This window comes from Acinetobacter sp. YH01007 (assembly GCF_013420425.1).
Taxonomy (GTDB): Bacteria; Pseudomonadota; Gammaproteobacteria; order Pseudomonadales; family Moraxellaceae; genus Acinetobacter; species Acinetobacter towneri.
In genome coordinates, this window is sequence record NZ_VOYC01000002.1 from 111,301 (window position 1) to 168,971 (window position 57,671).

General features: G+C 41.2%; 58 protein-coding genes and 1 tRNA gene (2 of these 59 only partly in view). 25 read left to right on the forward strand and 34 right to left on the reverse strand.

Annotated elements, in window-relative coordinates:
• The 9 genes in view from FTT74_RS00985 to FTT74_RS01025 are tightly spaced (at most 1 nt apart) and all read left to right on the forward strand, a layout consistent with a single transcriptional unit that may run on beyond the window.
• Positions 1–423, forward strand: the final stretch of a protein-coding gene (locus tag FTT74_RS00985; protein WP_179988361.1) for an ATP-binding protein. The gene continues 444 nt to the left of window position 1, outside the view; 423 of the gene's 867 nt are visible here — the last part of the coding sequence; its start codon lies beyond the left edge, outside the window; its stop codon occupies positions 421–423.
• Positions 420–734, forward strand: a complete 315-nt coding sequence (locus tag FTT74_RS00990; RefSeq protein ID WP_179988360.1) for a hypothetical protein — start codon at positions 420–422, stop codon at positions 732–734. The genes FTT74_RS00985 and FTT74_RS00990 overlap by 4 nt, the downstream gene beginning before the upstream one ends.
• Positions 734–979: a hypothetical protein gene (locus FTT74_RS00995; RefSeq protein WP_179988359.1), complete on the forward strand. Its 246-nt coding sequence runs from the start codon at positions 734–736 to the stop codon at positions 977–979. Before FTT74_RS00990 ends, FTT74_RS00995 begins: the two co-directional genes overlap by 1 nt.
• 1 nt (position 980) lies before the next feature.
• Complete coding sequence (locus FTT74_RS01000; RefSeq protein WP_179988358.1) at positions 981–1,577, forward strand: HNH endonuclease signature motif containing protein; 597 nt, start codon at positions 981–983, stop codon at positions 1,575–1,577.
• A complete protein-coding gene (locus FTT74_RS01005; protein ID WP_179988357.1) occupies positions 1,577–1,927 on the forward strand; it encodes a hypothetical protein in 351 nt (116 codons plus the stop codon). Before FTT74_RS01000 ends, FTT74_RS01005 begins: the two co-directional genes overlap by 1 nt.
• Entirely contained in the window at positions 1,920–2,075 is a 156-nt protein-coding gene (locus FTT74_RS01010) for a hypothetical protein (protein ID WP_179988356.1), read from the forward strand. Before FTT74_RS01005 ends, FTT74_RS01010 begins: the two co-directional genes overlap by 8 nt.
• Positions 2,072–2,389 carry a hypothetical protein gene (locus tag FTT74_RS01015; protein WP_179988355.1) on the forward strand — a complete coding sequence of 106 codons (318 nt, stop codon included), beginning with the start codon at positions 2,072–2,074 and terminating at the stop codon, positions 2,387–2,389. Before FTT74_RS01010 ends, FTT74_RS01015 begins: the two co-directional genes overlap by 4 nt.
• A complete protein-coding gene (locus FTT74_RS01020; protein WP_179988354.1) occupies positions 2,386–2,748 on the forward strand; it encodes a hypothetical protein in 363 nt (120 codons plus the stop codon). Before FTT74_RS01015 ends, FTT74_RS01020 begins: the two co-directional genes overlap by 4 nt.
• Positions 2,745–3,032: a DNA-binding protein gene (locus FTT74_RS01025; RefSeq protein WP_179988353.1), complete on the forward strand. Its 288-nt coding sequence runs from the start codon at positions 2,745–2,747 to the stop codon at positions 3,030–3,032. Before FTT74_RS01020 ends, FTT74_RS01025 begins: the two co-directional genes overlap by 4 nt.
• A gap of 3 nt (positions 3,033–3,035) precedes the next feature.
• Here the strand turns inward: FTT74_RS01025 and FTT74_RS01030 are convergent, their stop codons facing one another.
• The 8 genes from FTT74_RS01030 to efp form a co-directional block, all read right to left on the reverse strand.
• Positions 3,036–4,049, reverse strand: coding sequence for a site-specific integrase (locus FTT74_RS01030; RefSeq protein ID WP_179988352.1), 1,014 nt, complete (start codon positions 4,047–4,049; stop codon positions 3,036–3,038).
• Positions 4,050–4,269: 220 nt separating this feature from the next.
• A tRNA-Val gene (locus FTT74_RS01035) sits at positions 4,270–4,346 on the reverse strand.
• Positions 4,347–4,378: 32 nt separating this feature from the next.
• Positions 4,379–6,406, reverse strand: coding sequence for a DUF3488 and transglutaminase-like domain-containing protein (locus tag FTT74_RS01040; RefSeq protein ID WP_179988351.1), 2,028 nt, complete (start codon positions 6,404–6,406; stop codon positions 4,379–4,381).
• Positions 6,407–6,411: 5 nt separating this feature from the next.
• Positions 6,412–7,320: a DUF58 domain-containing protein gene (locus FTT74_RS01045; protein WP_179988350.1), complete on the reverse strand. Its 909-nt coding sequence runs from the start codon at positions 7,318–7,320 to the stop codon at positions 6,412–6,414.
• A 7-nt stretch (positions 7,321–7,327) separates the two neighbouring features.
• The gene (locus FTT74_RS01050) at positions 7,328–8,287 is read right to left on the reverse strand and encodes a MoxR family ATPase (RefSeq protein ID WP_096901148.1); all 960 of its coding nucleotides are present in this window, start codon (positions 8,285–8,287) and stop codon (positions 7,328–7,330) included.
• Between the two features lie 157 nt (positions 8,288–8,444).
• Positions 8,445–8,750 carry a YbdD/YjiX family protein gene (locus FTT74_RS01055; protein ID WP_171324790.1) on the reverse strand — a complete coding sequence of 102 codons (306 nt, stop codon included), beginning with the start codon at positions 8,748–8,750 and terminating at the stop codon, positions 8,445–8,447.
• 10 nt (positions 8,751–8,760) lie between these two features.
• The gene (locus tag FTT74_RS01060) at positions 8,761–10,860 is read right to left on the reverse strand and encodes a carbon starvation CstA family protein (protein ID WP_004971612.1); all 2,100 of its coding nucleotides are present in this window, start codon (positions 10,858–10,860) and stop codon (positions 8,761–8,763) included.
• Between the two features lie 577 nt (positions 10,861–11,437).
• Positions 11,438–12,007: an elongation factor P gene (gene efp / locus FTT74_RS01065; RefSeq protein ID WP_179988349.1), complete on the reverse strand. Its 570-nt coding sequence runs from the start codon at positions 12,005–12,007 to the stop codon at positions 11,438–11,440.
• Between the two features lie 312 nt (positions 12,008–12,319).
• Between efp and epmB the strand changes: the two genes are divergently transcribed.
• The 3 genes from epmB to FTT74_RS01080 are packed head-to-tail and all read left to right on the forward strand — an operon-like array spanning position 12,320 to position 17,201.
• Positions 12,320–13,336: an EF-P beta-lysylation protein EpmB gene (gene epmB / locus FTT74_RS01070; protein ID WP_096901068.1), complete on the forward strand. Its 1,017-nt coding sequence runs from the start codon at positions 12,320–12,322 to the stop codon at positions 13,334–13,336.
• A 14-nt stretch (positions 13,337–13,350) separates the two neighbouring features.
• A complete protein-coding gene (locus FTT74_RS01075; protein WP_179988348.1) occupies positions 13,351–15,096 on the forward strand; it encodes a GTPase in 1,746 nt (581 codons plus the stop codon).
• On the forward strand, positions 15,078–17,201 hold the full coding sequence (locus tag FTT74_RS01080; RefSeq protein WP_179988347.1) for an EAL domain-containing protein: 2,124 nt from the start codon (positions 15,078–15,080) through the stop codon (positions 17,199–17,201). Before FTT74_RS01075 ends, FTT74_RS01080 begins: the two co-directional genes overlap by 19 nt.
• Positions 17,202–17,287: 86 nt before the next feature.
• Here FTT74_RS01080 and rpmE read toward each other — a convergent pair whose 3' ends face one another.
• From rpmE to FTT74_RS01100, 4 genes are all read right to left on the reverse strand, one after another.
• Positions 17,288–17,512: a 50S ribosomal protein L31 gene (rpmE, locus tag FTT74_RS01085; protein ID WP_004971624.1), complete on the reverse strand. Its 225-nt coding sequence runs from the start codon at positions 17,510–17,512 to the stop codon at positions 17,288–17,290.
• Between the two features lie 203 nt (positions 17,513–17,715).
• A complete protein-coding gene (locus FTT74_RS01090) occupies positions 17,716–18,714 on the reverse strand; it encodes a bile acid:sodium symporter family protein (protein WP_171062555.1) in 999 nt (332 codons plus the stop codon).
• A gap of 190 nt (positions 18,715–18,904) precedes the next feature.
• On the reverse strand, positions 18,905–19,306 hold the full coding sequence (gene gloA, locus FTT74_RS01095) for a lactoylglutathione lyase (protein ID WP_179991207.1): 402 nt from the start codon (positions 19,304–19,306) through the stop codon (positions 18,905–18,907).
• 1 nt (position 19,307) lies between these two features.
• On the reverse strand, positions 19,308–21,506 hold the full coding sequence (locus FTT74_RS01100; RefSeq protein ID WP_004971628.1) for an MFS transporter: 2,199 nt from the start codon (positions 21,504–21,506) through the stop codon (positions 19,308–19,310).
• 194 nt (positions 21,507–21,700) lie between these two features.
• Between FTT74_RS01100 and FTT74_RS01105 the strand changes: the two genes are divergently transcribed.
• Positions 21,701–24,394, forward strand: coding sequence for a Lon protease family protein (locus tag FTT74_RS01105; RefSeq protein ID WP_179988345.1), 2,694 nt, complete (start codon positions 21,701–21,703; stop codon positions 24,392–24,394).
• A gap of 121 nt (positions 24,395–24,515) precedes the next feature.
• Here the strand turns inward: FTT74_RS01105 and grxD are convergent, their stop codons facing one another.
• On the reverse strand, positions 24,516–24,857 hold the full coding sequence (grxD, locus tag FTT74_RS01110) for a Grx4 family monothiol glutaredoxin (RefSeq protein WP_019837647.1): 342 nt from the start codon (positions 24,855–24,857) through the stop codon (positions 24,516–24,518).
• Positions 24,858–25,018: 161 nt separating this feature from the next.
• Between grxD and FTT74_RS01115 the strand changes: the two genes are divergently transcribed.
• Positions 25,019–26,230, forward strand: a complete 1,212-nt coding sequence (locus FTT74_RS01115) for an aspartate aminotransferase family protein (RefSeq protein ID WP_131261143.1) — start codon at positions 25,019–25,021, stop codon at positions 26,228–26,230.
• 82 nt (positions 26,231–26,312) lie between these two features.
• On the opposite strand, the gene FTT74_RS01120 is transcribed toward FTT74_RS01115, so the two are convergent.
• The 3 genes from FTT74_RS01120 to surE form a co-directional block, all read right to left on the reverse strand.
• Positions 26,313–27,242 carry a LysR family transcriptional regulator gene (locus FTT74_RS01120; protein WP_131261144.1) on the reverse strand — a complete coding sequence of 310 codons (930 nt, stop codon included), beginning with the start codon at positions 27,240–27,242 and terminating at the stop codon, positions 26,313–26,315.
• 95 nt (positions 27,243–27,337) lie between these two features.
• Positions 27,338–28,165: a peptidoglycan DD-metalloendopeptidase family protein gene (locus FTT74_RS01125; RefSeq protein ID WP_096901076.1), complete on the reverse strand. Its 828-nt coding sequence runs from the start codon at positions 28,163–28,165 to the stop codon at positions 27,338–27,340.
• A 106-nt stretch (positions 28,166–28,271) separates the two neighbouring features.
• On the reverse strand, positions 28,272–29,048 hold the full coding sequence (gene surE, locus FTT74_RS01130; RefSeq protein WP_096901077.1) for a 5'/3'-nucleotidase SurE: 777 nt from the start codon (positions 29,046–29,048) through the stop codon (positions 28,272–28,274).
• A 211-nt stretch (positions 29,049–29,259) separates the two neighbouring features.
• On the opposite strand from surE, the gene FTT74_RS01135 reads away from it, so the two are divergent.
• From FTT74_RS01135 to FTT74_RS01150, 4 genes are all read left to right on the forward strand, one after another.
• The gene (locus tag FTT74_RS01135) at positions 29,260–29,631 is read left to right on the forward strand and encodes an MCR_0457 family protein (protein WP_026438310.1); all 372 of its coding nucleotides are present in this window, start codon (positions 29,260–29,262) and stop codon (positions 29,629–29,631) included.
• 317 nt (positions 29,632–29,948) lie between these two features.
• Positions 29,949–30,341: an MCR_0457 family protein gene (locus tag FTT74_RS01140; RefSeq protein WP_004971644.1), complete on the forward strand. Its 393-nt coding sequence runs from the start codon at positions 29,949–29,951 to the stop codon at positions 30,339–30,341.
• Between the two features lie 117 nt (positions 30,342–30,458).
• Entirely contained in the window at positions 30,459–31,607 is a 1,149-nt protein-coding gene (dacC, locus tag FTT74_RS01145; protein ID WP_004971646.1) for a D-alanyl-D-alanine carboxypeptidase PBP5/6, read from the forward strand.
• Between the two features lie 106 nt (positions 31,608–31,713).
• Positions 31,714–32,244, forward strand: coding sequence for a gamma carbonic anhydrase family protein (locus tag FTT74_RS01150; protein WP_004971648.1), 531 nt, complete (start codon positions 31,714–31,716; stop codon positions 32,242–32,244).
• 42 nt (positions 32,245–32,286) lie between these two features.
• On the opposite strand, the gene FTT74_RS01155 is transcribed toward FTT74_RS01150, so the two are convergent.
• Positions 32,287–32,493 (reverse strand): DNA-binding protein, encoded by a 207-nt coding sequence (locus FTT74_RS01155; protein ID WP_104851773.1) that lies wholly within the window; start codon positions 32,491–32,493, stop codon positions 32,287–32,289.
• Positions 32,494–32,626: 133 nt separating this feature from the next.
• Between FTT74_RS01155 and FTT74_RS01160 the strand changes: the two genes are divergently transcribed.
• The 5 genes from FTT74_RS01160 to FTT74_RS01180 all read left to right on the forward strand — a co-directional run bounded on the left by FTT74_RS01160 (position 32,627) and on the right by FTT74_RS01180 (position 37,150).
• Positions 32,627–33,112 (forward strand): NUDIX hydrolase, encoded by a 486-nt coding sequence (locus tag FTT74_RS01160; protein ID WP_096901080.1) that lies wholly within the window; start codon positions 32,627–32,629, stop codon positions 33,110–33,112.
• A gap of 4 nt (positions 33,113–33,116) precedes the next feature.
• A complete protein-coding gene (gene mnmA / locus FTT74_RS01165) occupies positions 33,117–34,250 on the forward strand; it encodes a tRNA 2-thiouridine(34) synthase MnmA (protein ID WP_096901081.1) in 1,134 nt (377 codons plus the stop codon).
• 12 nt (positions 34,251–34,262) lie between these two features.
• The gene (hflD, locus tag FTT74_RS01170) at positions 34,263–34,994 is read left to right on the forward strand and encodes a high frequency lysogenization protein HflD (RefSeq protein WP_004971659.1); all 732 of its coding nucleotides are present in this window, start codon (positions 34,263–34,265) and stop codon (positions 34,992–34,994) included.
• A gap of 55 nt (positions 34,995–35,049) precedes the next feature.
• Positions 35,050–36,438: an adenylosuccinate lyase gene (gene purB, locus FTT74_RS01175; RefSeq protein WP_019837658.1), complete on the forward strand. Its 1,389-nt coding sequence runs from the start codon at positions 35,050–35,052 to the stop codon at positions 36,436–36,438.
• 91 nt (positions 36,439–36,529) lie between these two features.
• Entirely contained in the window at positions 36,530–37,150 is a 621-nt protein-coding gene (locus FTT74_RS01180) for a DUF2238 domain-containing protein (RefSeq protein ID WP_179988344.1), read from the forward strand.
• A 30-nt stretch (positions 37,151–37,180) separates the two neighbouring features.
• Here FTT74_RS01180 and FTT74_RS01185 read toward each other — a convergent pair whose 3' ends face one another.
• From FTT74_RS01185 to FTT74_RS01225, 9 genes are all read right to left on the reverse strand, one after another.
• Positions 37,181–37,807, reverse strand: coding sequence for a cytochrome b/b6 domain-containing protein (locus FTT74_RS01185; protein ID WP_179988343.1), 627 nt, complete (start codon positions 37,805–37,807; stop codon positions 37,181–37,183).
• Between the two features lie 172 nt (positions 37,808–37,979).
• Positions 37,980–38,942, reverse strand: a complete 963-nt coding sequence (sohB, locus tag FTT74_RS01190) for a protease SohB (protein ID WP_004971667.1) — start codon at positions 38,940–38,942, stop codon at positions 37,980–37,982.
• Between the two features lie 73 nt (positions 38,943–39,015).
• Positions 39,016–39,660, reverse strand: coding sequence for a hypothetical protein (locus FTT74_RS01195; RefSeq protein WP_179988342.1), 645 nt, complete (start codon positions 39,658–39,660; stop codon positions 39,016–39,018).
• 95 nt (positions 39,661–39,755) lie between these two features.
• The gene (gene pstB, locus FTT74_RS01200; RefSeq protein ID WP_004971671.1) at positions 39,756–40,682 is read right to left on the reverse strand and encodes a phosphate ABC transporter ATP-binding protein PstB; all 927 of its coding nucleotides are present in this window, start codon (positions 40,680–40,682) and stop codon (positions 39,756–39,758) included.
• 15 nt (positions 40,683–40,697) lie between these two features.
• Entirely contained in the window at positions 40,698–42,086 is a 1,389-nt protein-coding gene (pstA, locus tag FTT74_RS01205; RefSeq protein ID WP_004971672.1) for a phosphate ABC transporter permease PstA, read from the reverse strand.
• Positions 42,086–43,465 (reverse strand): phosphate ABC transporter permease subunit PstC, encoded by a 1,380-nt coding sequence (gene pstC, locus FTT74_RS01210; protein WP_179988341.1) that lies wholly within the window; start codon positions 43,463–43,465, stop codon positions 42,086–42,088. Before pstC ends, pstA begins: the two co-directional genes overlap by 1 nt.
• A 100-nt stretch (positions 43,466–43,565) precedes the next feature.
• Complete coding sequence (locus FTT74_RS01215; protein WP_179988340.1) at positions 43,566–44,588, reverse strand: substrate-binding domain-containing protein; 1,023 nt, start codon at positions 44,586–44,588, stop codon at positions 43,566–43,568.
• Between the two features lie 475 nt (positions 44,589–45,063).
• Positions 45,064–46,596 carry an aspartate aminotransferase family protein gene (locus tag FTT74_RS01220; RefSeq protein ID WP_004971679.1) on the reverse strand — a complete coding sequence of 511 codons (1,533 nt, stop codon included), beginning with the start codon at positions 46,594–46,596 and terminating at the stop codon, positions 45,064–45,066.
• Between the two features lie 4 nt (positions 46,597–46,600).
• Positions 46,601–47,974 carry a diaminobutyrate--2-oxoglutarate transaminase gene (locus tag FTT74_RS01225; protein WP_004971681.1) on the reverse strand — a complete coding sequence of 458 codons (1,374 nt, stop codon included), beginning with the start codon at positions 47,972–47,974 and terminating at the stop codon, positions 46,601–46,603.
• 495 nt (positions 47,975–48,469) lie between these two features.
• On the opposite strand from FTT74_RS01225, the gene FTT74_RS01230 reads away from it, so the two are divergent.
• Positions 48,470–49,174 carry an SIMPL domain-containing protein gene (locus FTT74_RS01230; RefSeq protein WP_004971683.1) on the forward strand — a complete coding sequence of 235 codons (705 nt, stop codon included), beginning with the start codon at positions 48,470–48,472 and terminating at the stop codon, positions 49,172–49,174.
• A gap of 101 nt (positions 49,175–49,275) precedes the next feature.
• On the opposite strand, the gene proB is transcribed toward FTT74_RS01230, so the two are convergent.
• From proB to FTT74_RS01245, 3 genes are read right to left on the reverse strand one after another with little or no spacing between them, the layout of a single operon-like run.
• Positions 49,276–50,409, reverse strand: coding sequence for a glutamate 5-kinase (gene proB / locus FTT74_RS01235; RefSeq protein WP_004971685.1), 1,134 nt, complete (start codon positions 50,407–50,409; stop codon positions 49,276–49,278).
• Between the two features lie 27 nt (positions 50,410–50,436).
• Positions 50,437–51,651, reverse strand: a complete 1,215-nt coding sequence (gene cgtA, locus FTT74_RS01240; protein WP_179988339.1) for an Obg family GTPase CgtA — start codon at positions 51,649–51,651, stop codon at positions 50,437–50,439.
• 47 nt (positions 51,652–51,698) lie between these two features.
• Positions 51,699–51,887 (reverse strand): hypothetical protein, encoded by a 189-nt coding sequence (locus FTT74_RS01245; protein WP_154320879.1) that lies wholly within the window; start codon positions 51,885–51,887, stop codon positions 51,699–51,701.
• Here FTT74_RS01245 and FTT74_RS01250 point away from each other — a divergent pair.
• Complete coding sequence (locus tag FTT74_RS01250) at positions 51,868–53,064, forward strand: MFS transporter (RefSeq protein WP_179988338.1); 1,197 nt, start codon at positions 51,868–51,870, stop codon at positions 53,062–53,064. The genes FTT74_RS01245 and FTT74_RS01250 overlap by 20 nt on opposite strands.
• Before the next feature lie 64 nt (positions 53,065–53,128).
• On the opposite strand, the gene FTT74_RS01255 is transcribed toward FTT74_RS01250, so the two are convergent.
• The 5 genes from FTT74_RS01255 to uvrB form a co-directional block, all read right to left on the reverse strand.
• Entirely contained in the window at positions 53,129–53,491 is a 363-nt protein-coding gene (locus FTT74_RS01255) for a helix-turn-helix domain-containing protein (protein ID WP_004971692.1), read from the reverse strand.
• 217 nt (positions 53,492–53,708) lie between these two features.
• Positions 53,709–55,166, reverse strand: coding sequence for a glyceraldehyde-3-phosphate dehydrogenase (locus tag FTT74_RS01260; protein ID WP_004971695.1), 1,458 nt, complete (start codon positions 55,164–55,166; stop codon positions 53,709–53,711).
• Between the two features lie 268 nt (positions 55,167–55,434).
• Positions 55,435–56,355 carry an EamA family transporter RarD gene (gene rarD / locus FTT74_RS01265; RefSeq protein WP_179988337.1) on the reverse strand — a complete coding sequence of 307 codons (921 nt, stop codon included), beginning with the start codon at positions 56,353–56,355 and terminating at the stop codon, positions 55,435–55,437.
• Positions 56,356–56,532: 177 nt separating this feature from the next.
• Entirely contained in the window at positions 56,533–57,132 is a 600-nt protein-coding gene (locus tag FTT74_RS01270; RefSeq protein WP_004971700.1) for a lipocalin family protein, read from the reverse strand.
• Between the two features lie 170 nt (positions 57,133–57,302).
• Positions 57,303–57,671, reverse strand: the 3' end of a protein-coding gene (uvrB, locus tag FTT74_RS01275; protein WP_104851763.1) for an excinuclease ABC subunit UvrB. The gene runs 1,659 nt beyond the window's last position; only the last 369 of its 2,028 coding nucleotides appear in the window; its start codon lies beyond the right edge, outside the window; it ends in the stop codon at positions 57,303–57,305.

The window sequence follows — 57,671 nt, forward strand, 5'->3', positions numbered from 1 at the left end:
ACAACGACACGCGCTAAGACTGAAACTGTACAAGGTGAGGGTAAAAAGACTCTAAAGCTTGGCATGAAAGCTGAGCAGCGCGATGGATATGAGTATGAATTGACTGTGGCGCTAGATGTTCTACATGAAAATCATGTGGCGGTACCTACAAAAGATCGTACGAAGCTATTTAATCCTGAAGGTGAAGTTATTACCCGAGAGACAGGTAAGCGAATTTTGGCTTGGCTGAATGATGGTCGCTCACAAGAAGAAGCTTTGCTTGAAGCATACCAAGAAGCTGTTGAGCGCATCGGCAATACTAAAGATATTGCAGAACTCGGGTTTATCTGGGCTCAATTTAGAGGCACTGAATACGAACAACAGATTATCGAGCAATGCAGTGGTAAGAAAGCTGAATTAACCGCAGTAGGTGGTACAGCATGAAACTACCCAACAGTATTTCACCCGCCTTTATCGAATGGCTAGATCGAGGCGGTCACAAAATCGAACTCAAGAAAAACACCATGATTGTGAAAAAGCAATTTAGCGATGGTGTGAAACGCAGCGTGATTCCTTTCGAGCGTCACGAAATTAAAGAGTTTTACGAATTGGACGAATACCTATCTCAGCGTTATGAGCTTTTTCTAAAGCAGTATTTTAATAATGGGAAAGGTTTTATTCAAGATTTGCATTTAGCTATGGCGAGTAAGTATCGCAAGGCTGTGATGATGAATAATTTGGCGAAGGTGGCGTGATGAGCACATTGAAAGATTTAAACAAGCATCTGTTTGATCAGCTTGACCGCCTAGCGAAAGCTGACAAAAGCGAGCTTGAAACTGAGGTTAAACGCGCTGAGACAATTCAGGGTGTTAGTGCTGAGATTATCAAGGCACATGCTACTCAGTTGGAAGCGGTAAAACTGGTGGCTCAATACAAGGGGCTTAACACGAATCAAGAAGCGCCACAGATTTCTGTTGGCGATATGAATGTGAGTGTCTGATATGCCTAAAGGTATTGCGATTAAGTACACCGAAGAAATGCTGATGTTTTTACGTCAGCATGAAGAAACTCCACGTACTGAACTCACTTGTAAATTCAATGAAAAGTTTGGCTGCAACCTTTCAGCAGATAGCATCAAGGCTAAATGCTTGCGAATGGGATTAAAGACAGGTCGAAATGGATGCTTTTCACCTGGTCAAAAATCTTGGAATAAAGGCCTAAAGGGTTATATGGGTGCAAATATCACCAGTTTTAAAAAAGGTCAGCGAGGCTGGAATGCCAAACCAATCGGATATGAGCGAATCACTAAAGATGGATATATCGAGGTTAAGACCGCAGAACCAAGAACATTTGAGTTAAAGCATCGTGTGGTGTGGAAGAAAGCACATGGTGAGATACCTAGTGGTCATGCGCTTGTTTTCAAAAATTTGAATAAACAAGATTGTCGGATTGAGAATCTAGAAATTATCACTCGCGGTGAACTTGCCCGCTTGAATCAATCTTACAAACACCTGGTGACACCAGAAACAAACGAAACGTGCGTTGCTATGGCAAAGATCAAACACCGCGTACACCAATTTGAAAAAGGAAAAGCGTGATGGATATTCAGAAAGAAAGAGAAGCGTTTGAACACGCATTCTCAAAAACTGGCTTTTATAAAGGAATGCTTGAGGCATTAAAAAAACCAGACTGCCCTTTTACATCTGTATTTGAAATGAGAGGGGGTAAATATCGAAGTACTTACGTTGCCCTTTCTTTTGAAATTTGGAAAGCAGCCAAAGCCCAAGCCGTTCCTGACGGATATGTTTTAGTGCCGAAAGAGCCTACACCAAAAATGATTGATGCGACATGGAATTATGATGATGAAATTCAGGACATGAGCCACAACACTCGTAATGAGTTTATCTACAAAGCCATGATCGAAGCGCAGGAGCAAGCCAATGACTGAAAATCAAAAAAACGAATACGACATTCAGGTGCAGAAGCTCAAATTAAAACGCCAAGCAATTGAAAGCATTACTTTGCTTGCGGCAACTGTGGTTTTTGTTGCTGCAATTATTGTGATTCTTGCTATGAAGTGGGGTGTGTTGAAATGACTGAAATTCAACAAACAAACGTCGGCGTGGCGAATTTCATTGCTGGTGAGTTGCAGAAGGAGTTGCCCTTTGACTTGGTGTTAAATCCAGGTGAAACAGGTGCTCTTTATGAAATAGCGGTGGATATGCGTCATTTAAATTCTGATTTTGTTGAATGGGTTGTCGAGGTCACAAAGGGTAGAAAGGCTGATGGTACTGGAGTCATTATCCGTGTGCAAAAACACTTTGTGCATCCGCTCTACAACATGCTTGCTTTATATATTAATAAGCATGACCAGTATGGCGTGGTTAAAGCTTTGGGAGAAATTCCATGAATCTAATTGAACGGTTGGGTGGGTATAGTATGGCTCATGCTTATCATGAGTCGTTGTCCGATGGTACAACAGCGTGTTTGATTGAGAACACAATTTACAGCAAAGAATCATTAGGTTTATTGCTTCTCGAATACCGCAGACAACACAATATTTTTGAGGTTGGGGATAAGGTGGTTTTCATCGAAAGCGAGTTGAAGAACCCAAGACTAATGACAGTCATCGAAGTTAGCGAGCCTATTTGTGGTTTTTTAATGGCTGAGTGTAGTTGGGGTATTACAAATGGGTTTTATCCGTCAAGGTATAGACACGCCACAGATGCAGAAATCAAAGCGGGTAAAAGATTGGAGGGTGACAAATGAAAACTTTTCAAATCACAATTGAGGCAGACAAGCCGCCACAGGTTTTGGTCGGTGAAAATGTCTTTGGTGGCATCGTTAAAGAAATGAAGTTGGTTGATACGGTGCTACTGAGTTCTGAACAGCTTGCAGCTAAATACAATATCAGCGCACAAACTGTTAGACGTAAACTGGCGGGATATAATCAAGGATTAAGCACAAAATGCTTATACAATGCAGCGATTGCAGATGAAATCCTAAACCCTAAAGCTAAAAAATCCACTGGTGGTCCTAGGCGTAAAAATTAACGCCTAGTTATCTAGCATTTTCAATATATCCTTGACGTCAGGATTATAGTAAGTGTTCACCAAAACCTTAATTGTTTTATGCCCTGTGACCTTGGCTAAAACCTCAACTGGCAATTTCTGGTCATTCACAAAACGAGTAATCGCCTCATGGCGTGTGTCGTGAAATCTAACTTCTTCAACACCTGCCCTTGCCTTTGCGCGCTCAAATTGCAATCTAAATGCATTCTCAGTAAGCGGGATTAATCGGTCATCATTATGCTGAATCAGCGCCATTAATTCCCTAGCTTTTTTGGTAAGCGGCACATCCCTTTCTTCACCGTTTTTCGTATCAGCCAAGTGAATATGGTCTTTAAATATATTCGCCCTGCGAATTGACAATATCTCACCACGACGCATAGCCGTTTCAATTGCAAAGAGAAATGCCCATGCAACGTATTGGCTACTGGTGCGCGGCACATTACCAACTTCATATTTTAATTCAGCAAGAATTTTATCTATTTCAGAATGCAAAATACGTCTGTTTCTTGGTTTTGGCTTACGTGGTTTTTTAAGACTGAAAAATGGATTACTGTCTAAAATAAACAATTCCTTTTGTGCGAAAGTAAACACGGAACTATAGAGAGATATTTCTTTTAATACTGTGCCGTCTGATACTTCGGATTGTCTCTTGTTGCGCCAGTGCGTTAAGTCCTGCGGCGTGATCTGCGTAATGTCTTTGCGACCAAGTAAGCCAAATCGCTTCTCAAATGAATCTAGCTGCTCACGAATATATTTTTTAGATTTAGAGTCTTTGCCGTGTGCTTTGTAGTAAAGATTGAATAAGTCGTGAAACGTGGTCACAGTTTTACGCTGCGCTTCTATTTCTTCTTTTGGCGTGGAGTTGGCTTCAATCAATCTAGCCATTGCCCAATGCAAGCACTCCTGCTCGGTATCACGTGTGCAATATTCACGCTTGCCATTTAGCATGATTGAGATTGACCAACTGCTGCCACGCTGTCTAGGTTTTGGTAATTTCATTGCTGCTCACCATTTATGTAAAGTTATGTAAGAAATGAGCGCCACGTCTTTTCAAACAAGGTTAGACACGTTTCTTGACACAAATCCTGACACAATGATGACACAAATTAAGTTTTAGTTGTTGTCTATTTCGCAACACGGGCAACAATGGCAACAAGTAAAAGGTAATAAGAAAGGCTTGCAAGTACATGAAATTCCTTGCAAACCTTTGATATATATATGGTAGGCATATCCAGACTCGAACTGGAGACCTCTACGATGTCAACGTAGCGCTCTAACCAACTGAGCTATACGCCTAAAGTGCTTCGCATCATATTCAGTTTTGATTTTTAAGACAAGTCCTTTCTGTGTTTTTTCAACACATCCGAGCAAGTTTTAAGCAAATCAAAAAACACCTGCTCTGAAACACGGTCATGTTCAGGCGCATAAGAATATTGTTGATAGCACACGCCTAAACGCTTAAATGCCTCTTGTTCATTTGCATCTACCTGCGCTGCTAAACGCTGCATCCACACACTCACTGTTTCTGCATCCTGTTTTTTCAACTGAGCGGGCAATCTTTTAGAAAATTTGTCTATGGCACGATTTATGCGAGAACCTTGCTGACGTTTTTTCCAAAAAATCCAGCCAAAATACCCTGCTAAGATCATGAGAATACTTGAAACCAACACCGCTGCCAAAGCATAGTTTGAGTGCAGCCCTAAGCGTCCAAACCAGTGACGCTGTGACTCGGCATCATAACCCACGACCTTGCTTTGCCATTGATAACTTGCATAATCACTCCACACCCGTAAAGAACGAATAAAATTAGAATGTTGATATTGCCACATTTGTGTGTCAGCACCCAAAACGGCCCGATCATCTGCCATTAGGTTTTGCATACCATCATCTATACGTTGAGGTGCAATGATGGCTGTCGGGTCTATGCGTACCCATTGTTGATTGAGCAACACTTCTGTCCAAGCATGTGCATCTTGCTGTCGTACTTCCCAGCTTTGTCCATCGGGTGCAAGTTCCCCACCCTGATAGCCCACGACTACACGCGCTGGAATCCCGACATAACGCATCAATAAGGCAAAACTTGAGGCATAATGTTCACAAAAACCTTGCTTACTCTGAAACAAGAATTCATCGACTCGGTTTTGTCCGAGCATTCCAGGTTTTAAGGTATAACTAAAGCCATTATTGCGATACCACTGCAATACATTCTGCACGTAGCGTTCAGGTTGTTGCTGACTTTGAGCAAACATCTGCAGGGCAAATTGCTGAGCTTTTGGGTCAGATTGCGTCTGTACCTGAACATTTAAACGCTGGCTAAAGCGTCGATAACGCTCGTTCTGTGCATCATCCCCTTGAATACGTGCAGATTCCCCAACCCACTGCAAAGCAATCGGTTGAATCCGACCATTTTGACGCTGTGGCACCATACTCCAATCACGGCGTAATACATAACCGTGTTGATTCGGTACAGATTTTTCCAGCGCCATAATCCACTGTGCACGTGGGTCTGCTGCAATATATTGATACTGAAAATCGACTTGCTCTGGCTGTAATTGTGCTGCCTGAACGGGTTGTTGATTGCTAAAATTGCTTGTCCATGTGCGACCATCATATTGATCAAGTACCATCGCCCGCCAATATAGTTTTGAACGTGGCGGCAGTTGCTGCATATTCCCCACAATACGAAATGCCAAAGCAGAAGATTGTGATAATTCGGCAATATCGCCCGGTGACATCGTGTCACTAATACCTGTCACGCCTTTGGCATCAGGAATAGGTACATGCCACAATGGCGGTAAACGTGGAAAGAATAAAAACAATAATAAAAAGAATGGCAAAGCGTATGCGATAAACTTGGCGACATTTTTAAGGTCATGCTTTGCATCTTGCCTGCTCGAATGACGCGACGCATAATCTGAAAATGCACTTTTTTGAATCCGATATAACCCAATTAAACAACTGATTAAACATAGAATGACCAACACGGTCATCCACATGCTCTGGCTGTATAAAAATGAACTGGCGCTCACAAAAAGCGCAAAATTAAATAAAATAATCAGGTCGCGCTGAGTATGACTTTCTAAAGCTTTGGCAAACAAAAAGGTGCTTAATAAGGCAACCCCTGCCTCTACACCAATCAGGCTTTTATAACTCAAATAAATGCTGGCTAAGGCACAACAGGTCAATCCATAAGTCCAAACTTTAGAAATATGCGCTGTCTTGTTTTTATAGTGAAGATACAACAGCAACAACATGAGTCCGAAAATGACACTCAATGCCACAGGGCTAAACAGCATGTGAGCAGCCAAAATTAAGATCAGGCTAAGCAGAATAGATTGCTGAATCGAATTGTGCATGATCATCAAGCCTGTGCCAAAAGAATTTTTGCCTGTTTCAACTGTCGCTCGCCTACGCCTTTTTCAAGGGTCGCATGCGGCAAAAACATCGCATAATTCAACTGTTGTTGTTCACATTGTTCAACTAAGCCCATCATCAAACTTAGTTTTTCTTCGTGGGTCGGTGCAGGCATGTGTTCATAGTGAATGTCGATACTCTGTTGATCCTGATATTGTTCAAAAACTTTCACATATAAGCCCTGACCGCGTGCCGCTTGCTTCCACGACACGGCTTGTAAGGAATCGCCCAATTGAAAATCACGCAGCTCACGAAACTCGTCTAAATCGGGTTGAAAGCTGTGTTGATGCTGTTTATTCTCTGCGCTATACATGGCGGCTTTGGGTGCCACCCACGCGGTACGTGACAAATTCAAATAAGTCCACGCACGTACCAAGCCAAAAGGATAAACCGAATAAATGTGTAAATAAGGATAATGAAACTGCCCACGTTGCGCTGCAAAAAATGTCAACACATACTGCTGCTGAGTGTCTTGAATAAGAACCTTTTCTAATTGATGATCGGCTTTAATCCATAAATAGCGTGCCTGCGCGACCTCTTGTTTGAAATGCAATTGTAATTGCAATACTTCACCTACTTGCCCAACTTCGGTGGTCACAATTTCAATCTCTAATTCATGCAGCTGCTTAAAGGTCAAATAAAAACTGATACATAAAATGGCACTGATCAAAAAGCAAAAGCCTAAAATCAGGTTATTGCCATAATTCACGCCTGCAATAAACGTGATCAAAATCAGCACTAAATACAGATAGCCCTGTTGGTAAATAAAAACCAAAATATCTTTTTGTTTTAAGGCCCTGTGTCGATCAAATTTAAAACGTGTCTTGATCCAGTTTTGCCATGCCTGCTTAAACATGCGTGTACTAACTCACTTTAACCTGTTGCATCACATACAAAGTTTCTGCCTCACTCAATCCAATACGATGTGCAGCAACTGCCACAAATACCGCTTGAATATCATCGGCAGTGACAAAACTACGTTGCTCAATTAGAGCATGTGCTTGTGCTGCTTTTTTCAATGCCAAAACACCACGGGTAGATAATCCGTGACGCGCTTTACGGGTTTCTGTGGCTAAGTCGAGTAAGTAATCTAGCGCGGTATCTGACACATAAATTTCCGTGACCAATTGCTGTAAATTTAAAATTTCTGTTTCAGTAAAAATATGGGCCAAACTGGCAATCAGCGCATGTCTGGAGTTTTGTTGCAGCAACATTTTTTCAGCAAAACGCGATGGATAACCCAAAGACAGACGCATTAAAAAACGATCAAGCTGTGATTCTGGCAGCGCATAAGTACCACTTTGAAACAGTGGATTTTGTGTGGCAATCACCCAAAAAGGTTGCGGCAAGCTATAACGCACACCATCCACCGTAACCGCGCCTTCTTCCATCGCTTCCAACAAGGCACTTTGGGTTTTAGGCGAACAACGGTTAATTTCATCTGCCAATAAAATTTGGGTAAAAATAGGGCCTTGCTTAAACTCAAATTGATGTTCTTTTTGATTAAACATATTCACGCCAATCACATCACTGGCCAGCATGTCATTGGTAAACTGAATACGCTGAAATTGCAGACCCGCCAAGTGCGATAAGGCACTCGATAAAGTCGTTTTACCTAATCCGGGTAAATCTTCAAAAAGCACATGCCCGCCCGCCAACAAACAACTTAACGCCAATTTGGTCTGCTGTTCTTTATCTAAAATAATGGTATTAATTTCAGTCAAAAAAGCCTGAATTTTTCCAGCATAAGATTCAATCTGTGCATTGAGCTGTTGCTGCGCTTGCGTCAGTTGTTGTTTTTGAACTTTTTCTGTACCCCAAATCACAGTAAATCCCCTTATCCCCAATAAAAAACGGCGCATGTTTAAACATACACCGTTTTGCTAAATTTCCAAAGAAATCCTCGAGATATTCTAAACTGCCTAAAAAAGTAAGTTTTAAACAGCTCGTATCTCTATACGTTTCCATCGTGATACGGGATTAACACGGACACTTTTTCAAACCACCTTTTGCCGATGGATAACGCGCATCGACACAGTAGCGATAAAAAGTCTTCGGATCCATGGCTTCTAAATCTGGATGATGCTTACGCATGTGTTCCAAATAATTCTGATAATCGGGTACACCGACCATTAAACGAAAACTTTGTTGCAAACGCTGCCATAAAGTAGCGATACGCGACCAGTTTTTCGGATTCAGAATCAAATCCTTTTGCGACATGATGGTCATTTTAATGATGTTGTAAATCACCGTTTTACCCTGTTGGGCAAATTTAAGCTTAATCATGTGCTCACTCCTAATGACCACTATTCGGCTGAATCGTTTCAGGATCACGATAAATCGCTTCAGCTTCATGTACAGTTGGTGTTGGACTTGCCAAGGCACGACGAATCACCCCAATGGCAGCGAACAACATCACAAATGCCACAATCATAAAGAAACCACATAACACGGCATTAATTTGATTGGACATGACAATGGTTTGCATTTCAGTCACTGTTTTTGCAGGTGCTAAAATTTCATTGCGTTGAATTGCAGCATTGAAACGATCTGCTTGCGCCAAGAAACCAATTTTGGGATTGTCGTGGAAAATCTTTTGCCAACCTGCAGTCATTGAAGTAATGAACAAGAAAACTGTAGGGATAATCGTCACCCAAACATATTTTTCTTTTTTCATTTTAAACAGAATCACTGTACCTAAAATGAGCGCCATCGCTGCCAAAATTTGGTTACCAATACCAAATAGAGGCCATAAGCTATTAATACCGCCTAAAGGATCGACCACGCCTTGATAGACGAAGAAGCCCCAACCAGCCACCGCAACTGCTGTGCCAAGCAAGTTACCAAAGAAGTTATGTGAATTTTTCACTGCAGGAATAACAATACCTACAGTATCTTGCACCATAAAACGGCAAGCACGTGTGCCTGCATCTACTGCAGTTAAAATAAATAAGGCTTCAAATAAAATGGCAAAGTGATACCAGAATGCCATCATTGAGCGGTTATTAAAAATCTCGGTGATGATATGTGCCATACCAATTGCAAACGTTGGCGCACCACCCGTACGTGACAGAATCGAGCTTTCACCGACTTCTTTTGCCAAAATGGTTAAAGCCTCAGGAGTCACTACAAAGCCTAAATTTCGTACCGCTTCTGCTGCACTTTCCACCGTTGTACCTAAAACTGCAGTGGGTGCATTAATGGCAAAGTACACGCCTGGGTCTAGCACCGTGGCACAAATCATTGCCATGATTGCCACGAAAGACTCCATCAACATGCCGCCATAACCAATCATCCGAATGTCTTTTTCGTTATTGACTAGTTTTGGCGTCGTACCTGAAGACACTAAGGCGTGGAAACCTGAAATCGCACCGCAGGCAATGGTAATAAATAAGAATGGGAACAATGAACCCGCAAATACTGGCCCTGTACCATCAATAAAATGGGTCACCGCAGGCATCTTCATTTCAGGCATTGCAAACACAATCCCGACAGCCAAACCCGCAATAACACCAATTTTTAAGAACGTCGATAAATAATCACGTGGCGCCAATAACAACCACACTGGCAAAACTGAAGCAATAAAACCGTAGGCAATTAAACACCACGTTAATTCTGTGCCACTTAAAGTAAATAAAGGCCCCCAGAATGGATGCTGTGCAACATTTTCACCATAAATAATACCCATCATCATCAGGACAAAACCAATAATGGAAACCTCAGCAATTTTCCCCGGGCGAATAAAACGCATATAAATGCCCATGAAAATCGCAATTGGGATGGTGGCTGCAATACTAAATACGCCCCACGGACTATTGGTTAAAGCTTTCACGACAACCAAAGCGAGTACGGCAAGAATAATCACCATCACGCCCAGCGCACCCAGCATGACAATCACACCAGCAAATGAACCCAACTCTTGTTTTGCCATTTCTCCCAAAGAACGCCCATCACGACGTGTAGAAATAAACAAAACCAAAAAGTCTTGGACTGCACCTGCCAACACCACCCCTACTAAAAGCCAGATCGTGCCGGGTAAATAACCCATTTGTGCTGCAAGAATAGGCCCAACTAAAGGGCCTGCACCTGCAATCGCGGCAAAGTGGTGACCAAATAACACACTTTTATTGGTGGGCACATAATCTAAACCGTCAGCCAAACGATGTGCGGGCGTTAAGCGTCGCTCATTTAACTCAAATACTTTGGTGGCAATAAATAAACTGTAGAAGCGGTATGCAATGCTATAGACACAGACCGCAGCTAAAACTAACCAGACTGCATTGACGTGTTCGCCTCTACTGACTGCCAATATCCCAAAAGATACTGCACCCAATATAGCGACCAAAAGCCATATAATTTTTGAAGTCAGACCTGACTTCGGTTGAACTGTTTCCATGTCAATCTCTCTTCTTGTTACATTTTTTAAGCGTTACTTTTATTGTCGAGATTTAGGGGCTGTAGACACTTCGTCTATGTTTGCGACTACGCATATTTTTTAACTGATATAAGGCATGAGGCAGGAAATTTAGTCATTCTAAATGACTGACTCATAACGAAATAGCAGCAAAAAAATATGCTTGTCCTTCGCTGCGCCTTGCACTGCAAACAAAGCAGTGCTTGTTTTTGCTAAGGCTGTGGCTAAAACTTTCTCAGATTGCGTTATGAAACTTGGCAATAGTCTCGCTATTCCCTGCGTTTCATGCCTGATCTGCTCAGTTTTAGCCTACAGCGCAAGCCATTTATGAAATGTCTACAGACCCTTGCTTTAATTCCTAAATCCTTGGTTGATCCTGCTCCTTTTATTTTGATGTCTGCTGCCCTTACATCCATAGTGTGCGCTACCGTACACTTAAATGGAGCACCAACAGTTTCCTATACTTTTCACCTATTCTTTTACCACATAATCAAATCAACAAAAAAGGGGGATGACGCGAATCATCCCCCTCTTTTACTTATGATTTATCAATAAATCATTATGCGCGTTCTAGGTATTCACCTGTACGTGTATCTACACGAACGCTTTCTTCTTGCTGTACGAATAAAGGAACACGTACCACTGCACCTGTTTCTAATTTCGCTGGTTTACCGCCACCACCAGAAGTATCGCCACGTAAACCCGGATCAGTTTCGACAATTTTTAATACCACGAAGTTTGGTGCGTTTACAGTTAAAGGCACACCGTTAAACAACATAATGGTACATTTTTCGTTTGAATCATCTTTTAACCATTTTGCAGCATCGCCCATTGCGGTTTTGTCAGCAGCAATTTGCTCAAAAGATACAGGATCCATGAAGTTCCACATTTCGCCATCGTTGTAGAGGTATTCCATTTCTACTTCTACAATGTCAGCTGCTTCTAGTGAATCACCAGACTTAAATGTTTTTTCTAAAACTTTACCAGAACGAAGGTTACGAAGTTTTACGCGGTTAAACGCTTGACCTTTACCTGGCTTTACATATTCATTTTCCATGATTGAACATGGGTTACCATCAAGCATAACCTTAAGGCCTGACTTGAAATCATTCGTAGAATAATAGGCCATGACTGGCACACTCCAAACTGACTAACTTAACTATTTATGTTACAAAGCAAATGACCAACGCAGCTTTGCGATGCTCGCCATCTTGCAACATCTTTTTTCATCGGACGTATTGTAAATGAGCAAGCCATAACGAAGCAATGAAAATCCACTACCGATCACCTCAAGATATCGGTAAAATCAGCTGTTTTGTAATGATTCTGATTCAAAGCGATTAATCATTCGCGGCATTCACGCTCAATGAACAAAGAATTCATCTACGCTAAATAGATGTGTACTTGGTTCCTTTCACCTCATATTTAAATCTTTTCTGGCATGATCAACTACCTGTACCAAGAACAAAACTGGCAATCTCAACTCAGTGACTTGATCACCGACCCACGCGAATTGTTAAATATTTTAGAGCTGTCTGAACAGCAGTTGCTGTCAGGTGCTTTACTGGCATCCAATCAGTTTAAATTGCGTATCCCGCGTGCATTTGTGGCCAAAATGCAAAAAGGCAATCCACTCGATCCTTTACTGTTACAGGTTCTGCCACATCATTTAGAACTGGAAGATCATCCTGGATTTGTGACCGACCCTTTGGGTGAGGAACAAGCCAATCAACAACCTGGAGTCTTACACAAATATAAATCACGCTTTTTGCTGACCTTGACTGGTGCTTGCGCAGTACATTGTCGTTATTGTTTCCGCAGGCACTTTCCTTATCAGGAAAATCTGCCAAAAACTGAAGACTGGGACAATATCCGTAATTACATTGAAAGTCAGCCCGATATTAATGAAGTGATTTTAAGTGGTGGCGACCCGCTCACTTTGTCAAATCGTAAATTAAATATCTGGATTGAGCGATTGGCGTCTATTCCGCAAATAAAATTTTTGAGAATTCATTCACGAGTTCCGATTGTTATTCCCAACCGTGTCGATGAATCGCTGATTTCCTTACTAAAAAATAGTAGGCTGCGTATTATTCTAGTGGTACACTCGAACCACGCATCAGAATTAGATGACTTTACCTGTTCGCAACTTGCCAAGTTAGTCGAACAAAACATCACCGTTCTGAATCAAGCAGTCTTATTAAATGGGGTCAATAATTCTGCTCAGGTCTTGGTCGATTTAAGCTATCGTCTTTTTGATGCGGGGGTGATGCCTTACTATTTACACGTGTTAGATAAAGTAAAAGGAGCGCATCATTTTGATTTAATGCCGCAAGACATTGATCACATCTATAAAGAGCTTTTAGCGAACTTACCCGGCTATTTAGTTCCTAAACTCGTTAGGGAAATTGCGGGCGAAAAAAACAAGACACCGCTTTTTGGGGTTTCAACTTATTGAGTTAAATAACAATCATGAATATGAATACTTCAGATCTTTTTCTAGTTCCCAGCGAACTAAAGCTGGAGCAATTGAGTTTTTGTCAAAATACGGTTAAAAGCATTCAGGCATGGGCAGCGGATTTATCCATTTTACAATTGGGTGATTCTTCCCAAGCTCTATTTAATGCACTTTTAGAAATTTCAGAACTGAAATGTCAGGAAACATTACGTTTTGACTTAATTCAAGCTATTCATCCGACACTTGAAAATGTGCTTACCAGTCTGGAAAAGCATTTTTTCAACCAGGCTTTGATTAGTAATGACCGCAACGATCATATTATTGAACTCGCGCTGTTATTACGCAGTCATTTCGCCAAAGTCTATATTAATATTTCCCGACGTAGCCACCAACAACTCACCCAACAAAAATTTTCTTTATTTGCCTTTAATTTAAAAAAGAACTTACAAACTGCACGAGTTCTATCTAGCTATTATGCTTTACAACAATTAGCTCTACTGCGCTATCAACAACACATGCTTTATAGCCACGCCTTGCCAAATCAGTGGTTAATTGCACACCAACTTTTAGATACAGCCATTCAACAACATTATTATTTAAATAATATTAATCAGTTACAAGGCACACAACATCAACTGATTAATATTGCTCAAGCCTATGCACAGCTGATTTTATTGGAAATTTTCAATACCCATCAAATTCGACCTGCAGAAATTCAAGGCTTATATCTCTGTAGCTTTGATTGGGCAAAACTGATTCAAGTTTTACCCAAAGAAACGACGCTTTCACGTTATGTGGTCGATGCAAGCAAAGATCATCCACCTATTTACAATACGCACCAAAGCCAAGGTTTTCATGCCAATATTTTTATTGCAACTCAACCCCTACTCGATCATTTAAATGAAGTTCAAGGTCGTAAAGGTGAACATTTATCACGCAATGAAAAGCTATTCTTAACCCCTGCTTTGCATTTCCATTTGCACAATATTTTGACCAATACAGCAGAACGTGTGCATGAGCGTTATGAATATTCGGCACGGATTAAAATTTGCTTTGGTTTGACTGTGGCACATTTTTATCTGTCTAATGGTAAAAACTTCAATGAAACGCTGTCTTTGGGCGATAACTACCAATTCCAGAATGAAAGCCAGTTTATCAATGCCATGCATACCAACTCTACGGTAGATATTAGCGCTGTTAAAACCTTAGACCGTGAAGCCAAACAAATTTACAATGCCGATGTTTTAGATATTAGTGTCAATGGCTATCGTATTAAATGGACGGGTGAAACACCGAAAAACCTTAAAACAGGTGAATTTATTCTGGTTCAGGAAAATAGCCAAAGTCCGTGGCGTGGTGGTGTCATTCGCTGGATTAAACAATCTGCTGAAAAAAGCTTAGAACTTGGCTTGGAAATTTTAACCCAAGATATTTACCCTTGTGCTGTTTTTGTTAAAACAGATCGGCATACAGGACATTATCATCCAGCATTATTGGTACAAAGTACGCAGGTCAATGAAGTCAATACCTCATTGATTTTGCCAAGTCTGCAATTATTACGTGACAAACAAACCGTACAGCTACGTTTAGGTGAAGAAGAACTAAAAGTGTTCTTAATTAAGCCGTTATTGATTACCCAAAGCTTTATGCGCTTTGATTTTGAGTTGTTGAATGACCAACAACAGCCTTTACTTGATGGTTTTATTCAGAAACAAGTGAATGAAGTTAAAAATCACGATTTATGGGAAGCATTAAAGTGAGAAATCCATTATTGTCTAAAAAGCTCAAACGTACCGAAACACGTTTACTCATAATCGATGACAACCAAATACGTTTTAATCAAATTTGTGAACAACTCACTGCAAATGAGCACCGTGTTCAGGCTTATCTATTAGATGACATTAAAAACTTTGAAAAACAATTACATTTAACTTGGGATTTGGTGATCTTTGGTCGTGCTTATGACCTAAAAGTCGATCAGGCACTCACTTTAATTCGTGCATCACAGCAACCAAATTTACCGCTACTTTTGCTCAAACCAGACGATTACGATGCCACGCAATACACCAGTTATGTGCGCAAAGGCATCTATGACATTATCAATTTAGATTACCCCGAACGCTTCTATTTTGGCTTAATTCGCGCACTGTCTTTTAGTCGCTTACAGCAGTCACAAGAACAACTTATGACTGAACTGGAAAATGCGCAATCACAAGCTCAGGCGTTGGTCGAAGACAGTAGCAAAGCAGTAGCCATTATTCAGGAAGGAATTCATGCACAAGCCAATGCTGAATATTTACAGCTATTTGGTTTAAAAAGTGAAGATGACCTTATTGGCTTGCCATTATTGGATTTATTGCAACCGCAAGATATTACAGATTTTAAATTCCGCTTTAAGAAAGTCAGTCAAGGACAATTTGAACACGGCCGTTTTGATATTCATAGCCAAAACCCGCTTCTGGCAAAACAAAACCCACTCAAAATTGAATTTGTTGGAGCAGCTGACGACGCCATACAAATCACCATAGATATTGAAAATACGGCGCAAAATACTGTCCCTGCTCAAACGACAGCAGACAAAGCAGCGGCAAAACCAAGCACATACCAATTGGTAAATCGCACTTTAGCCAAACAGCCTTCTAGTGCCAATGCTTTGGTGGTGTTTTCTTTGGCGAACTGTCCTGAATCAATTTTCCAAGCCGACTGGCAAACCACAAAAAATTACTTTACCAACATTCAAAATTTTTTAAAAGAACAGACCAATGTACCATTATTTAATGTGAGTAATGGTTTAGTGGTTGGTTTGTTCCAAGCAGAATCGCCTGCAATTTTAGAATCGAAACTGATTGGCTTAAATTCACTCACGAAACCGCAATTACTTACGGTAGATCAACATACTTACCCACTTAATTTGCGTATTGGTTATGTGCCATTCACTCCAGACATTCAAAATGAAAGCAGTTTTGAGCAACTGATTAGCCAAGGTTTTGCCAACGCATTACCACAACAGCAAGAACAACATAACTCAGGTTTAACCTTAGACATGTCCTTTGGTGAATCTAACTTAAATGTAATTGAATCTGCTGCAGCTGTACCACAATCGTATAGTGAATCTGCGATTATTGCAGCGATACGTCAAAGTCTTGATCGTGGTGAAATTCATCTGAAGTATCAACAACTTTATGATAAGCAAGACACCAATTTATATACCTATGAAGTAACTAGTGGCTTTATTTTCAATAGTGAATGGAAATCACTGACAGGCTTAATAGATTTGGCTGAAGACCCAGAATTATCCATTAAACTGGATCGTTGGATTTTGGTCGAAGCTTGTAAACAATTGCACAACTTCATCACCCAATATCCTGAAGCGAAGCTGATTATCAATTTAAACAAATTTGTTTTATTACAAGACCGCAGCTTCCCTGAGTTTGTGTCTAAACTGATAACGATTATTGGTAGCCGCCTCAGCCATCCATTAATTTTGCAATTCTCTGAAGAAGACATCAGCCAAAACTTAGGTGATGCGCAGAAACAAATCAGTTTATTACGTCAGCACGGCGCTGAAATTTCTCTGCGTGATTTTGGTCATTCGATTTATAGTGAATCTATCTTGAAACAAGTCGATATTCACTACTTGACCTTGCACAGTGCACTGACTGAAAAACTGGCTGCTGATGACTCGACGCAAGAATTACAGGAACAATTGAGCATTTATAGTGAAATTAAACCTGTAGAAGTGTTATTGCGTGACTTAAATGATATGAACCTGTTTGCGAATGCGTGGAATGTCGATGCGCGCTTTATTCAGGGTGATTATTTCCAGAAAAAACTCGATCATTTAATTGATGTGCAAGACCAATAAGGTCTTGTGCATTAGGGTCTATTTGTAGACCCTAAAATTTAAGGCACAAAAAAACGGGCAATTGCCCGTTTTTTTCGTACTGGATATTAACGTTTGATAGAACGTGACATACCAGCAAAACGTTGTTTGAACTTGTCGATACGACCGCCAGTGTCAACGTTCTTTTGCTTACCAGTGTAGAACGGGTGGCATGCAGAACATACGTCAAGATAAAGAGTTTCTTTACCAACTGCTGAACGAGTTTCGATTACGTTACCGCAAGAACAAGTTGCAACTAATTTTTCATATTTTGGGTGAATATCGGCGCGCATCGTCGATTACTCCTAAGATTTAAGAAGGCTTAAGCTGTCATCGCAATTGGTCACTCTCATTAAAAAAATGAGGACATGCTTTAAAAGCAGACCAACACCACAACAGACCATTCTTTTGGCCCACCGAGACGGATACCGTCAGAGCTAAGCACAACAAGTTGGGCAATATTATACGGAATAAAATATTTTAAAGCTAATTATTCTTAGGAATTTAATTCCTGAGGTTCAGTCGAATCGGGCTGCTTTTCGAGATAATTGGCTATCACACCGCACACCATCAACTGAATTTGATGGAAAATCATGATCGGTAAAACAATCATCCCCAACGGCTGCCCAATAAATAAAATTTGCGCCATCGGTACACCACTGGCTAAGGTTTTTTTGGAGCTACAAAAAAATGCGGCAATTTGGTCTTCACGTGCAAAACCCAACCATTGCGGCACAACCCACGCCAACCACATCACAAGGGTCAATAACACGGAACAAGCAATAATCAACAGCAATAAAGTCATACCACTAACTTGATGCCACAATCCTGCTACCACTGCCCCACTAAATGCACCATAAACCACCATCAAAATCGAACCCTGATCAAATACCTTGACCAGCTTTGGTAATTTCAACATCTGAGGAAAAACATAAGGACGTAATAACTGCCCCAAAATAAATGGCACCAATAACAATAAAGTAATTTGAATAATCGAATTTGTCGGGTCAAAACCGTGTTCAGACTGCCCTAAAATAAAGATGCCTACTAAAACTGGGGTAATAAACATCCCAATTAAATTAGAGAATGACGCACTGCAGACTGCGCTGGCAACATTGCCTTTTGCCACTGACGTAAAGGCAATTGAAGATTGCACGGTTGAAGGCAAAAAGCACATGAACAAAAAGCCCCAATACAGCTCCTGCCCGAGCATTGGCACTAGAATTGGCTTTGCCAGCAAACCTAAAATTGGGAATAACGCAAAGGTAAAAGTAAATACCAACGCATGCAATTTCCAATGCATCATGCCCTGAATGACAGCTTCACGTGATAATTTCGCCCCATGCAAAAAGAATAAGATTGCAATGGCAACTGTCGTAATCACACTAAAAACTTCGGCTGCTTGCCCTGACACAGGCACGACACTGGCGAGGATGACCATCACAAACAAAAGAATGGTAAAGCGATCCAATGCCAATAACTTCAACATAAACACATCCTGTATATTCTTTTACTGTTGCAAAAAAGCCCAGCAATTTTTACCTTTCGATAAAGGTATATTACTGAGCAATATTCAAAAAGCGAGCATTTTCAGGCGATGTTCAATATTTTCAAAATGAATACTGAACAACATTCAGTTTATTGCGCCATAAAGGTTTGGTTTTTACTGCTTCACTGATGAAGACTTAGTTATTACGTGCGTTCTGATCTTGCTGAATCAATTCAACTTTATAACCATCTGGGTCTTCAACAAAAGCAATGACAGTTACACCACCTTTCATTGGCCCTGCTTCACGTACCACATTGCCGCCGCGCACTTTAATTTCTTCACATGCTTTGTAGGCATCGTCTACCGCAATTGCAATATGACCATAACCATTGCCCAAATCATAGCTGTCTGTATCCCAGTTATGCGTCAACTCCAAAACGGTGTGATTTTCTTCATCGCCATAGCCTACAAAAGCAAGGGTAAAACGACCTTCTTCATAATCACGCTTACGCAGCAAAGTCATGCCTAAAACTTCTGTATAAAATTTTAATGATTGCTCTAAATTACCTACACGTAACATGGTATGCAGCATGCGCATGTCATTCATCCTTTTGTTCAATCGGTTTTGCTTGTATGTGTTGATGGTCACGTAACAATTTCGCCACCCACACCACTAAAATTAAAATAGGGATTCCAATTAATGTGGTCATGAGGAAAAAGTTTGGATAACCAATATTGGTCACTATAGTACCTGAATAACCACCTAAAATCTTAGGAGTCAAGGTCATGAGTGAGCTAAAAATTGCATATTGCACAGCAGTAAATGACACACTGGTTAAACTGGATAAAAATGCGATAAAAGCCGCGCCCGCTAAACCTGAAGCCAAGTTATCGACAATAATCGCAAAATATAACCATGCTGTGCTATATGGCTTAATCACCTTGCCCTGAATTTCAACCATATTGTTTGAAGATGATTGAACGATCGGCAAAGGTTGTATATCTACATCCAAAGCATTGCCTTCATGTGTGTTTAAATCGACCTGATAGGTTTGGCTGTGTTGTTGTACTGTTTGCTGTCTATTCAATAATACGGCTTGCAGTTGTTTACTTGGTGAGTCTGCCAAAAGCTGCCCTGCAATCGCTGCCGTAAAAATTCCTTGTGCATCTAGTTTTGCATCAAAATTTTGACCATCTAGCTGCAGTACAATTTTTTGCTGTTCGGTTAAGGCAGGCCCTGCATATTGCCCACGTACGACAATACTGTTGCTGGCTTCATTTTCGCTAATACGATTATCCGAAGTCAGTGGTAAAAACTGGAGTTGTGCAGTTTCAATCTCAGTTTGGTGCAAATACGGCATCGACACTAAACGTGACGGCGTATCGCCCGTTTGGTATTGCGCACGTACCTGAATTTCATCCTGTGTTGCTAAAACCTGACTAGGCACAGCCACTTTCCAATATCCAACTTCATCGGCCTGGGTTTGATATTGTTGCTGCCCCACAGAAACTTGCACATCGCTCAGTTGCTGTCCTGACTTCACCAGACCAATAAAAATAAGATTGGTGGATGATGCCAACACCGCGCCAACAAACATTAATTTCATAATGTTCATACGCTGTGCCAGTAAACCGCCCAAGAAGCCACCCACTAAACTGAAAATGACCCCATAAACCTTAACCGCTTCGGCAATTTGTTCTTTGCTAAAGTTCAAATCCTGATAGAACACATTGGAAATTACACCTGCAATAATGTCTGAAACTCGATAAAAACCAATCAAGAGTAATAACACCAGTGCCAGTTTCATGCCGTAGCGTTTAAAGAAATCTGCAACAGGATGCACCCATGTTTCAAATGCCATCTGTTTATTGACTGCGCCCAATTTGACCAAAATTGTGCCCATGCCTACAGCAGCCGCACCCGATGCAATAAAACGTAAAGCTTCTATAGAAAATAATAAAAATGCATCTTTGAGTTGGAATTGTTGTTTTAAGGCTTCGGTAAAATTACCCGAAAAGACGTAGCACAATACAAAACTGAATACCGCAACAAAAAACACCGTAACCAGACGAAAATAGTCGCGTCGTTGATAATGCTTGCTGACCCGATTCACTTGCGGCTCACGAATCACCAAAGTCGTGATAATGCCAATCAGCATCACCGCAGCCATCGCCAAATAGGTAATTTTCCATGCACTATAAATATAGTTGCCTTTGGCTGTACCTAACGAGGCTGCCAAAAATAAAGCACCTGCCCCTGCGACAATCATCCCAATGCGATAGCCCGCGTTATAAGTCGATGCCAACACGGTTTGCATTTGAGTTTCAGCCAGTTCGATACGGTAAGCATCAATCACAATATCTTGCGTGGCTGCAGAAAAGCCCAGTAATACTGCACCCAATGCCATTTGATATAAATGCGCCTGTCCCAAAGCTGGGTCAGAAAATGCCATCACCGCAATTGCACAAACAATTAAACATTGGGCGATGAGCAGCCATGCCCGACGTCGCCCCAGTTTTTTGGTTAAATAGGGTACGGGTAATTCATCAATCAATGGTGCCCAAACAAATTTAAAGGAATAACCCAAGGCAGCCCAACTAAAGAAAGTGACCGCACTTTTGTCAATGCCTGCTTCGCCCAACCACAAAGATAGACTGGAAAAAATCAGTAAAATTGGAATACCTGCAGAGAAGCCCAAAAACAGCATAATCAGCGCACGACGGTCTAAAAATGCCGTAAATGCAGCTTTCCACCCTGTATTTTGTGCTGAAGTTTGCCCAGTCTGTTGTGTGGTCATTCGATTATTATTTTCTATCAAGTCAAATTGTTGTTATTCAATCGCGGAATAGCTTCTGTTTCAACAGTATTTATGAAATTATCCACAACAGCTTTGTCATTTTGTAGTAAAAATTACGGCTTAGCTTGAATTTTCCGCTTAAACCTGTATACCTTTAAACTTCTAACTGCAATATTTCGTTTTGGATTTCTACAGTGACCCAAAGACTTGATCAAATCACCCCATCAATGACAACCAACACAACAACAGCAGCGCAAGATGAACAACAACCGCTTCTCAGCTCTGCCTTTGAACAAAGCGAAATACAAACGACTTTAGAAAATACACGACTCAAAGCAACACAACTAACCCATATTCCAAATTACGATAACATTCCCGCTTCGACCCGACGCATTAAACCGCTGAATAATTTTTTAGGACAAGATCGGGCACGCGCTTCGGTGGAAGCAGGTATTTCCCTGCCATATTCTGGCTACAATATTTTTGCAGTGGGTACGGCGGGATTGGGCAAACGTACCATGGTCAAGCGTTTGCTGCAGCAACATGCCAAGAGCATGCCCACACCGAATGACTGGGTTTATGTCAATAATTTCAAACACCCGCGCCAACCGATTGCCTTGCAACTGCCTGCAGGTCAAGCGCCTAAATTTCAAAGTTTGTTACATCAAACTTGGCAAACTATTTTAAAGCAACTCGAACGTCGCTTTACCGCAGAAACCTATCACAACCGCATTGAAATGATTCGTCAGCAAGCGGGTGATGAACAGCAACAAGCCTTAATTGAGCTGACCAGTGAAGGTGAAGAACTCGATTTAAAACTGATTGCGCAGGAAGATGAACATTGCTTTGTACCCGTGCATCTGAAAAATGACAAAATGCAGGAAATGTCTAAGGAAGATATTAACGCCTTGGACAGCAAAACCCGTGCAGAAATTGCGTCCAATATTCGTTATATGAATAAAAAACTGGAGCGTTTGGGTTTGCATTTAGGCGATTTAGAAGATGACGCACGTGACAAAGTACAAGACCTGAACCGTGATATTGCCAAACAAGTGGTAATGCCACGCATTGATATTATTCAAAATAAATATCCTAGTGTCGAAGGTTTGACTGAATATTTACAATACTATGCCGAAGATATTATTAATAATGTCGAGTTTGTTTTAGAACAGGAAGAAGATGATTTCCGTCCTGGCACCTTTAGCCGTATTCCTGCGCGCTACCAAGCCAATATTATTGTGACGCACAAACCCAACAGCGGTGTACCTGTTATTTTTGAAGATTTTCCAACCCATTACAATTTATTGGGGCATGTAGAACAACTCACGCAAAACGGCACCATTACCACTGACTTCACCTTAATTCGTGCAGGTAGCTTACATAAAGCCAATGGCGGCTTTTTGATGCTCGAAGCAGAGCAGTTACTGGAACAGCCTTATGCATGGCAAGGACTGAAACGCGCTTTAAAATCGGGGCAATTGAAACTTTCATCTTTGGAACACATGCTAACTTTAACAGGCAGCATTTCAATTGAACCACAAGCCATTCCACTAAATATTAAAGTGATTTTACTGGCAGAGCCTGAAATTTATTATGAAATTTTAGAGCTAGAACCCGAACTTGGCAGCGTGTTTAAAATCCGTGCCGACTTTACCGATACATTACAACGTAATGACGAAAACGAGCAGGCATATATGCAGCTGATTGCCGACTATGTGCAATCTGACAAATTATTACCATTTGACCGTTCTGCTTTGGCAGCTTTACTTACTGACTCAAGCCGTCAAGCTGAAGATCAAAGCTCACTCTCCTTACATGCCCTCACCTTGGGGGATTTAATTCGTGAATCGCATCACCATGCGGCACAGGCGGGCGATAAAACGGTTTCCGAACAGCATATCAATACCGCACTGGATCATCGCAAATATCGCTTAGGCTATTTAAGAGAACTGTACTGGCAAGATTTATCGCGCGGTACGCAGTTGATTGAAACTCGTGGACACCGTTTGGGGCAAATCAATGCCTTGTCGGTCATTCACTATGCCGATGTCGAGTTTGGCTTACCTTCGCGCTTAACTGCCTCAGTCTATCAAGGTGGCGGCGATATTTTAGATATTGAACGCAGTGTTGAACTTGGCGGTTCTTTACATGCCAAAGGTGTGTTGTTGATGGCCAGTTTCCTCAAAGCACATTTTGGTCGTGAGCAAATTTTGCATTTTTCTGCTGCCCTCGCCTTTGAACAAAGTTATGGTCAGGTCGATGGCGACAGTGCAACGGTAGCTGAGCTTTCAGCTTTGATTTCTGCAATTAGCCAACTACCTATTGACCAATCTTGGGCCATTACAGGTTCAATGAACCAACTTGGTCAAGTACAGCCAATTGGTGGCGTGAATGCAAAAATTGAAGGTTTCTTTGATGCCTGCAAACTGCAAGGTTTAACTGGCAAGCAAGGCGTGATTATTCCGCGTCAAAATATGCAGCACCTCATGTTACGTAAAGACGTGATTGAAGCGGTAGAACAAGGTCAATTCCACATTCACGCCATTGATACCATTGATCAGGCCTTAGAAATTTTAATGGCACGTCCTGTGGGTAAACTCACTAAAAAAGGACGTTACAGTAAAGGTTCAATTTACGCTGCAGTGATGGAACAACTTGAGTATTGGCAAGCCATTGAAGATGGTGCCGAAATTGAAGAAGAGCCGAAGAAAAAGAAAAAGTCCAAGAAAGAAAAGGACAAAAAGGACTCAGAGAAAAAGGACAAAGCGCAAAAAGCCAAGAAAAAACAGAAATCGGCTGAACCATCTGATGCGGCAACTTCTGATGAAGTCACTACCGAATCGGCTGAAATAGTTGAACTTGCAACTGAAAGCCCTGCGGTAAACTAAACGCAGTAATTCGAGTCAGCTATTCAAGTTAATTCTAGATATAAAAAAGCGCCAAGGCGCTTTTTTTATATCAACTTTTTGTATGGATGACTTTGACCTAGTTTGACCCAAGTCCAATACGTTAAGCTTCAGGTGCTGGGCTATATTGCTCAACCAAAGGTTTTAACTCACCTTTTTGGAACATATCCAACATAATATCGCTACCGCCAATCAGCTCGCCATTAATCCACAATTGTGGGAAAGTTGGCCAGTTCGCAATTTTTGGCAAAGTCGTACGAATATCCTGATTTTCTAAAATATTCACATAAGCAAAAGGACGACCAATTTGACTGAGTGCTTCTACTGCGCGCGCAGAAAAACCGCATTGTGGAAATTGTGGTGTGCCTTTCATGTAAAGAAGAACAGCATGTTTAGCAATTTGTTCACGAATTAACGCTTCGGTATCGCGTACTTGTTCAGTCATTGGTAAATCCTCAACTCATCTGTGTGGCATTATACCCAAAACCGAGCAAAACAGTACGTCTAAAGCAATAAATCCAATTTTATTTACAATTAGGCTTTTCATCTGCAGTAGATTTTGCTTATATAAGTTTTTCCCTCCAACCTAACAGATAAGAGTTAGTCATGAATAACATTACCCTTGCTCCTGTGCAAACTGATCAACCATCACATTTGATGCCTGTATTTGGCCGTCAGCCGATCAGCTTTGTCCGCGGTCGAGGTTCTTATCTTTATACTGAAGATGGCACAGAATATTTAGATGCACTTACAGGCATTGCCGTATGTGGTTTAGGTCACGCACACCCTGCAATTACCGAAGCCATTGCAGATCAGGCGGCTACCTTAATTCACACCAGTAACTTGTTTGAAGTGCCGTGGCAGACTGCTGCTGCACAAAAATTGGCGCAAGTTGCTGGCATGGAAGAAGTGTTTTTTTCAAACAGTGGCGCAGAGTCTAACGAAGGTGCAATTAAAATTGCACGTAAATTCGGTCATATGCAAGGCGTAGCCAATCCTAAAATTATTGTTGCAGATCACTCTTTCCACGGTCGTACTTTGGCTACCCTGTCTGCAACTGGCAATAAAAAAGTTCAGGAAGGTTTTGCACCTTTGGTTGAAGGCTTTATTCGTGTGCCTTTTGGTGATGTCGAAGCCATTGAAGAAGCTGCGATTCAGCATCCTGATATTGTGGCTATTTTAGTCGAGCCGATTCAGGGTGAAGGCGGTGTGAATACTGCACCACAAGGCTTTAGCTACCTAGAAGACATCCGCCGTATTTGTAATCAACACAACTGGCTGATGATGCTGGATGAAGTACAAACAGGAAATGGTCGTACAGGTAAATTCTTTGCTTATCAGCACACCAATATTGTGCCTGATGTATTGACTACAGCGAAAGGTTTGGGCAATGGCTTCCCAATTGGTGCAGTCATGACTCAAGGTCGTGGTGTGGGCGTTCTTACTGCTGGTAATCATGGCTCAACCTACAGTGGTACTGCGTTAGGTTCACGCGTGGTTTACACTGTTATTGACACCATCCAGAAAGAAAACTTGGTAGAAAATGCAGCAAAAATGGGTGGCTACATTGTGGAACAATTGCGTCAACAACTCGCAGACCAAAATGTAAGCGTGCGTGGTTTTGGCTTGATGATTGGTATTGAATTACCAAAACCATGTGCAGAGTTGGTCGATATTGCCCGCGATGAATACAAAATGATTATTAACGTAACTGCAGGTTCTGTAGTGCGTTTATTGCCAACATTAAATATTACTCAAGCCCAGGCAGATCAATTGATTGAACGCCTTGTAGCAATGATTAAAAAATTCTTGGCTTAAATAAATCCCTAACAAAAAGCCGCAGTTTGAACTGCGGCTTTTTGCTAACTAAATGGTCGATCAGTATATTATCAACATTCAATTAAGATGCTTCTTGAAACACTCGCCCACCCGGCAATTGAGAAAAATATTGTTTTAAGGCTTCCAAACAACGATGTACTTTCATCGGTTGTTGCTCATGTTTGGAAATGATTGCATACAAGGTAAATGCGGGTAATTTCCACTCAGGCAAAATTTCAACCAAACTGCCATTAAGCAAATCTTTTTGAATATCCAAATGCAAAATTCGCGCAAGCCCATGCCCTTGCATACACAAAGATTTAGACACCAACACATTATTGGTCGATAGACGCGAGCCCAACTCTACATCCACATTTTCAGCAGTGCTGATATGCTTAAAATTGAGTTGCTGAAAATTCTTCATAATGGTTAATGGAATTAACTCGTGATGTTTTAAATCTTCAGGACGTGAAATGGGCGCGGTTTGATTTAAATAACTAGGTGATGCGACTAAAACTTGGTCAATAAGTGCAATAGGAATCACATGCTGGTTTTGATCTTCAATTATTGGACTCATACGCAGCGCAATATCAATACGACCATCAATCAGGTCAATGTATTGATTGTCGGTTTCTAGATGTACAGACAAGCCACGATGGGCAGACAGCCAATGAGAAAGTGCGGGAATCACATGGTTCGCGGCTAATTCTGGAGTGGTGGCAATTCTTAAATCACCGACCAAATCATCTCTTAACTCATTAATGCGTATTTTACCACGCTCAGCAGCGGCGAGCATTTCTTGACAACTGTGGAAAAAAGCTTGTCCTGCTTCAGTCAAACTCAGTTTTCTAGTAGAACGATGCAGAAGCGTGACTTCCATATCTTGTTCTAGTGAACGGATTTGCTGACTGACGGCGCTGGTGGTGATCCCTAAATCACGTGCTGCACCGCTAAACGAGCTTTTTTCAACAACACAAGCAAATACACCCATTGCTCGAAGTTGATCTAACATAAATTCCCTCTGAAATTATAATCGTTGCCCTCATCTATCGATAAAAGCAACTTATTGTATTATACGGTGAAATTTATGCTTTGTATTCGTGATATTTAATTTATTGGTAAAACATTAGTTGGATTGATTGGCTTGCCATCTAGACGTACCTGAAACTCCAACATGGTACGTGTTGCACCAGAAGAACCCATTTCAGCAATCTTTTGACCCGCTGTGACATTTTGACCACTGCTCACATTCATCTTACTGTTATGTGCATAGGCGGTGATATAACCATCAATGTGCTTGATTAAAATCAAGTTCCCATATTCTTTTAATCCATCTGCAGCATAAACCACCTGCCCATCTGCTGCGGCATAAATTGGATCGCCCACATTGCCACCGTAACGAATTCCTTTGATATTACTTGCCAAATTAAACTGTGCAATCACAGCACCTTGTGATGGTTTCACCCAGCGCAATGTGCTGCTACGCACAGGTGTACTTGGTGTTGTTGAGCTAGTGGTCGTGGTTGTAGTCGATGTTACCGGTGCAGGTGTCACAGGTGTCGTTGGTAATGTGACTGTTTGACGTTGAATTGGTGCAGCCTGTGTTACAGGGCGAGTGCTTGTTGTACGTGGTGCATTGCCCGCTTTCAAACGAATCGACTGCCCGACATAAATACGATACGGCGGTGCAATATCATTCATTTCTGCAATGCTGAGATAGCTCAAACCATAACGTGCAGCGATACCACTTAAAGTATCACCCGAACGCACAGTATAAAAATTCGGCGCTGTTGCATAACGCGCAGAATTATTCACTTGAGGTTTAGAGGCACAACCACTCAACACGACGGTAGCCACAACAGCACTTGATAACACTAAGGTTTTCAACAATGCTGTTGGTGTGCTAAATAAACGATACTGAAACACCACAGGCATTCTTTCCTCTCTACAAATTCTAAATATTTTCTATTGCGCTAAGAGTAGCAAAAAAGTCCTTGTAATGAGGCTTACAAGCTACTTTTTCACAAAGTTATAACATTAGTTAGCCAATTTGGGAAAATTGACTGTGCAATGATTGCAAAACGTCATAATTGGTGGCATCCATCTGAATTGGTGTCACGCTGACATAGCCATTTGCTACCGCAAAAAAATCAGACTCAATTTCAGTTAAGCCTTTTTTCGGTGCAGCCACTGCCTCGCCCGACAAACCAATCCAATACACTTGACGCCCTCGTGGATCGACCTGACTAGTAATTGGCTTAGATTGGGTACGCTGTCCTTGATAGGTAATTTTTGTGCCCTGCAACACTGGCACATCTGGAATATTCACATTAAAAATATGTCGTGCAGGTAAACTTGGTAAACCTTGAGCAATAAAGTCATGTACCCACTGCGCTGCCTGCATATAATCTTGCGGATGCTGATAAGCACGTACATTATGCCCTGCAAGTGATACCGCAATCGCAGGCTGTTTCATCAAACGTCCTTCAAATGCCGCACCGACTGTGCCTGAGTACAGTACATCATCCCCTAGATTTGCACCGCTGTTAATGCCGCTGACCACCAAATCAAATTCGAAATCGAACAATCCATTCATCGACAAATAGACACAGTCTGCAGGTGTACCATTCACCGCCCAGACATCTTCAGCAATTTGCACAGGACGTAATGGTCGGTCTAAAGTCAGCGCACTCGAAAAACCACTGCGTTCACTTTCGGGTGCAACAATCACCACGCGACCCAAAGGTTTTAAGGCTTTCGCCAAAGCTTGGATACCAGGTGCAAACACGCCATCATCATTGGCTATCAAAATATTCACAGAAAAATCTCAGATAAAACAAATATAAAGGTTATATACTAAAATATAGCAACGTCGGTTCAATCTTAAACTTGTTTGTGCCTGATTCATGCCTAAGCACATTTAATAAGCACACGACAACAAAATGACTGATCAGCACATTTCATTGAAATATACAAAAGATTATATATATTTAGCGCTTAACATCCATCCAAAAATATATGTGATTCTCATGATTTTAGCTTTGTCATTTCGTCGTTTATTGGGTCTAGGTTTTGCTGCTGTATTAACGCAGTCTGTAATTGCAGAAGATTTGACTGCAGCAGAAGCCAATACGATTGTGAAAGAAGATGTTGCAGCGGCACAAGTCATGACTGAAATGTGCCCTGCACTGATTGGAAAAAATGCAAAATTAGATGCCAATATTCAAGCACTGATTCAAACTTATCTACAAGATTATTCAGAATCGAACATGACGCTTGCCAAACTACAAGCCGACGCAGAATATCAATCCGTTTTAGCTGAAGCGCGTGAAGCAGCAAAAGATACAGCCAAAGAAGAGCAAAAAGTAGTGTGTCAGGAAGCTTTAGAATTAGCACTTTAAATCACATGATTTAAATACTATTTTGAGCCTGTAAATAATTTTGCATACTCACCCTTTAAGGCAAACTTTCAAAGTTTGCCTTAAATTTTATGCTTAGTTTTTATATCTGGTATTTTTCCACTATTATTTTACGCTTTATATCAAGCCACTGATTTTCAAATTTCAGACTTTAATCTTCACTTTTTATACATGATTTGCGCTCAGATCACACAGCTTTAATACATTTTCACTCTTTCAATTCGCAAATAAATGATTCATCTTATAAGCACTTAAATGAATCGGTAGATTCAGTTCAAACAATATTTAAGGTACTTGATATGCAATTTTCTGGCTTAAAAAATTCACGTGCAGTTCATTTTTTTGGCGCAGTTGCGCTCAGTTTGGGTTTAAGTCAAGCCGCAATTGCGCAAGAAGAAAATATTGAAGTGACGCCATTACAACAAGTGACTCAGCAAGAATTAGCCGCTATTTATGTGTTATCTGAAGTTTGCCCTTCACTAGTCAAAGAACAAGATCAATTTCATCAGGGTTATACAAAACTTGCCCAAGAATATATGCCTAAAGAAAAAGACGCTGTTACTGCCTTAAGTAAACTCAGCAAACAAAAAAGCTTCCAGCCAATTTTAAAAGAAGCCCGTGCCGATGCCAAAGCTGCTGGAACAGCCAAAAACCAAGCAATTTGCCAAGAATTGACAGCATATAGCAGATAATACAATTTGGTTACAATACTTTTATCAATAAGCCGATTTCTCCCATAGAAGTCGGCTGAGCTTTGCCCTAAAATGCTAGCTCTTTTGTGCATACCTCAAGTATTGGAACCTCTTAGAATGACCCCAAAAAGCGCCCTTGCTGCATTATTACTATTACCAAGCTTTTCTTATGCAGCAACTGTCTTAGCTACACCACCAGAACTCAATAACAAATCATACGTTTTGATGGATTATGAGACGGGACAAATTTTAGCTTCAAAAAATGAAAACGAAAAACTCGCCCCTGCCTCAATGACCAAAATGATGACTAGTTTCATCATTGAACAAAAGTTATTAAAAGGCGAACTCACGGAAGATGAACAAGTCCGCATGAATGAGTCTGCATGGTGTCGTGGCAGCAGCACAGAATCATGTATGTATGTTCCTTTAAATGGCACAGCAACCGTACTTGAAATGCTACGCGGAATTATCGTGCAATCGGGCAACGATGCATCTAAAGCCATGGCAGAGCACATTGCAGGTAATGAAGGCACATTCGTTCACATGATGAATGAAGAAGCCAAACGTATTGGCATGAGCAATACCCAGTTTATGAACTCTACGGGTATGCCTGCTGAAGGTCACTTTTCTACCGCAAAAGATATGGCGACTTTAGCGCAGCACATCATCCATGACAGCTCAAAATACTACCCAATTTATTCTGAAAAAGAGTTTTCTTTTAATGGAATTAAACAAGGCAACCGTAATGCCCTGTTATATACCGACCCAAGCGTGGATGGTTTAAAAACAGGTCATACCAACGAAGCGGGTTACTGCTTAACCACTTCATCTAAACGTGGCCCAATGCGTTTAATTTCGGTGATTTTTGGTGCGCCAACCATGCAAGCTCGTGCAACTCAAACTCGTGAATTGTTAGCTTGGGGTTATGCAAACTACGAAACTGTACGTGTACAGCCTGCCAACCAAGTCTTAGCTAAAGCAAAAGTATGGTACGGTAAAAGCAAAGAAGCACAAATTGGTTTGCCAGAAAACTTTAACGTGACCATGCCAAAAGGCAAAGCCAACCAAATTAAAACTCAATTGGTGGTTCAACCTAAATTGACTGCTCCTTTGAAAAAAGGTCAAGTGATTGGTAAATATGTCGCAACCTTAGATGGTAAAGTGATTGCTGAAAAACCATTGGTGGCGTTGCAGGAAGTGGAAGAAGCGGGTTTCTTTGCACGTATGCTAGACCATATCAAACAATTCTTTAGCAACTTATTCTAAGATTCATAAGCTTAGACTAAAGCGCAAAGCACACATGCCCGCATGTGTGCTTTTTTATTTTATACTGTCCTCAATCCTAAATTTATAAGCTAAAGATTTGTCCATCATGAAAAAAAATGTGCGTGCTTATTTAGAGCAAACCCCAAAAATTGACGCAAGCTGTTATGTAGATGAATTGTCGGTGGTGATTGGTGATGTGCATTTGGCCGCAAATGTATCGGTTTGGCCATTTGCCGTGATTCGTGGTGATGTTAACCATATTCGGATTGGTCAAAATTCCAATGTGCAAGATCATGCCATGCTGCATGTTAGCCATAAAAAAGCCGACAAACCTGAAGGTTCACCGCTGATTATTGGCGAAGATGTCACAGTTGGACATGGTGTGACCTTACACGGCTGCACCATTGGCAATCGGGTGTTATTGGGCATCAACACAATTGTTTTGGATGATGTCATTATTGAAGATGATGTAATGATTGGCGCAGGGTCTTTAGTGCCACCGCGTAAGCGTTTGGAAAGTGGCTATTTGTACGTGGGTAGCCCTGTGCAAAAAGTTCGTCCTTTAACCGACAAGGAAAAAGAGTTTTTGCCTTATTCTGCACGGCACTATGTAAAAGTGGCGGGGAATTATCAATAATCCACCCCTCAAAGTTCTTTTTGATTGTTGTAATTTGAGGGATTACACGTTCTGCACCGTTAATTTTAAACTCAGTGTATGAATGACATGATTAATCTTATCAAATCGAGAGGCTGAATCTTGACTTAGAGTTTTATACAAAGCTTTACGGTCAATATCTGCCTCTTTTTCTATTTGTGCAATAGCTTTGACTTTGGCAACAACACCTAGCGCAAATGAGATCACATCCAGCATCACCAAATGAATCAAAGAACAAAGTACCCCTCACATCTTCCCACAACTACACAAACCTACATTTACAGTTTTAAAGAAATCCCCTTTCAACATAGCCACATCCCCCTAAATTTTGTAGAATATGCGTTTTACCCCATGGTGCTTTTCAATGACCGCTTGGACTGCTCACGTTACTGTCGCCACCGTTATCGAAAAAAACGGAAAATTCCTGTTTGTTGAAGAACATACAGAAGGTGTGACGCATAGCGTGTTTAATCAGCCTGCAGGGCATGTTGAAGCTGGCGAAAGCTTAATTGAAGCAGCAATACGTGAAACCATGGAAGAAACTGGGCATCGGGTGAAAATTAATGCCTTACTCGGTATTTATAGCTATACTCCGCCTATGTTTCCTGACCGCACCTATTATCGCTTCTGCTTTCTAGCCGAATCGCTGCAACATGATGCGCAAGCCCAGCTCGATCCCGATATTATTGGTACAGTATGGATGTCTGCAGACGAACTGGCTGAATCAGCACGTGCCCGAAGTCCGTTGGTACTGAAAGCGGTTCAAGATGCGCTCAGTGGTCAATCTTATCCTTTATCGCTCATTTACGAGCACCAAAATTCTCCCCTTATTTCTAGTTTGGATGCCTAATCCTATGCAACAACGTGTCATCGTCGGTATGTCAGGTGGTGTAGATTCATCTGTTTCTGCTGCACTTCTACTTCAACAAGGTTATCAGGTTGAAGGGCTTTTCATGAAAAACTGGGAAGAAGATGACGGCACTGAATATTGCACCGCGATGGAAGATCTTGCCGATGCGCAAGCGGTGTGCGACAAGCTAGGCATTAAGTTGCATACAGCCAACTTTGCGATGGAATATTGGGATCGGGTTTTTGAGCATTTTCTTGCCGAATATGCCGCAGGACGCACGCCAAACCCAGATATTTTATGCAATAAAGAAATTAAGTTCCGTGCCTTTTTAGATCACGCCATGAATTTAGGCGCAGATTTTATCGCCACAGGTCACTACGCTCGTCGTGGTGGAACGCAGTACAACTCCAAAGGTGAAGCATACGCTCCACTGTTACGTGGTTTAGATAAAAATAAAGATCAAACCTATTTCTTACATGCAGTGCATGGTCGTGAAATCAATAAAACCTTGTTCCCTGTGGGCGAAATTGAAAAGCCGCAAGTCCGAAAAATTGCCGAAGAACTAGATTTAGTCACTGCCAAGAAAAAAGACTCGACAGGGATTTGCTTTATTGGTGAACGTCGCTTTAATGATTTCTTAAAACAATATTTGCCTGCTCAAGCTGGAAAAATTGTTTTAGACGATGGCAAAGAGGTTGGTGAACATCACGGCTTAATGTACTATACGCTCGGTCAGCGTGGCGGGATTGGTATTGGCGGCTTAAAAGGTGTTGCTGAAGGTGCATGGTTTGTCCTGCATAAAGATATTGAAAACAATCGTTTAGTGATTGGTCAAGGTCATGAACATCCACTCATGCAAAGCACTATTTTATGGAGCGAAGCAATTGATTGGGTGGCAGGTGAACAAGAAATTCCAGCGTCAGGCTTCCGTTGTACTTGTCGCACTCGCTATCGCCAAGATGATCAGGACTGTGTAATTTTCAATGATGACAGCATGCCTGGCGGTGTACGTGTGGAATTTGATGAACCACAACGTGCAGTCACTCCTGGTCAAAGTGTCGTATTCTATTCAGGCGAAATGTGTTTAGGCGGTGGTGTGATTCACCATACCAATGCACCTAAACCCGATTTTATTTAAGGATTGTTTTGGATGACAGAGTTACCGTTTCAACAGTCACCAACTCTGAATGTTCGCCAAAATCGTGCCTTGGCGTTAGCGGGTGTGTTTCAAGCCACCCAGCTCACGCACATGACTGCACTCACAGGCAGACAAAGTATTGGTGAAAGCGGTAACTTTTATTTTGAGCAATTAATTAAAGCCAGTTTAAATATCCGTCCAAGTAGCAATCACAGTTCGCAAACTTTGGATTTTTTTAATCATTTGGCCGATATTTCTTTGGGTTTAAAAACGCTAGAAAGCAGCATCAACCAACCTTTTAATACTGCTCCTAAATCGCGTTTACCTAAACTATCCAATACCAAACTACCCATGTCGTATGCGATGGCACTCTTACAATTAGAAAAGAAAGTGTATAGCAATCCTAAATACGTCGAAATTATTGAGCAGTCACAGCAAAAAATCTTAAAACAACTTTCATTTTTTGATCATAACTATTTGCATCCCAGTATTATTGCCAATTTAGCCCAAACCTATGTCGATACTGCGGGACAAATTAACCCGCGCATTATGGTACGTGGCAATGCAGAAGCATTTAAGGATTCTGCACATACCAACCGAATTCGAGCTTCGCTTTTTACAGGCTTACAAATGGCACACCTTTGGCGTCAACTTGGTGGCAGTTCATGGGGCATGGTATTTAGCAAACGTAAATTATTACGTGATATTCAAGATCTGGCGCGTTTACAGTATCAGGTGGTTTAAACCATGCTGAACACGCTTTTGTTTTAGGTTTAATTCCAAAGTTTAAGGAATCGATATGAACGCTTTAACCGCACTTTCTCCATTAGATGGGCGCTATGCAAGCAAATGTGATGCTCTCCGCCCTTTCCTCTCTGAGTTTGGTTTAATCCATGCTCGTGTGACTGTTGAAGTGCGTTGGTTACAAGCGCTTGCCAATCGTCCTGAAATTACCGAAGTACCTGCTTTCAGTGCTGCAACGAATGCTGCATTAGATGCAATTGTTGCAGATTTCTCTGAAGATGATGCCAACCGCATTAAAGAAATTGAACGCACCACCAACCATGACGTAAAAGCAGTTGAATATTTCTTAAAAGAAAAAATTGCCAACATTGATGAGTTAAAAAATGCAGGTGAGTTCATTCACTTTGCTTGTACTTCAGAAGACATCAACAACTTGTCACATGCTTTAATGCTTAAAAATGGTCGTGAAGTATTGGTTGCAGCGATGCAGCAAATCATTGATTCGATTGTTGCATTGGCAGAAAAACACGCAGATCAACCAATGTTGTCACGTACTCACGGTCAAACTGCAAGCCCAACAACTTTGGGTAAAGAAATGGCAAACGTGGCATATCGTCTTGCACGTCAAATCAAACAGTTCAAGCAAGTTGAGCTTTTGGGCAAAATCAATGGTGCAGTAGGTAACTACAACGCTCACCTTTCTGCATACCCAGAAATCAACTGGCCTGCACATTCTCAAGCATTTGTAGAATCTTTAGGTTTAAGCTTTAACCCATACACGACTCAAATTGAGCCACACGACTATATGGCAGAATTGTTTGATGCGCTACGTCGTTTCAACACCATTCTAATCGACTTCAACCGTGACGTTTGGGGCTACATCTCACTTGGTTTCTTCAAGCAAAAACTGAAAGAAGGTGAAGTTGGTTCTTCAACCATGCCGCACAAAGTAAACCCAATTGACTTTGAAAACTCTGAAGGTAACTTGGGTATCGCCAATGCAGTCTTGGCTCACTTAGGCGAAAAATTACCAATCTCTCGCTGGCAACGTGACTTAACTGACTCGACTGTATTGCGTAATATGGGTGTTGGTTTTGCACAAAGCTTGATCGCATTTGAAGCTTGCTCTAAAGGTATTGGCAAACTTGAATTGAACGCACAACGTATTCTTGAAGATTTAGACAATGCTCAAGAAGTATTGGCTGAGCCAATTCAAACTGTGATGCGTCGTTATAACATCGAAAAACCATACGAAAAATTAAAAGCTCTTACACGTGGTCAAGCTATGACACGTGACATGATGGTAGATTTCGTGAATGGTAATGAGTTGGAAGGCGTTCCTGCAGCAGATCGCGCACGTTTAGCGACAATGACGCCTGCAACTTACACAGGTAATGCAGCTGAACAAGCAAAACAAATTCAAGATTTAATTGCTAAAATCTAATTTGTAAAAGCATTCATCACAATACAAAAATGCGAAGCTTCGGCTTCGCATTTTTATTAGAATAAAACAAATCTTCCAACTTAAACATCACATGCAAAATCAATTCCGCATTCAACATTACTGTGCTTTAGGCTTGGTTATACTCGCCATGCTTGCTGCCAGTATTCAACCACTGGAATTTGAATCGTATCTACTGCATCAGGCAGGCACAGTTTTTATGCTCGCGGCTTTATTGATTGCGTTTAAAAAAGTAGGACTGAGTTTTTCTAGCTTTGTGCTGTATTTAATATTTTTACTGATTCATATTGTCGGAGCACATTATCTGTATTCTTATGTGCCCTATAATGATTGGATTTTGCACAGCTTTGGCTTCAATTTAGATCAGAGCATGGGTTGGTCACGCAATATGTATGACCGTTTTGTGCATTTGGCTTATGGTATTTTGCTCTATCCTGTTTTATTGCGCTTGTTTGAAGTCTGGTTTCCAAAAAACAAACCTATCGTTTTATATCTTTTGGTCATTCAATTTATCATGGCAAGCAGTTTAATTTATGAATGGGTGGAATGGCTCATTGCGCTTGGCTTATCGCCAGAAGATGCTGAAAATTATAATGGTCAGCAAGGTGATATTTGGGATGCACACATGGATATGCTTTTAGCAACGATAGGAGTAATGCTGATGGGATGCTTCTACTTGATCAAGAAACCCTAACAGGATGCCTCTTTCGTACTAAATCCAAATTTATTGCCAATACCACCACCAGAAGCCAGCTAAACTTGCGACTGAAATCATCCAGATCAACACCGTTAATACTGCAGGTTTACCTGAACCCCAAAACATGGTTTTGGCAAGCCATTTTTTAAACAATACGCTGCTTAAAGTTAAGCTCGCTAAATGCACCAATACCGCAGCTAAGAATAAATTTGCTGCAAATTCATGTAGCTCTTTTAAAGTATGACTTTGGGTATAATCGGTGAAAAATCCAACCAACACAGTTAAAGGCAATGCCAACCAAATCAACAAAATACTGAATTGAAACGCACTGGAACTGCCTGACTTTAAAAACGGTAATGAAAAAAACTGCTGTGGCTGTTTCCAATCGCGTTTTACAAATTGTTGAATCATGCCTAAACGTTTAGAAATTCCTGTCGGCTGTGTGCTGTTCAACATACTCAACACCTGCCATACGATTCGTAAAGCTAAACTAATCCCCAACGTATAGCCAAAAGCCATATGTAACTGATGCCATTCTTCCGTATCACCTGTTAAGTAAGCCCCTGTAAAACTTAGCAGCATCACCACATGCAAAAAGCGAATCATTAAATCTGTAGATGTTGATTGCTTCGCGGGCACACTATTTGTTTGCATATTCAATCTATCAAGATGGTTTTGTTCTTATCACAAAGATATAACATCAAGCTGAATTGAAAATTAAGATGCTTAAATCAAAGACCCTATATTTTTGAATAAAAGTGAATAAAAAAATTGCGCTCAATTGAGCGCAATTTTTAGATAAATTTTAGAAGTTAGATCATCACTATTACAGTTTAGGATCACGGATTTGCAACAAACTGCTGTTGGCTTTGCTTAGGCTATCAACCAGTTTATTCATCACTGCAGGAATCAAACTGTCTGCCATTTGTGCAGCTTGCAAACCCAGTTTTTCACCCAAAGTTGGCTTTTTACGGGTTTGAATCACATAAATATCATGCTGTGGCAACAAACTTAGTAAGTATTCATCTGAGGTTTGTAACTTATCTACCAAGTTTAAATCCAGTGCATCCTGACCATACCAATGCTCACCTGTTGCCACTTTTTCAACATTCAGTTGTGGACGGTATTTTTCGACAAAGTGTTTAAATAGTACATGAGTTTGTTGCAATTCTTCTTCAAACTTAGCCTTGCCTTCTTCGGTATTTTCACCAAACATGGTCACAGTGCGTTTGTATTGACCTGCTGTGTACATCTCAAAATCTATATTTTTTTCTTTGAGCAAGCGATTAAAGTTAGGCACTTGTGCCACTACGCCAATAGAACCCAAAATCGCAAATGGCGCTGACACAATTTCTGAACCAATACATGCCATCATATAGCCACCACTTGCTGCGACTTTATCGACGCAAATCGTGAGATGGAAACCTGCATCACGCAAACGTACCAATTGTGCAGCTGCAAGCCCATAACCATGCACCATACCGCCTGGACTTTCCAAACGTACCACAACACGGTCACGTCCAGCTTTGGCCGTTGCCAAAATTAGGGTGATTTCTTCACGCAATTGCTCTACAGCAGACGCAGCAGTATCACCTTTAAAATCCAACACATAAATTTTTTGATTGTTCTTTTTACGGGCGCGCGCTTCACGTGCCATTTGTTGTGAAAGTTGTAATAGCTCGAGTTTAGATGCCGTGGTTTGCGCAATTTTTTTTCGTTGTTCATTAATTCGCGCATTCAAATGACTAATCCGAATTTCGGCAGGTAGTTTAGGTAAATGAAATAACATAAAAATGAGTTCTCAATTTAATTCGGTTTATTAGGACTACATTAGGTCAATTTCGACTTTTTCAATACTTTTTCTATCTTAAAGCAGCTTCTTTTTGAATCAATCGTAAATATCGTTTAGAAATCTGCCGAACAGCCATTAAACGTACAGCAAACCAAATTTGCCCCTGATAGCAAATCCAAATAATAAGTGCGTTGATCGGCCACCAACCAAACAGTAGAAAACTACCTCTACGCTCATGATCTGAAGGTGCAAGCATTGAATAGAAACACACTAAACCTACGCAGAAACACATTACGCAAAGAAATTCACCTACTGCACTGTGCAAGAACGGTAACTTATTTTTTTGTTGTGCTTTTACATAGCGATAAAACTTAAATTTAGCATTGGCATCGATATAGTCTCGCCAAGCATGCCGAAAATGGGGATCACTTGCTTGCTGCTGTACCCTAAAATAAACAACAAGCACTATCACACCTGAAACTATCACAAATTGATCATACAACCAACGATGATAATTGCTCATATTGGGGCTTTGAGAAGTTGGAAACCACCCATCATGGTTAAAAAACGTTGCCAATAAAATACTCAGCAAAACCAAAAGTGCTGCTATCGTCTCTGCACTATGTTGAAATCCAAACAAGGCATCGATTATTTTTTTCGTGGCTTGGCGTGCTGGTTTTGCCTGTTGTCGTTCTTCTTGTGAAGGAAACTGCATTTTTTATTTTCGCTGCGCGTACAAAACAATCAATACTATAACAAAAAAACAGAATCCTAAGATTCTGTTTTAATAGCTTTCAGGACTTAAGCAGATTAACCAAAACGACCTGTAATATATGCTTCTGTTAATTGATGGTCTGGCTGAGTAAATACTTTTTCAGTCGCATTCACTTCAATCAAATCACCCAAATGGAAGTATGCGGTACGGTCAGATACACGCGCTGCCTGTTGCATTGAGTGCGTTACAATCGCAATCGTATATTGAGTAGAAAGTTCAGAAATTAGCTCTTCTACTTTTGCCGTTGCAATTGGGTCAAGTGCCGAACATGGTTCATCCATCAAAATTACTTCTGGACTTACCGCAATGGTACGCGCAATACAAAGACGTTGTTGCTGACCACCAGAAAGACCTGTGCCTGGTTGATTCAAACGATCTTTCACTTCATCCCACAAACCTGCTTTACGCAAGCTGTTTTCTACAATTTCTTCTAAATCGTACTTATCACGTGCTAAACCATGCAGTTTAGGGCCATAGGCTACGTTTTCAAAAATTGATTTTGGGAATGGGTTTGGTTTCTGGAACACCATGCCCACTTGTGCACGCAATAACACCACGTCTAAGTTCGGATCGTAAATATCTTGGTTATCCAACATTACTTTACCCGTCACACGACAGCTATCAATCGTGTCGTTCATACGGTTTAAAGTACGCAAGAAAGTCGATTTACCACAACCCGATGGACCAATAAATGCAATCACTTCATTTTCATAGATATTTAAATCAATACCTTTGATGGCTTCAGACTCACCATAATACACATGCACGTCATTGGTGCTTAACTTTACATTTGAAGATTTCGCTTCTTTTTTGCTTGAAGTTTGCGTATCAAATTGTGAAACAAACGAAGTCGATGATTGCTTCTGTTCTACATCGGTAGATGTAAATTGGCTTTGTTGTGGATTCACTTGCTTATCCTGTTCTAAGGAATTCTGTTTTTCTGTGCTTGCTACAGCATTCATATTCTCTGCCCTCAATTACCAGCGTACTTCAAACTTCTTACGTAACCAAATTGCAAGGCTGTTTAAGCCAATCATTAGCGCAAGTAGTACGATAATGGCTGCAGCGGTACGTCCCTCGAAGAAGTTACGCAATTCATTACCCTGCCATAAGAAAATTTGCACAGGTAACGCAGTAGATTGATCAAGTGGAGTTGCTGGTACACTGGCAACGAAAGCACTCATACCAATTAATAACAATGGTGCGGTTTCACCTAAAGCTTGTGCGACACCAATAATTGCACCCGTTAAAATACCCGGCAATGCAAGTGGGAGTACGTGGTGGAACACAGTTTGTAAACGAGAAGCACCCAAACCTAAAGCAGCTTGACGAATAGACGGCGGCACTGCTTTTAATGATGCACGCGTGGTAATAATCACTGTTGGTAAAGTCATTAAACTCAGTACCAAACCACCGACCAATGGTGCAGACAATGGTAAATGCATCCAACCAATAAAGATCGCGGCACCTAACAAACCAAATACAATAGAAGGTACAGCGGCCAAGTTATTGATGTTCACTTCAATAATATCAGTAATCGCATTTTTTGGCGCAAATTCTTCTAAGTAAATTGCTGATGCAACACCAATTGGAATCGAAATAAAGATCACAATCAGCATCATGAATAATGAACCCATGAATGCACCTGCCAAACCAGAAGTCGCTGGAGAACTACGTGAGTCTGGGCTAACAAAAATATTGGTATTGAAAGTACTTTCAATAATACCTTGTGATTCGAGCTGATCTGCCAATTGACGTACTTCAGGGCTTAATTGTTGCTGCTCATCTGGTAAGCTGCGGTCAATCTTGCCTTCTAACCATACATCAACGTTCGCATCTGCAAGCACTTTCACTTCTTTGGTTTGACCAATTAAAGAAGGATCAGCCAAGACCATGTCACGAATACGGTATGCTTCAGAACTGGTATATAAGTAACCAAGATCATCACGCTTAGCTTCAAGCGCTTTGTCTTTCGCCACAATACCATTCACGATTAAAGCATCCCAATCGACCATACCCATTTCGGTTTGCCACGCAATCATACGGTCTTCGTATTGTGCTGGTGACTCACCTGCAATCGCCTTAGGTTTTGGACCTGCATTGACAATCGCTGGATCGAAGTAAATTGGAAGGCTCATGCTGCTTTGCCAGAACGCAGGCAAACCTTTAGATAAGATACTGCCGAATAACAATACGACAAAGAATAAACCTGCAATAACTGCCGAGAACCCCATCAAACGGAAGGTTTTTTCCTTACGATGACGCTTACCCAATGAACTGGCGATGGTTTTTTTACGTTGTTCACGTAATTCGGCAGCAGCTTGTGGATCTAACTGATCCAAAGACGATGTATTTGAAGTACTCATTAGTCGTATTGCTCACGATATTTACGCACGATGTATAGTGCAACAATGTTCAAACCTAAGGTAATCACGAACAGGGTCAAGCCAAGTGCGAAAGCAACCAATGCTTGCGGACTTGCGAAATCTGTATCACCTGTTAATTGGTTGACAATCGTAATCGTAACCGTAGATACCGCCTCTAATGGGTTTGCGTGTAGTAAAGGACTATTACCTGCAGCTAACACCACAATCATGGTTTCACCAATCGCACGTGACGCAGCAAGTAAGAACGCACCAATCACCCCTGGTAATGCAGCTGGCATAACCACACGGCGAATGGTTTCAGATTTGGTTGCACCCAAGCCTAAAGAACCATCACGTAGCGCACGCGGCACTTGCGTAATAATGTCATCAGACAATGAAGATACAAATGGAATGATCATAATACCCATGACCAGACCTGCAGTTAATGCACTAGTGGCATTAATATCGAGTCCAATTAAGGCACCTGCAGTTTTTAAGAACGGACCAATGATCATCATGGCAAATACACCATATACAATCGTTGGAATACCCGCTAAAACTTCAATGGTTGGTTTTGCCCAAGCACGAAATTTAGGAGATGCATATTCTGCTAGATAAATTGCAATCATTAAGCCAATTGGTACTGCAACAAGTAAGGCAATACCACTGACCATTAAGGTACCCCACAGCAATGGTAATAAACCATAACTGCCGTCTGCACTACCCGATGTACTAAAACCAGGGTTCCAAACTGTACCAAAGAAGAAATCCAGCGGGCTAACGAAACTAAAGAATCGCATTGCTTCACTGAACATAGACATCACAATACCGACTGTAGTCAGAATCGCGACACCAGAACATAATGCCAAAGAAATGTTGATGATTTTTTCAACTTGGTTACGTGCGCGGAATTGTTGTGAAACACGTTTCTTTGCCCACACCAGACCAAATAAAGCCGCACAAATAACAACCGCAAGTTTAGCGTATGAACCAATCGTTGCTACTTTAGACAATTGCTCTGCTGCTGCAATTTCATAAGCAGCTGGTGTATCACTTACACCAAAACCAGAAGCAATCGCTTGTACACGATCAACTAAAACACTGGTACTTGCAGGATCTAGACCAGCAGCAATGTGCGCAGGCACATTATTTAACACCACTTGCTCTAGAATACTTGGTTCAACCAAGTTCCAAACAATCAAAATTAAAAAAGCAGGGATACCACACCATAATGCTACCAACGCGCCATAATATCCTGGGCGTGAATGTAACATTGCAGAGTTATTTCCCTTACCTGCTAGGTTACGGCTCTTGCTTAACCCGATTTGATAGGCTACGGCGATAATCGCCAATAACACACCTATGAGTAGCAGATTCATGTATTCTCCACTGTTTTTTCAATTTGTGTTTTTGAAAAAACATTTCTTAGCAAAAAGCCGATGGCAGGTTGTTCCCTGCCATCAGCTGCTTTAACTCAAATTACTTAACCGCTTTACCAGCTTTGAAGTTAGCAAGAACTTGTGCACGCTCTTTGTCAGACATAGAGATCAAACCTGCTTTGTCTAATTTAGAACCTTTACCAGATACTTTCTTGCTCAAGAAGTATTCAGTAAATTGCGGTAAACCTTTGATTGATTTAAGGTGCTCACCTTTCACGTAGAAGAACAATGGACGTGATACAGGGTAAGAACCATTTAAAATTGTGTTTTCAGATGGCGCTACGTTGTTTACAGTTGCAACACGTAAACGGTCACGGTTTTGGTCATAGAAACCTAAGCCGAATACACCTACTGCGCTTGGAGAAGTTTTCAAACGTGCCAGTGTTTCTGTGTAGTCACCCGCGATTTCGATTACACGACCATCCTTACGGAAAGTAGTACACACTTTCTTTTGCGCATCTTTGTCTAATGCTTTGATTGCAGCATAAGCTTCACAGCCTGCATCAACCATTTTCTCTTGGAACACTTCACGTGTACCGTGGTTAGACGCTGGAATTACAAGTGTAATAGGCTCGTTTGGAAGTGTTTTGTCAATTTGGTTCCAACGTGTATATGGGTTAGCAACCATTTTACCTTTAGATGGTAATTGAGCTGCAATTGCTGCATATACATGGTAAGGCTTTAATTTGTAAGCCGCTTTGTTTGCGTTAGAAGCAAATACGATACCGTCGTAACCAATTTTAATTTCTAAAACTTGGTTTACGCCTGCTTTTTTACAAGCAGCTAATTCTGAATCTTTAATTTTACGAGATGAGTTCGCGATGTCGATTGTGTTATCACCCACACCTGTACAGAACTGCTTCAAACCACCTGAAGAACCGCCTGAACCAACAACTGGAGTTTTGAATTGTGGGAAAGTATTACCAAATTCTTCTGCTACAATACTTGCGTATGGTAGAACGGTTGAAGAACCCGCGATTTGGATGGTGTCACGAGCTGCGTTAGCAGTTGTTACAGCTGCTGCAGATACGGCTAAAGCAATGGCGATGTTAGTAAAGCGCATTCTGTTCTCTCTCATAGTATGCAAGTTCGGAGTACGTCACTTGTTATTAAGTTTTGTACTTATTTCGATAACTGCATTGTGGTTTTATAATATGACAACCATGTTACAGCTTTGTTACGCTTTGGTTATATTTGCTTTTCGTATCTGAAATAATTTTTAAATGATTTAAAATCAATAACTAATAAAACACTAGAGTGCTTATTTTTTTTCAGTATTTAAATTTCAAATTGTAATAATTCATGCCAATGTCATCATTATTTATGGTTTTTTCTACCAAAATTGATGGTTTATTCGCCAATTGCGTAATTTTTATGACATCCGCAGTGCATTATTTGAGCCCAAAACACCCAATCCATCACAAAATTCAAGCAAGAACGGTACAACACTTCACTGCAATATTTTTAATCAGACACAAAAAAAGCCACCGTAGTGACTTCTTTTGTTGTATTTCATAACAATCTGAATAATGAAAGCATTAGTCGATTGGTGGCGTATAAGTACCCGCGACAATCGCATCTTTAATGCGATCTGCTTCTGCCAATACTAAGCCTAACAAGTTTTTCACGTTTTCAAGTGTTGCCACTGGACTTAAAGTCGTCATCTTCAATGATTGAACATTACCGACTTTAGTTACACCAATATTGGCCTCACCACGTGCAAATAATTCATCTGCCACGTTTTGGTTCAAGCTATCCAAGAACTCTGCAGGATAACCTTCAGGCACAACACGGAACAACACTGAAGCAAATTGTGGTTCAACCAACAATTCTAAACCTGCAGTCGCTTTAATATAATCAGCAACGTCACGGGTTAGCTTCACACCATGATCAATCATAGAACCGTAAAGCTCTTCACCTAATGCTTCAATCGTCATCCAAAGTTTCAACGCATCAAAACGACGCGTTGTTTGCAATGACTTAGACACCAAGTTTGGTACGCCATGCTCTTCATCATAAGCAGAGTTCAAATATTCTGCTTCATAGTGCATGAAACGATAGTTCGCTTCATCTTTCAGTAAGAACGCACCGCACGAAATAGTTTGGAAGTAATGCTTATGGAAATCCAGTGTCACAGAATCAGACAGCTCAATACCATCAAGCATGTCACGATGACTGTTAGAAAGAATTAATGCACCACCCCAAGCTGCGTCAATGTGCATCCACGCGCCATATTGATTAGTGATGTCACGAATCTTTTTAAGCGGATCAATCGCGCCTGCATCGGTTGTACCTGCAGTCGCAACCACACACGCAACGATCTTACCTTCAGATTTTAAATGCGCCATGGTTTGCTCAAGTGCAACCACGTCCATTTGTGCATTTTCATTAACAGGTACAGTAACAACCGATTGGAAGCCCATACCCATCATCGCCATGTTCTTTTGCACAGAGAAGTGTGCATTTTCAGAACAAATGACTTTCACATTACGCATTGCATCGCTTGGAATACCATCGCGCTGAACAGACCACGGATTACCGTTTTCATCTTTCCAGTTCTTTGCAATACACGCATCACGCGCCAATAACACACCCATCAAGTTAGACTGCGTACCACCTGAAGTGAACACGCCCGCTTGACCTGCACCATAGCCAACTTTTTGACGTAACCAGTCAATTAGTTGTACTTCCATCAATGAACCTGCAGGGCTTTGATCCCAAGAGTCCATAGATTGGTTGGTTGCGTTAATGAGAACTTCTGCAATTTGGCTTGCCACCATAGTTGGACAATGCAAATGTGCCAAAGAATGTGGATGATGAACTTTTAAACTTTTGTTTAAGAAAAGCTCAACCATGCGTTCCAATGACTTTTGTACACCCAAACCTTGTTTTGCAGGCTGGAAAGAAATCGCTTCACGCAATTCTTTAATGCTGCCGCCTGTGTACATTTTGTCATTTTGCAACCATGCCGCGACTGCTTGAGTCGCTTGTTCCATTGCTGCACTGTAGTCAGCAATGGATTGAGCATCATTGCAGAGTAACGCTTTACGATGTTCTGCAAAATCTACCATAAACTTATGCGCCTCGAACTGCGACTAACGCTTCAGCAACTGCTTTCTTGAAGCGAGCGATGACTTCTACACACTCTTCTTGAGTAATGATGAGTGGACAAAGTAAACGGATTACCGTACCACCACGACCACCTTTCTCAAGCAACAATTTGTTGTCAAAACATGCAGCTTGAACAGCAGCAGCCAATTGAGAGTCTGCCGGATAAGCACCTAAACGGTCTTTTTCTTGGCGTTCATCTACAATTTCGATACCAATCATTAAACCGCGACCACGCACGTTACCAATACATGGGAATTCAACAGCTAATTTTTTCAATTCAGCTTGTAAGAACTCACCACGCTCTTGCGCATTTTGTGCAAGGTTTTGTTCTTTAATGGTTTTAAGCACCACAAGACCAGTACCCATTGCCAATTGGTTACCACGGAAAGTACCCGTGTGACCTGCAGGCTGCCATGCGTCAAACTTACGTTTAATTGCAAGTACAGCCAATGGCAAACCACCACCAACAGCTTTAGACATTACAATCACGTCTGGCTCAATACCTGCATGTTCAAATGCAAACATTTTGCCTGAACGTGCAAAGCCCGCTTGAACTTCGTCTAAAATTAAAACGATGTTGTGCTTTTCAGTCACTTCGCGGATTTTTTTCAACCATTTAATTGGTGCAGTCACTACACCGCCTTCACCTTGAATTGCTTCAAGAATCACAGCTGCAGGCTTAGTTACACCGCTTTCTACATCTTCAATGAAGTTTTCAAAATAATACGTTAAAGCATCTACACCCGCTTCACCGCCAATACCAAGTGGGCAGCGGTATTCATGCGGATATGGCATAAATTGAACACCAGGCATTAAACCATTGACTGCGTTTTTTGCAGACAAGTTACCTGTCATCGCCAATGAACCATGAGTCATACCATGATAGCCACCTGAGAAGCTGATGACTGAGCTACGACCTGTATAGGTTTTTGCAAGTTTGATTGCCGCTTCTGTGCCATCTGCACCTGTAGGACCACAGAACTGCAAGCAGTATTCTTCTTGACCACCAGGCATGTGTGAAAGTAACGCTTCAGTAAAAGCATCTTTCAAAGGTGTCGTTAAATCTAGGGTATGTAATGGCAAACCACTCGCTAAAGTGTCTTGGATGCTTTGAACCACCGCAGGATGGTTATGGCCCAATGCCAAGGTTCCTGCCCCAGCCAAACAATCTAGGTACTCAGTACCTTCAACATCGGTAACCCAACAACCCAGTGCTTTCGCTATCGCTAACGGTAATTTACGAGGATAACTACGCACATTCGATTCCATCTGACTTTGGCGAGTCAAGTAGTATTCGTTTGTGGAATGGTTGGCAGGGTTTACAGAAGTAACGCTCATATCGAATTACCATCTCTGATATGGGTTGAAAGAAATAAGTCTGGTGACTTGCGGTCCTTTGACTCGGTGCTTTTTTGATCTAGCGAGATAGAGTTTTGTTCTTCAAGACTAGGAAGCGGGATAATACCTAATTTTTCTAGAAAATAAACAGGTTTAACCCAAATATTGCCTAATTTCATCGAAAAAACATATCTTGCAGATGATTCGATTGAATTATCATCTTACATTGTGACAAAGGAAAGAAAATTTAACTCTTTCCACTTCCTTTTATACTTTTTTTTACACAATCTCTCAAGTCATGCAGCATTTATTTTCAAAATAGTATAGATCATTATTTTTATTGAATTTTATAAAGCAGTATTTACCGCAATTTTTAACGCATATTTTACAAAGCCACCACAAATTCAACTAAAAATCCTCACAAAGCAAAGTTACTATTTAAATCAATTCAAACGCTTTTCATAAATCCTGATCCCCTGAATAATAGGTCAAAATATGCGCTTACTTTCTCTCGCTGCTACCCTGTTGGCTGTTGGTGCTGCAAGCACCGCTTTTGCCCAACAAAATGAATCTTTAAATTACAATATCATCAATGTTCAAGCTGAAGCTACACGCGAAGTTTCAAATGATCAAATGCACGCTGTGTTATATATTGAAAAAAGTCACAAACAGCCTGCTGAACTTGCATCACAAATTAACCAGTTAATGAGCCAAGCCATTGCAACTGCACGTAAGTATCCACAAGTGAAAGTTGAAACGGGTTCGCAAACCACCTATCCAATTTACGACAACGACAGTCGTAAGTTAAAAGAATGGCGCGGTCGTGCAGAGGTACGGGTACAAAGTACCGATTTTAAAGCAGCAAGCCAATTGGTGAGTGAGCTACAACAAAACTTTCAGACCCAATCTATTAATTTTAGTGTGTCGGATGCACAACGCAAAAAAGTTGAAAACGAGTTGATGGTCGAAGCGTCTAAAAACTTTCAACAACGTGCGCAAATGTTAAGTCAGGCTTGGAATAAATCGGGCTATAACTTGGTTAATTTGAACCTAAACACCAATTCTTATTTTCCGCAACCTGTTATGCGCGCGAGTATGGCTAAATTTGCTGTCGCAGAAACGGCTGTAGCTGATCAAGATATGGCAGCAGGTGAATCTAAAATTACAGTCAATGCAAATGGAACGATTCAGTTTAAATAAACTTGAAGCATGACATGCGTTGTTTAAGTAATAAAAAACCCGCTTAGATATTCCAAGCGGGTTTTTTAATAACTTCAATTGAATGATAACTTACAGCATCATCAATAAATCGCTATGTGGTTGCGATGGATCATCTCCAACGAACGTGCCTCGCCTAACACCTGATGCACTTTGTCAGAAGCCAAGCCTTTGACCAAATCTGCAGAACGTGAACTAAAATTAACACGTCCCACAGCGACACGATGACCTTGTGTATCTACACACTCCACCACATCGCCACGTTCAAAATGCCCTTCTACCGCTTTTACACCCACAGGCAATAAACTGCGATGATTTTCTTTAATGGCTTTGACTGCGCCATCATCAATCACCAAACGTCCTGCCGTTTGTAAATGTGCCGCCAACCACTGTTGATGCGCTGCAATACGGTCATTGTCAGTAATGAACAGCGTACCCAACATTTCGCCCGCCATTAAACGCGCAAGCACGTTGTCACTTTCACCACTGGCAATTAAAGTTGGACAACCCGATTTAGCCGCTAAACGCGCTGCACGGACTTTGGTCAGCATGCCGCCGCGCCCGAACTTGCCGCCACCACCTGCCATATCAAACAGACTTTCATCTAAAGCACGTACAGTATGGAACAGTTTTGCATTTGGATTAGAACGTGGATCGGAGTCAAACATACCTTGTTGATCGGTCAAAATAATCAACAAATCTGCATGTACCTGCCCTGCTACCATCGCAGCCAAAGTGTCATTATCACCAAAGCGAATTTCGTCAGTAGACACTGTGTCATTTTCATTAATGACTGGTATCACGCGCCATTCAATCAGGTTTTGCAATGCATCGCACGAGTTTAAATAACGACGACGATCTGCCAAATCATCATGGGTTAATAGGACTTGTGCAGTTTGAATCTGGTGTTTTTCCAGCACACTTGACCAAGTTTGAATCAAGCCCATTTGACCAATGGCAGCGCATGCCTGAAGACTGGGTAGATCGGTGGGTCGATGCTCAAGTTTCATTCGCACCATACCTTCAGCCACAGCTCCCGATGACACTAAAATAATTTCGTGTCCAGCATTGTGTAGATCTGCAATTTGTCCCGCCCAATGCGAGATTGCATCCAAATCTAAACCTTGCCCATTGGCTGTGAGTAAAGATGATCCGATTTTAACAACGATTCGTTTACAACCCTTGAGCTGACGTTGCCCATCTACCACTTCTATCATCTTGTCCTCAGTCACTTTTTGTAGCGCTTAGCGTACGTAGTACACTTCTACTTCGCCATCTTCACCATCATCGTCTTCGTCATCATCGCCCAGCATACCTGCAAGACGTTGCTGACGGCGCATCTCACGATACGCTTCTTTCGCGGCAATGGTTTGTTCACGTGTTTCAGCTTCCAGCTGATCACGGAATGCTTTCATTTCTGCTGCGTACTCAGGATCTTCAACTTCGCGTTCGCGTTGTTGTTCAATTTGATCCATCAAGTAATACACCACTTGCTGTGTACCCTCAGACATTAAACCTGAAGTTTTGAACACAGGACCATCCCACTGCAATTCTTCAAGAATGTGTTTACACCATTCTTCACGTGAATCTTCAGGAAGTTGATCAAGTTTATTCAACACCAACACGATTGGTAACTTTGCCAAAGTTGGAGAGAATTTTTCCAACTCTTGCAGAATTGCTTTGGCATTGTACGCAGGATCAGAACCATCAATAGGTTGAACATCCACAATGTGCAGTAAAATACGAGTACGCGCCAAGTGTTTCAGGAAGCGAATCCCCAAACCTGCGCCTTCTGCTGCACCTTCAATTAGTCCTGGAATATCTGCCATGACAAAAGAACGATGACGATCTGCATCCACCACGCCTAAATTTGGCACCATGGTGGTAAATGGATAGTCAGCAACTTTTGGTTTTGCCGCAGACACGGCACGAATAAAGGTCGATTTACCCGCGTTTGGCATGCCTAGCAAGCCTACATCGGCAAGGACTTTCAACTCCAGACGGATTTCACGAAACCCACCTTTCGTACCATGCGTGAATTTACGCGGTGTACGGTTGGTAGATGATTTAAAGTGAGTATTCCCTAAACCACCATCACCGCCTTGAGCGACCAATACTTTCTGACCGCTTTCGACTAAATCTGCAATAATATCGCCAGAGTCTGTATCAACAATGGTTGTGCCCACTGGAACGGTCAAAACGACAGATTCACCACCACGACCTGCACAGTTTGCGCCCGAACCGTTTTTACCACGTTCAGCGCGAAATTTACGGGTATAACGATAATCTACAAGGGTGCTTGCGTTGTCGTCGGCTTGAATAAAAATACTGCCGCCACGACCACCATCACCGCCATCTGGCCCACCAAATGGTACAAATTTCTCTCGGCGAAAACTGGCTACGCCATTGCCACCGTCGCCAGCCTCTACGGTAATGACTGCTTCATCAACAAAGCGCATCTTGCCAATCCTCTAAAAACTTTAAAAGCCGTATATTCTGCCATATTTTAGAGAATTTCTCGAATTATATTTATGCAATCGTATGCGTAGATGCTTTTTATCCTTGATTGTTCAAAACACTCATTTCTTTTAGCAATGATATGATCGTTTTTTCTTATTTCTCCTTCCTCATCTAAGTTCTTATAGTGCTTTAACCCTTGTTTGCTTTCTGCCGCCATGTCTAATGCTGTTGCCACCACAACCACGCCTGCTTTATCGCCTAAATTTATTTTACTCATAGCAACCGCCTGTGGCTTGTGTGCGGGATCGGCATATTTTAATCAGCCTTTAATTTATTCAATTGAAAAAAGTTTAGGAATTAGCACCAGTCAGGCAGGCTTTGCTGTGGTTTTGGCACAAATAGGCTATGGACTAGGTTTAATGTTACTCGTGCCTTTAGGTGACTTGCTAAATAAGCGTAAATTGATTGTCAGTCTGATGGTTTTTGCTGCGTTTTCGCAAATTTTGCTGTCTTTTAGCAGCAATTTAGCCATGCTGTATTTCTTTACCGTATGTGCCACTTTTGGTGCGATTTCTGCACAAGTGCTTATTCCATTTGCATCTAGCATCAGTCCACCTGAATCGAGTGCTGCCATTGTCGGCAAATTGATGAGTGGCTTGGTAATGGGGATTATTTTATCGCGCACTTTCGCGGGTTTTGTATCGACCTATTGGTCTTGGCAAGCTGTCTATTTCAGCAGCGGCATCATCACCCTACTTTTTGCAGGCCTAATGTGGACAAAACTTCCATCTACGGCTGCCAATAAAAATTTAACTGTAGCGGGCATTTATCGTTCTTTAATTCAGCTGGCTGTAACCCAGCCACATTTAATTCGTAGAGCCTGCGCAGGCGCTTTGGGCTTTGCCATTTTGTCCTTGGTTTTTACTTCCATGACTTTTGTTTTAGCCAATCCGCCTTATCATTTTAGTGATTTTCAAGTTGGGCTTTTTGGTTTATTGGGTGTGATTGGAATTTTCTCATCAAGTTGGTCGGGTAAAACGGTGGGCAAAGGTCGTGTGAATTTTGTCGCAATATTATGTATTGGCTTGATGTTGTTTTCTTGCATTCCACTCTTTTTTGCACAGCAGAATATTGTGGCTTATGCCGTTGGCGTATTGATGAGTTATTTTGGTCTAACTGCTTTTCACGTATTGAATCAAAACTTGGTGTACCGAATTGATGCCACCGCACGTTCCCGCATTAATGCGGTATATATGACTATTTATTTTTCAGGTGCAGCACTTGGTTCACTGACGGCGGTCTACGCATGGCAACACCGGGGCTGGATGGGTTGTGTTGTCAGTATTTTGGTATTTGCCATCGGGATTTTGCTGATTGATCGTTATGATTTTTCACATCGACGCACTATTTAATCATCCAGAATGTGCTTTGGAGTAGGAACATCTACAGCGACTTCCCTAAAAGATGAGTAATCCATTAGTGAGAAGATTGCTGTGAAGTTTCAGGCAAATGCTGTTCTAAATACTCAATCAGTTGATTCACTCTTGCTGCAATTTGTGAGCCTTCAAAAGTGAGTTGATATTCCACTTTAGGCGGCACCGTTGGGTAAACTGTACGTAAAATTAACCCATCTTGCTCAAGAGTTTTCAGGGTTTGCGCCAGCATTTTTTCACTCACCCCTTCAATGCGCTGTCTTAGCTCACTAAAGCGGTGCAAACCTTCGCTTAAACAATGCAACACCAACATTGACCATTTATTGGCTAAATGTTCTAAACGAATCCGTGATGGACAATCTTTAGCAAGGACTTGCCCGAGTAAGTGACTGGTTGCATATTGCATAACGGTATCCTTCTGTTATTTCTATTGTTCAGGCTTTGAAAGCTTGAAAGCAAAATCAAATCTACTTACTTTTTAGCATAGACTTTATTTTGGTAAGTTTAGAATAGCGTATTAGGTGGAAATTTCAACACTCATCCTTATATTTAAGAATGAAATAAATGCAAAAAAAAGAGCTTCATTTGAAGCTCTTTTTGATTTTAAATTCTGTATCTACAAATTATGCATTTGTTTCAGCAGGAACTTTAGGATAGCTTACGCCGCCCATTTGTTCAGCAATACGCAATACTTGGCAGCTATAACCCACTTCGTTGTCATACCAAACGTAAGCAGTTAAACGGTTGCCTGAAGTAATGGTTGCTTGCGCATCAAATACACCTGCAGTACGCGAACCAATGAAGTCACTTGAAACCACTTCAGTCGAGTTGGTATAACCAATTTGACCTTGAAGATTAGAGTGAATTGAAATTTGACGAATGTATTCGTTCACTTCTTCACGATCTACTTCTTTCTCAAGCGTTAAGTTCAAGATTGCAAGTGATACGTTTGGCGTTGGAACACGTACAGAGTTACCTGTTAATTTACCTTGTAATGCAGGCAATGCTTTCGCAACTGCTTTCGCTGCACCTGTTTCGGTAATAACCATGTTCAATGTTGCTGCGCGACCACGACGATCTGCCTTGTGATAGTTATCAATCAAGTTTTGGTCGTTAGTGAATGAGTGAACAGTTTCAACGTGACCATTCACAACAGTGTACTTGTCATGCAACACTTTTAAAGTTGGTGTAATTGCGTTTGTTGTACAGCTTGCTGCAGAAATAATGGTATCTTCATCAAGAATGTCTGCTTGGTTAACACCGTACACCACGTTTTTCATGTCACCTTTACCAGGTGCAGTTAAAATTACGCGTGCAGCACCTGGGCATTGAAGGTGTTGTGCAAGACCTTCTGCATCACGCCATTTACCTGTGTTGTCAATCACCAATGCATTGTTGATGCCATAAGCCGTATAGTCTACTTCAGATGGGTTAGATGCATAGATCACTTTAATGAAGTTACCATTTGCGATAATTGCTTCATTTTCTTCATCTACAGAAATCGTGCCTGCAAATGGACCGTGAATAGAGTCACGACGCAATAAAGACGCACGTTTTTCTAAATCACCATCAGACGATTTACGTACCACAATTGCTTTAAGGTTTAAGCCACGGCCAAGACCAGATTGACCAATGATTAAACGCGCAAGGATACGACCAATACGACCAAAACCGTAAAGTACAACATCTTTGCTTTCTACAGTTGTTGGATTGCCCGCTAAAGATTTCACAGCGTCTGCAACAAATGCATTTACATCGCCGCCTTTTTCTTTATATTCAACAGCAAGTTTACCTAAGTCGATTTCTGCTGAACCGATGTTGTCTACTTTAGCCAAAGCTTCAAGCAATGGGAAAGTGTGAACAACTGAAAGTTCTACGTCCATCATACGAGTACGACGGTGTGCTTTCAAAATTTGAATCACAGAACGGTTAACTAAAGAACGACCAAAAACTGAAACCATGATATTTTTTTCACGGTACAACTGACCGAGTAAAGCAATCATACGTTCCGCGATTTCTTCACGGTTTTTCCAGCGACCTTGGTGCTCTGCGTGTAGGGCGATGATAGTCTCTTTGCTCACAGATACGTCCTCTAATTAATTGTATATCTAGGCATGAATTTCAAAACCCGATAATTGTAATGGAATTGTCGTCAAGATTGAATCAAAAGCTGGTACTGACCCGAATATTTTCCTATATATTCACTATAAATTCATAAAATAGTTGTAATTATTTTTGTGATTTTAGTTTTTTCAACAAAAGTTCAATTTTTTAGACGAAAAGGAGGATGATGCCAAACCTCATTATCCTCTTGGAAATTTGAATATCTCACCATAACGACGGCTTTTATTATTCAGATGACTGTTGAATTTTCCGCTGTAAATCTTGCTGATTCATTTTTTGCTTTCTTAAATGCAAGCACCCTTCAACCACCAATAATGCAACTGCCAACCAAATTGGGATATAAGTCAGCCATTCCCCTGCTTCAACTCGTTCACCTAACAACATAGACACAAAAGCCAACAGCACAGGTTCTAAATAACTCAGTAAACCAAAAATCACAAAAGGCAAATGGCGGCTGGCCAAAATATAACTGCCAAGTCCCAGTGCACTTAAAAAGCCCAATCCAAGTACCGACCAAATTAAATATGGAAAAGCTGCGATGACATTTACACTGTCACTATAGACAAAGGCCAAATACAGCGAAATAGGAATCACGAGCAGTAAATCCCACCAAAACCCGCCCAAGTGATCGGTTTGAAAGACCCGACGTAAAAAGAAATATAAAGGATAGGCAAATGCCACATATAAGGTTTCCCACGCCACCGTGCCAATGCGCCAGATTTCATGACTGACACCTAGCACGGCTAAGGCAACTGCTGCCATCTGCCAAGTCGATAACTTTTCTTTATATAGCACACAGCCAAGCAAAACCATGATCAAAGGCAATAAGAAATAACCCAAAGAAACCTGCAAACCACGCCCGTTAATCGGCCCCCACAAAAATAACCACAATTGCGTAGTGCATAAAAAAGAACTAAAAATCAGCCAAAGTATGAATTGTGGTTGTTGTTTGAGCCGCTGAAAAATCGCGGAAATATGTTTTAAATCTCCCGACCACCACATAAACAAAGTTAGGAATGGCAAAGTTGCCAACATACGCCACGCAAAAGTTTCTTCGCTGTCTAAAGGTTTGAGTAATTGGGTATAAAAATACAGCACCCCAAAAGTGACCGATGCTAAAACCGATAGTGCAATGCCTTTATACATCCGACTCTCCCCTATATCAGTCGGCATTATACTCATATATACGTTGTTTTAGAGATTGATCGAATGTTCAAAATTTAAAATGACAGGATATAAAAAACCACGCAGCTTTTGCGTGGTCAATTGGTCTGCATACGTTTGTCTGCTTATATCTATAAGTAGCTCTGGAGCTGCTGCAACTTAGTCTGACTTTTTAGTTTGCGTATGTCTGGTATAAATCACATCACTTAAGTCATAACCGAGTGATTTGGCATAGTTCAGATATTCAGTCACGACAGCCTGATCAGGATGCGGCGTACGTGAAAGTACCCATAAATATTTACGGCGTGGTTCACCCACCAAGGCAGTTTGATAGTCATCATCTAGCTTTAACACCCAATAATCACCACGCCCTACAGGCAACCAACGAATGACTTCAGGTAAAAAGCTAACTTTGAGTTTGCTGTTAAAAGGCGCATTTTGTACAAAAGCTTCGCCCAAAGCACGCATTTGTTTGCCATCTTTTGCAATACAACGGTTATCCACCTGCACATTGCCATTTTCATTCAATGTATATGCTGCTGTTACATTTGAACCGCATTTGTTTTGGAAATATAAAGGCTTTCTTGCAACCTCATACCAAACGCCTAAATATTTATCTAATTCGACTTTTTCTACCGTTTTCATCGGTTCATTGGTTTTGGAATATGCCATAGTCGCAGCACCCAAACCAATCAGCACCACACCACCAAGGGCAATTTTGGCAAGTCGCGCACCTGCAAACGGAAGTTTTTTAGCCATTGTCCCAACCTCTAAACTCTAATGTTCAGTCAATTTTGTTTATCTTCTTCAAAAATAACCGCAAGCATTTCAATTTACTGTATGGATATGTAATTTTTGCAACTCAAATTTTACATAGCAAGTTTAGTATGCAAACTCGCACTTACACTGACAGTGCAATTCGCCCCAATTTAGCCAGATTGCAACATTTGCGCTTTTAAACGCAAAATTTCATCACGTAAACGAGCCGCTTGTTCAAATTGCAGTTCTTTAGATGCTTTCAACATCTCTTTTTCAAGTTTGGCAATATGTTTGGCATACAGTTTAGGATCAGCCAAAATGTGCTGTTCATCGTCACTTAAAGCACGGCTTTGTGCATTGATTTTTTCATCAATTTGCTCATCGTTCAGCACTTCACCTGTGTCGATTTCTTTAATCACCTGACGCACTGCACTACGTGGAGTAATGCCGTGCAATTCATTAAATTCAATTTGTTTGGCACGACGACGCTCTGTTTCATCTATCGCCTTTTGCATTGAATCGGTAATGCGATCTGCATA

Coding starts and splice junctions, on each gene's coding strand:
- FTT74_RS00990 (WP_179988360.1), top strand. CDS start 420: ATGAAACTACCCAACAGTATTTCACCCGCCTTTATCGAATGGCTAGAT.
- FTT74_RS00995 (WP_179988359.1), top strand. CDS start 734: ATGAGCACATTGAAAGATTTAAACAAGCATCTGTTTGATCAGCTTGAC.
- FTT74_RS01000 (WP_179988358.1), top strand. CDS start 981: ATGCCTAAAGGTATTGCGATTAAGTACACCGAAGAAATGCTGATGTTT.
- FTT74_RS01005 (WP_179988357.1), top strand. CDS start 1,577: ATGGATATTCAGAAAGAAAGAGAAGCGTTTGAACACGCATTCTCAAAA.
- FTT74_RS01010 (WP_179988356.1), top strand. CDS start 1,920: ATGACTGAAAATCAAAAAAACGAATACGACATTCAGGTGCAGAAGCTC.
- FTT74_RS01015 (WP_179988355.1), top strand. CDS start 2,072: ATGACTGAAATTCAACAAACAAACGTCGGCGTGGCGAATTTCATTGCT.
- FTT74_RS01020 (WP_179988354.1), top strand. CDS start 2,386: ATGAATCTAATTGAACGGTTGGGTGGGTATAGTATGGCTCATGCTTAT.
- FTT74_RS01025 (WP_179988353.1), top strand. CDS start 2,745: ATGAAAACTTTTCAAATCACAATTGAGGCAGACAAGCCGCCACAGGTT.
- FTT74_RS01030 (WP_179988352.1), bottom strand. CDS start 4,049: ATGAAATTACCAAAACCTAGACAGCGTGGCAGCAGTTGGTCAATCTCA.
- FTT74_RS01040 (WP_179988351.1), bottom strand. CDS start 6,406: ATGCACAATTCGATTCAGCAATCTATTCTGCTTAGCCTGATCTTAATT.
- FTT74_RS01045 (WP_179988350.1), bottom strand. CDS start 7,320: ATGTTTAAGCAGGCATGGCAAAACTGGATCAAGACACGTTTTAAATTT.
- FTT74_RS01055 (WP_171324790.1), bottom strand. CDS start 8,750: ATGATTAAGCTTAAATTTGCCCAACAGGGTAAAACGGTGATTTACAAC.
- FTT74_RS01060 (WP_004971612.1), bottom strand. CDS start 10,860: ATGGAAACAGTTCAACCGAAGTCAGGTCTGACTTCAAAAATTATATGG.
- efp (WP_179988349.1), bottom strand. CDS start 12,007: ATGGCCTATTATTCTACGAATGATTTCAAGTCAGGCCTTAAGGTTATG.
- epmB (WP_096901068.1), top strand. CDS start 12,320: ATGATCAACTACCTGTACCAAGAACAAAACTGGCAATCTCAACTCAGT.
- FTT74_RS01075 (WP_179988348.1), top strand. CDS start 13,351: ATGAATATGAATACTTCAGATCTTTTTCTAGTTCCCAGCGAACTAAAG.
- FTT74_RS01080 (WP_179988347.1), top strand. CDS start 15,078: ATGGGAAGCATTAAAGTGAGAAATCCATTATTGTCTAAAAAGCTCAAA.
- rpmE (WP_004971624.1), bottom strand. CDS start 17,512: ATGCGCGCCGATATTCACCCAAAATATGAAAAATTAGTTGCAACTTGT.
- gloA (WP_179991207.1), bottom strand. CDS start 19,306: ATGCGCATGCTGCATACCATGTTACGTGTAGGTAATTTAGAGCAATCA.
- FTT74_RS01100 (WP_004971628.1), bottom strand. CDS start 21,506: ATGACCACACAACAGACTGGGCAAACTTCAGCACAAAATACAGGGTGG.
- grxD (WP_019837647.1), bottom strand. CDS start 24,857: ATGACTGAACAAGTACGCGATACCGAAGCGTTAATTCGTGAACAAATT.
- FTT74_RS01115 (WP_131261143.1), top strand. CDS start 25,019: ATGAATAACATTACCCTTGCTCCTGTGCAAACTGATCAACCATCACAT.
- FTT74_RS01120 (WP_131261144.1), bottom strand. CDS start 27,242: ATGTTAGATCAACTTCGAGCAATGGGTGTATTTGCTTGTGTTGTTGAA.
- FTT74_RS01125 (WP_096901076.1), bottom strand. CDS start 28,165: ATGCCTGTGGTGTTTCAGTATCGTTTATTTAGCACACCAACAGCATTG.
- FTT74_RS01135 (WP_026438310.1), top strand. CDS start 29,260: ATGATTTTAGCTTTGTCATTTCGTCGTTTATTGGGTCTAGGTTTTGCT.
- FTT74_RS01140 (WP_004971644.1), top strand. CDS start 29,949: ATGCAATTTTCTGGCTTAAAAAATTCACGTGCAGTTCATTTTTTTGGC.
- dacC (WP_004971646.1), top strand. CDS start 30,459: ATGACCCCAAAAAGCGCCCTTGCTGCATTATTACTATTACCAAGCTTT.
- FTT74_RS01150 (WP_004971648.1), top strand. CDS start 31,714: ATGAAAAAAAATGTGCGTGCTTATTTAGAGCAAACCCCAAAAATTGAC.
- FTT74_RS01160 (WP_096901080.1), top strand. CDS start 32,627: ATGACCGCTTGGACTGCTCACGTTACTGTCGCCACCGTTATCGAAAAA.
- mnmA (WP_096901081.1), top strand. CDS start 33,117: ATGCAACAACGTGTCATCGTCGGTATGTCAGGTGGTGTAGATTCATCT.
- hflD (WP_004971659.1), top strand. CDS start 34,263: ATGACAGAGTTACCGTTTCAACAGTCACCAACTCTGAATGTTCGCCAA.
- purB (WP_019837658.1), top strand. CDS start 35,050: ATGAACGCTTTAACCGCACTTTCTCCATTAGATGGGCGCTATGCAAGC.
- FTT74_RS01180 (WP_179988344.1), top strand. CDS start 36,530: ATGCAAAATCAATTCCGCATTCAACATTACTGTGCTTTAGGCTTGGTT.
- FTT74_RS01185 (WP_179988343.1), bottom strand. CDS start 37,807: ATGCAAACAAATAGTGTGCCCGCGAAGCAATCAACATCTACAGATTTA.
- sohB (WP_004971667.1), bottom strand. CDS start 38,942: ATGTTATTTCATTTACCTAAACTACCTGCCGAAATTCGGATTAGTCAT.
- FTT74_RS01195 (WP_179988342.1), bottom strand. CDS start 39,660: ATGCAGTTTCCTTCACAAGAAGAACGACAACAGGCAAAACCAGCACGC.
- pstB (WP_004971671.1), bottom strand. CDS start 40,682: ATGAATGCTGTAGCAAGCACAGAAAAACAGAATTCCTTAGAACAGGAT.
- pstA (WP_004971672.1), bottom strand. CDS start 42,086: ATGAGTACTTCAAATACATCGTCTTTGGATCAGTTAGATCCACAAGCT.
- pstC (WP_179988341.1), bottom strand. CDS start 43,465: ATGAATCTGCTACTCATAGGTGTGTTATTGGCGATTATCGCCGTAGCC.
- FTT74_RS01215 (WP_179988340.1), bottom strand. CDS start 44,588: ATGCGCTTTACTAACATCGCCATTGCTTTAGCCGTATCTGCAGCAGCT.
- FTT74_RS01220 (WP_004971679.1), bottom strand. CDS start 46,596: ATGGTAGATTTTGCAGAACATCGTAAAGCGTTACTCTGCAATGATGCT.
- FTT74_RS01225 (WP_004971681.1), bottom strand. CDS start 47,974: ATGAGCGTTACTTCTGTAAACCCTGCCAACCATTCCACAAACGAATAC.
- FTT74_RS01230 (WP_004971683.1), top strand. CDS start 48,470: ATGCGCTTACTTTCTCTCGCTGCTACCCTGTTGGCTGTTGGTGCTGCA.
- proB (WP_004971685.1), bottom strand. CDS start 50,409: ATGATAGAAGTGGTAGATGGGCAACGTCAGCTCAAGGGTTGTAAACGA.
- cgtA (WP_179988339.1), bottom strand. CDS start 51,651: ATGCGCTTTGTTGATGAAGCAGTCATTACCGTAGAGGCTGGCGACGGT.
- FTT74_RS01250 (WP_179988338.1), top strand. CDS start 51,868: ATGTCTAATGCTGTTGCCACCACAACCACGCCTGCTTTATCGCCTAAA.
- FTT74_RS01255 (WP_004971692.1), bottom strand. CDS start 53,491: ATGCAATATGCAACCAGTCACTTACTCGGGCAAGTCCTTGCTAAAGAT.
- rarD (WP_179988337.1), bottom strand. CDS start 56,355: ATGTATAAAGGCATTGCACTATCGGTTTTAGCATCGGTCACTTTTGGG.
- FTT74_RS01270 (WP_004971700.1), bottom strand. CDS start 57,132: ATGGCTAAAAAACTTCCGTTTGCAGGTGCGCGACTTGCCAAAATTGCC.